The following is a 56,592-nucleotide window of genomic DNA, read 5'->3' on the forward strand; positions in this document are numbered from 1 at the left end:
GGGCCGGAACGGTCAGTCGGCTCGGTGCGTGCCCTGTGCGCCGTTCCCGTTGCCCTGGTTCCCGTTGCCCGGGTCCTGGATCGCGGGGAAGACGACGGTGTCGTCGGACTGCGGCTGCACGGCCCGGAAGACCTCGGTGTCCGCGGACGGGTCGCTGTAGCCGCCCTCGGGGTAGGCGTTCTGCTGGTAGTACCCGCCCTGTGCGTCGGGGTCCTGTGCGTCGGGGTACTGGCCGTTCGGGACCTGCTCGCCGGCGCCGTGCTCGTACGTCCAGTCGGACTCGGCGTAGCCCTCCTCGGCGTAGGCGACGGTCTCGGAGCCCGCGTCGACGTAGTCGTCGTTGTACGCGGCCTCGGCCGCACCCGCGGCGCCGGCCGCGACCGGGGCGGCGACGGACTTCTTCGCGTCGCGCCGGACGAGGATGCGGCCGATGGCGCCGCCGAGGGTCGCGGGGATGAAGACGAGCAGCACCGTGAAGGCCGCGCCGGAGGTCAGTTCGAAGAACAGCGAGTTCTCGCCGAGGGCGATGTCGCTGACCATGCCCACCACCCAGACGACCGCGCCCGCGAGCAGGCCGGCGAGGACGGCGGCCTTGAGCCACATCATGGTGAGGTCGGCGCCCTCGTCCTCACCCGGGTACGCACGCGCGTCACGGATGCCGTCGAGGCCACCCCAGATCAGCGCCGCGAGAATCACCACGACGATGCTGACCCACCGCAGTGAGGTGCCGTGCAGGGGCCATTCGGTGACGGCGATTCCGAGCAGTACACGTGTCACCACGTGCACAAACGCCATCCCGAGTCCACGAAGAAGCCACGAGTTCATTCCGACAGCGTAACGACCGTCACGACAGGTCTGTGTCCTAACCCACAGCGACCGCTCCGGGTGACGCTCGCGACGGGTTCCGCTGCCGTAGGTTGGGGCCATGTCCTCCGCCGATCACGGGTCCCGCCGGGCCGCGTTGCGCGCGCAGATTCGCGAACGCGGCCTCGACGCGATGCTCGTCACCGACCTGCTCAACATCCGGTACCTGACCGGCTTCACCGGGTCCAGCGCCGCGCTGGTCGTCGACGCCCGGGACACCGCCGATTCCGAGGACCGGACCGTGATCTGCACCGACGGCCGGTACCTGACGCAGGTGGCGGCCCAGGTGCCGGACCTGCCCTCGCTGATAGACCGGGCCGGCGCCGCGGCGTTGGTGCGCGGGCTGTCCGCCGCACCGGTCTCCCGGGTCGGTTTCGAGTCCCACGTGGTGACGGTCGACAACCTGTCCGGCTGGCAGTCGACGGCGCCGGACCTCGAGTTCGTCCGGACCCCCGGCACGGTCGAACAGCTGCGAATGGTCAAGGACGAGCACGAGATCGGGTTGCTGCGCCGGGCCTGCACGGTCGCGGACCTGGCACTGGCGGTGCTGGTCGAACGCGGTGGGCTGCGGCCCGGTCGCACCGAGCGGGAGGTCGGGCGGGAGCTGGAGTTCCTGATGCTCGAGCACGGCGCCGACGGCATCTCGTTCGAGACCATCGTCGCGGCCGGGGCGAACTCGGCGATCCCGCACCACCGGCCCACCGCCGCGGTGCTCGCGACCGGCGACTTCGTCAAACTCGACTTCGGTGCGCAGGTCGGCGGCTACCACTCCGACATGACGCGGACCTATGTGCTGGGTGTCGCGGCGGACTGGCAGCGCGAGGTGTACGACCTCGTCGCGCGTTCGCAGGCGGCGGGCTGCGCCGCCCTGGCGCCCGGTGTCGAGGTGTCGGCCGTCGACGCCGCGGCGCGGTCGGTGATCGCCGACGCGGGTCACGGGGAGCTGTTCCTGCACGGTCTCGGGCACGGGGTGGGGCTGGAGATCCACGAAGCACCGGGGATCGGAGCGCTCGGCACCGGTACACTCCTTTGCGGTGCGGTGGTGACCGTCGAGCCGGGTGTGTACTTCTCCGGGCGCGGTGGCGTCAGGATCGAGGACACGCTCGTCGTTCGCGAGCAGGAGCCGGAGCTCCTCACTCTCACCAGCAAGGATTTCGTCATCGTCTGAAGGAGACGCGAAGTAAGTGGCAGATACCAGTGATTTCAAGAACGGGCTTGTGCTGAAGATCGAGGGTCAGCTGTGGCAGATCATCGAGTTCCAGCACGTCAAGCCCGGCAAGGGCCCGGCCTTCGTGCGCACCAAGCTCAAGAACGTGCTTTCCGGCAAGAACGTCGACAAGACCTTCAACGCCGGCGTGAAGGTCGAGACGGCGACCGTCGACCGCCGCGACATGACGTACCTGTACCACGACGGTAGCGACTACGTCTTCATGGACGGCGACACCTACGACCAGATCTCGATCAGCGAGGCCACGGTCGGGGACCAGGCCCGATTCCTGCTCGAGAACATGCAGGTGCAGGTCGCCACGCACGAGGACGCGCCGCTGTTCGTCGAGCTGCCCGTCACCGTCGAGTTGCTCGTCAAGCACACCGACCCCGGTCTGCAGGGCGACCGCTCCACCGGCGGCACCAAGCCCGCCATCCTCGAGACCGACGCCGAGGTGCAGGTCCCGCTGTTCGTCAACACCGGCGACAAGCTGAAGATCGACTCGCGTGACGGCAACTACCTGGGTCGCGTGAATTCGTAGCGTGTCCAGCAGTCACAAGAAGTTCGGCGCCCGGCACAAGGCCCGCAAGCGCGCCGTCGACTTCCTCTTCGAGGCCGAGGCCCGCGACGTCGACCCGGTGGCCCTGGCCTCCGAGCGGACGACGATGGCCACCCGCGACGAGACCGTCGCGCCGGTCAGCCCGTACACCGTCACCGTGGTGACCGGGGTGGCGGAGAACCTGGACCGCCTGGACCGGGTCATCGCCGACCACCTGCAGGACTGGACGCTGGAGCGGTTGCCCGCGGTGGACCGGGCGATCCTGCGCATCGCGGTGTGGGAGCTCTTCCACGCCACGGACGTGCCGCCCGTCGTCGCGGTGGACGAGGCGGTGGAGCTCGCGAAGGAGCTCTCCACCGACGACTCGCCCGCGTTCGTCAACGGCGTGCTCGGACAGGTGGTGCTCGTCGCGCCGCAGGTGCGGGCGGCGGCCGCCGCCACCGCGCAGTCGGCGCGGCCCGCCGAACCGGAGTCGGACCCGGTTTCGGCCTCCGGCGACGAGGCCTGAGGAAGACCGTGCAGACCCGAACGCCGCGGACCGATCGAGAATCGGTCCGCGGCGTTCGTCGTCTCCAGCGTTCTATGCACCGCCGCCCGCCGGCCGGTGTGGTTGAGCACACCCGGCGCCGCTGCCGTCCCGGTGGTCGCGCGCTGATACGCTCGACGACGTCAGACATCCTTTAACGACCCGTCCCGAGAGGCGGAGAAGGAGGTCCAGTTTGCTCTCCCCAGAGCCGTCCTCCGCCGAGTCACCGGCGACCAGGGAGCTGTTGTCTCCCGCCGACGTGGGCCGCACGATCGCCCGTATCGCGCACCAGATCATCGAGAAGACCGCGCTCGACGCGGAGACCGACCCGCCCCGCGTGGTGTTGATCGGCATCCCGACGCGCGGCACCACCCTGGCGACCAGGCTGGCGAACAAGATCGAGGAGTTCTCGGGGGTCCGCCCGCCGACCGGCTCGCTCGACATCACCCTCTACCGCGACGACCTGCGGACCAAGCCGCACCGTCCGCTCGAGCGCACCTCCGTGCCCGACGGCGGCGTCGACAACGCGCTGGTGGTGCTCGTCGACGACGTGCTGTTCTCCGGACGCACCGTGCGCGCGGCCCTCGACGGGTTGCGCGACCTCGGCCGGCCCAAGGCCGTGCAGCTCGCCGTCCTGGTGGACCGCGGGCACCGCGAACTGCCGCTGCGGGCGGACTACGTCGGCAAGAACGTGCCCACCGCGCGCACCGAGGACGTCAAGGTGCAGCTCGTGGAGCACGACGGCGTCGACAGTGTCACGCTCAGCGGCGGCGTCCAGGCGGCGCCGGGCGACGGGGCGAACGGGGGAGCGGGCAAGTGAAGCATCTTCTCTCGGTCTCGGACCTCACGGTCGAGACCGCCACCGGGCTGCTCGACGAGGCCGAACGGTTCGAGCAGGCGCTGCTCGGCCGCGAGGTCCGCAAGCTGCCGACGCTCCGGGGTCGCACCGTCATGACGGTCTTCTTCGAGAACTCCACCCGCACCCGGGTCTCGTTCGAGGTGGCCGGCAAGTGGATGAGCGCCGACGTGATCAACGTCAGCGCCTCGAGTTCCTCGGTCTCCAAGGGCGAGTCGCTGCGGGACACCGCGATGACGCTGCGGGCGGCCGGCGCGGACGCGCTGATCGTGCGCCACCCCGCCTCCGGTGCCGCGCACCGGATCGCCGAGTGGACCGCGGACGCCGGCGACGGCCCGGCCGTGATCAACGCCGGCGACGGCACCCACGAGCACCCCACCCAGGCACTGCTCGACGCGCTGACCCTGCGTCAGCGACTCGGCTCGATCGAGGGCAAGCGCGTCGTGATCGTCGGCGACATCCTGCACAGCCGCGTCGCACGCAGCAACGCCTTCCTGCTCTCGCTGCTGGGCGCCGAGGTGGTGCTGGTCGCGCCGCCGACGCTGCTGCCGATCGGCGTCTCCACCTGGCCGGTGACGGTCTCGCACTCGCTCGACGCGGAACTGCCCGGCGCCGACGCGGTGCTGATGCTGCGCGTGCAGGCCGAGCGGATGAACGGCGGGTTCTTCCCGTCGCAGCGCGAGTACTCGATCACCTACGGGCTCTCGGAGAAGCGGCTCGCGATGCTCCCCGAGCATGCCGTGGTGCTGCACCCCGGCCCGATGCTGCGCGGCATGGAGATCGCCTCCGCCGTCGCGGATTCACCGAAAACTGCTGTGCTGCAGCAGGTCACGAACGGAGTTCACATTCGCATGGCGGTCCTGTTCGGGTTGTTGGTCGGTACCGAGGGGGCAGCGCTGTGACCGGTGAGGCCAGAAACACTTCCCGAGGCTTCGCCCGCGGCGGGGTCCTGATCCGCGGCGCCCGCCTGTACGGCGAGGGCGAGCCGCAGGACGTGCTGATCGGCGACGGCGAGATCCTCGCGATCGGCGCCGGACTCGACGTGCCCGAGGGCGCGGAGGTCGTCGAGGCCGGCGGCCAGGTGCTGCTGCCCGGCTTCGTGGACCTGCACACCCACCTGCGCGAGCCCGGCCGCGAGGACACCGAGACCATCGAGTCCGGGTCCGCCGCCGCCGCGCTCGGCGGCTACACCGCGGTGTTCGCGATGGCGAACACCAGCCCCGTCGCGGACTCCGTGGTCATCACCGACCATGTGTGGCGACGCGGGCAGGAGGTCGGCCTGGTCGACGTGCACCCGGTCGGTGCCGTGACCGTCGGGCTCGCGGGCAAGCAGCTCGCCGAGATGGCGACCATGGCGTCGGGCGTCGGCAAGGTCAAGATGTTCTCCGACGACGGCCACTGCGTGGACGACCCGCTCATCATGCGTCGCGCGCTCGAGTACTCCAGCTCGCTCGGGGTGCTCATCGCGCAGCACGCGGAGGAGCCGCGCCTGACCGTCGGCGCCGTCGCGCACGAGGGCCCGACCGCGGCCCGGCTCGGACTGGCCGGCTGGCCGCGCGCCGCCGAGGAGTCGATCGTGGCGCGCGACGCGCTGCTGGCAAGGGACGCCGGCGCCCGTGTGCACATCTGTCACGCGTCGACCGCCGGCACCGTCGAGCTGATGAAGTGGGCGCGCGGGCAGGGCATCTCGATCACCGCCGAGGTCACCCCGCACCACCTGCTGCTCGACGACTCGCGGCTCGAGACGTACGACGCGGTGAACAAGGTGAACCCGCCCCTGCGTGAGCGCAGCGACGTCGAGGCGCTGCGCAAGGGCCTGGCCGAGGGCGTCATCGACTGCGTCGCCACCGACCACGCGCCGCACGCCGAGCAGGACAAGTGCTGCGAGTTCTCGGCGGCCCGGCCCGGCATGCTGGGCCTGGAGACGGCGCTGGCGATCGTCGCGCAGACGATGGTCGAGCCCGGCCTGCTGGACTGGCGCGGCGTGGCCAAGGTGATGAGCGAGCGGCCCGCCGAGATCGTCGGGCTGACCGACCAGGGCCGGCCGATCGCGGTCGGCGAGCCGGCGAACCTGACGCTGGTCGACCCGCAGCGGGAGTGGACGGTGCGGGGGCCGGAACTGGCGTCCATCGCCGCGAACACCCCGTTCGAGGCGATGACCTTCGCGGCCCGCGTGACCACCACACTGCTGCGCGGCCGGGTCACCGTCCGGGACGGGCAGGTACAGCGATGAGCATGGACCGGCTGCTGCTGACCCTCGGATTCGTGGTGTTCTGGGTGGTCATGGTGGCGCTGATGTACTGGGGTTGGAAGGGCCGTGCCCGCCGCCAGCAGGACCGGATCGGCGTGCTGCCGGAGCCGCCCGCCGAACTGGGCGCCCGGCTGATCGAACCGAGCAGCGGACTGTACGTCGGCAGCACGCTGGCGCCGAGCTGGCAGGACCGGATCGCGGTCGGCGACCTCGGCTACCGCGCGACCGGAGACCTGTCCCGGTACGAGACGGGTGTGCTGCTCGAACGCGACGGCGCGTCGGCGATCTGGATCCCGCAGGACTCGATCCGCGCGATCCGAACCGAGCGCGGGCTCGCGGGCAAGGTCATGAGCAAGGACGGAGTGCTGGTGATCCGGTGGGAGTTGCCCACCGGGACCGAGATCGACACCGGCTTCCGTGGAGACGACAAGAGTGTGTACCCGGCATGGGTGAACGGAGAGAACGCGTGAGCAATTCGGCAGCGGTCCTGGTCCTCGAGGACGGCAGGGTCTTCCGCGGCAGCACCTTCGGTGCGGTCGGGCAGACCCTGGGCGAGGCGGTCTTCAGCACCGGTATGACCGGTTACCAGGAGACCCTCACCGATCCCAGCTACCACCGCCAGATCGTGGTGTCCACGGCGCCGCAGATCGGCAACACCGGCTGGAACGACGAGGACGACGAGTCCGTCGGCCCCACCGGCGACGCCGCCGGCGCCAAGATCTGGGTGGCCGGCTACGTCGTCCGGGACCCCTCCCGCGTCACCTCGAGCTGGCGGGCGACGGGTTCGCTGCAGGCCAAGCTGGAGGAGCAGGGGATCGTCGGCATCGCCGGCATCGACACCCGGGCCCTGGTGCGGCACCTGCGCACCCGCGGTTCCATGAAGGCCGGCGTCTTCTCCGGCGACGCCCTGGCGGCGGACGACATCCTGGTGGACCGGGTCCGGCAGCAGCCGACCATGCTCGGCGCGGACCTCGCGGGTGAGGTCAGCACCACCAGCGGCTACATCGTCGAGCCCACCGGCGGTGACGCCCGGTTCACGGTCGCCGCGATCGACCTCGGCATCAAGACCAACACCCCGCGGATGTTCGCCGAGCGCGGCATCCGGGTACACGTGCTGCCGTCCAACGCGACGCTCGAGCAGATCCTCGACCTCGAGGCCGACGGGGTGTTCCTGTCCAACGGACCGGGCGACCCGGCCACCGCCGACGGCGCGGTGCACCTGACCAAGGAGGTGCTCGGCCAGGGCCTGCCGCTGTTCGGCATCTGCTTCGGCAACCAGATCCTCGGCCGCGCGCTCGGCATGGAGACCTACAAGATGAAGTTCGGTCACCGGGGCATCAACATCCCGGTCATCGAGCACCACACCGGTCGCATCGCGATCACCGCGCAGAACCACGGGTTCGCCCTCGAGGGTGAGGCCGGACAGGAGTTCGACACCCCCTTCGGCCGGGCCGTGGTCAGCCACACCTGCGCCAACGACGGGGCCGTGGAGGGCGTCCGACTGCTCGACGACTCCGCCTTCTCCGTCCAGTACCACCCCGAGGCCGCCGCAGGCCCGCACGACGCCGCATACCTCTTCGACCGTTTCACCGGCTTGCTCGAGGCTCGCTCGACCAAGAAAGGCAGCAAGTAATGCCACGCCGCACAGATCTCAAGCACATCCTGGTGATCGGCTCCGGGCCGATCGTGATCGGCCAGGCCTGTGAGTTCGACTACTCGGGCACCCAGGCCTGCCGCGTGCTGCGCGAGGAGGGCCTGCGCGTGAGCCTGGTCAACTCCAACCCGGCCACCATCATGACCGACCCGGAGTTCGCCGACGCCACCTACGTCGAGCCGATCACCGCCGAGTTCGTCGAGAAGGTCATCGCGCTCGAGGCGGCCAAGGGCCACCCGATCGACGCGGTGCTCGCCACCCTCGGCGGCCAGACCGCGCTGAACACCGCGGTCGCGCTGCACGAGCAGGGCATCCTCGAGAAGTACGACGTCGAGCTGATCGGCGCCGACTTCGACGCCATCCAGCGCGGCGAGGACCGGCAGAAGTTCAAGGACATCGTCGCCAAGGTCGGCGGCGAGTCCGCGAAGTCCGCCGTCTGCTACACGATGGACGAGGTGCACGCCACGGTCGCCGAACTCGGCTACCCGGTGGTCGTGCGCCCCTCGTTCACCATGGGCGGCCTCGGCTCGGGCATGGCGTACAACGAGGAGGACCTGAACCGGATCGCCGGTGGCGGCCTGGCCGCGTCGCCGACCGCGAACGTCCTGATCGAGGAGTCCATCCTCGGTTGGAAGGAGTACGAGCTCGAGCTGATGCGCGACGGCCGCGACAACGTCGTGATCGTCTGTTCCATCGAGAACGTCGACCCGGTCGGTGTGCACACCGGCGACTCGGTCACCGTCGCCCCGGCGATGACGCTGACCGACCGCGAGTACCAGAAGATGCGCGACCTCTCCATCGACATCCTGCGTGAGGTGGGCGTCGACACCGGCGGCTGCAACATCCAGTTCGCGATGGACCCGACGGACGGCCGCCTGGTCGTCATCGAGATGAACCCGCGGGTCTCGCGCTCGTCGGCGCTGGCGTCGAAGGCGACCGGCTACCCGATCGCGAAGATGGCCGCCAAGCTGGCCATCGGCTACACGCTCGACGAGATCGTCAACGACATCACCAAGGAGACGCCGGCCTGCTTCGAGCCCACGCTCGACTACGTCGTCGTCAAGGCGCCGCGGTTCGCCTTCGAGAAGTTCCCCGGCGCCGACGGCACCCTCACCACCACGATGAAGTCCGTGGGCGAGGCGATGAGCATCGGCCGCAACTTCACCGAGGCCTTCGGTAAGGTGATGCGCTCGCTCGAGACCAAGCGCGCGGGCTACTGGACCGGCCCCGAGGTGGAGGCCACCGACCTGGAGTCGCTGCTCGCCGACCTGAGCGTTCCGCAGGACGGCCGGATGTACGGCATCGAGAAGGCCTTCGCCCTCGGCGCCACCGTCGAGCAGCTCTTCGAGGCCACCAAGATCGATCCGTGGTTCCTCGACCAGATGCTGCAGATCCACGAGCTGGGCAACGAGATCCGCGAGGCGGCGGCGTTCGACGAGCAGCTGCTGCGTCAGGCGAAGTACCACGGCCTGTCCGACCGGCAGATCGCCGCGCTGCGCCCCGAACTCGGCGACGAGGACGGCGTCCGCGCCCTGCGTGACGAGCTGAAGGTGCACCCGGTCTACAAGACGGTGGACACCTGCGCGGCCGAGTTCGAGGCCAAGACGCCGTACCACTACTCCACGTACGAGCTCGACCCCGAGGCCGAGTCCGAGGTGGCGCCGCAGACCGAGCGTCCCAAGGTGCTGATCCTCGGGTCCGGCCCGAACCGCATCGGCCAGGGCATCGAGTTCGACTACTCCTGCGTGCACGCGGCACTGACGCTGTCCGAGGCCGGCTACGAGACCGTCATGGTCAACTGCAACCCCGAGACCGTCTCCACCGACTACGACACGGCGGACCGGCTGTACTTCGAGCCGCTGACGTTCGAGGACGTGCTCGAGGTGTACCGCGCGGAGTCGATCTCCGGAACGGTCGCGGGCGTCATCGTCCAGCTCGGCGGCCAGACGCCGCTGGGCCTGGCGAAGCGGCTCAAGGCGGCGGGCGTCCCGATCGTGGGCACCAGCCCCGAGGCCATCGACCTGGCGGAGGACCGCGGCGAGTTCGGCCGGGTGCTCACCGAGGCCGGCCTGCCCGCGCCGAAGTTCGGCACCGCCACCACCTTCGACGGTGCCCGCGAGATCGCGGCCGGCATCGGCTACCCGGTGCTGGTGCGCCCGTCCTACGTGCTCGGCGGTCGCGGTATGGAGATCGTGTACGACGAGAAGTCGTTGCAGGACTACATCTCTCGTGCCACCGAGATCTCCGACGACCGGCCGGTGCTGGTCGACCGGTTCCTGGAGGACGCGGTCGAGATCGACGTCGACGCGTTGTGCGACGGCACCGAGGTGTACCTCGGCGGCGTGATGGAGCACATCGAGGAGGCCGGCATCCACTCCGGCGACTCGGCCTGTGCGCTGCCGCCGATCACCCTGGGCCGGGCGGACCTGGAGAACGTGCGCCGGTCCACCGAGGCGCTGGCGAAGGGCATCGGCGTCAAGGGCCTGCTCAACGTCCAGTACGCGCTCAAGGACGACATCCTCTACGTGCTCGAGGCGAACCCGCGGGCCAGCCGGACCGTGCCGTTCGTCTCCAAGGCGACCGCGGTGCAGCTGGCCAAGGCCTGCGCCCGCGTCATGCTGGGGGAGTCCATCGCGGACCTGCGGGCGAGCGGTGTGCTGCCCGCGACGGGCGACGGGGGCAACACGCCGGCCGGCGCGCCGATCGCGGTCAAGGAGGCGGTGCTGCCGTTCAACCGTTTCCGCAAGGCGGACGGCACCGGCGTCGACACCCTGCTCAGCCCCGAGATGAAGTCGACGGGCGAGGTCATGGGCATCGACTCCGACTTCGGAACGGCGTTCGCCAAGAGCCAGACCGCGGCGTACGGCTCGCTGCCGACGTCGGGTTCGGTGTTCGTGTCGGTGGCCAACAAGGACAAGCGGTCGCTGATCTTCCCGGTGAAGCGGCTCGCGGACCTCGGGTTCACCATCCTGGCCACCGAGGGCACCGCGGACGTGCTGCGCCGCAACGGCATCGCGTGCGAGCAGGTCTACAAGCAGTCGGGTGAGGACCACCCGGAGGGCGCGCGGACCATCGTCGACCAGATCCGGGCCGGCGAGATCGACATGGTGATCAACACCCCGTACGGCAACTCGGGCCCCCGTGTGGACGGCTACGAGATCCGCAGCGCGGCGGTGGCGGCGACCATCCCGTGCATCACCACCGTCCAGGGCGCCTCCGCGGCGGTGCAGGGCATCGAGGCCGCCATCCGTGGCGACATCGGGGTGCAGTCCCTGCAGGACCTGCACGCGACGCTGCGCGAGCCGGCAGCGCGGTCATGAGCCACGGCCACAGTTGGGGTCACCGGCTCCGATCCGCGATCGGAGCCCGGGGCCGGCTGTGCGTGGGCATCGACCCGCACCCGTCGCTGTTGCAGGCGTGGGGGCTGCCGGAGACCGCGGAGGGCGTCGAGGCGTTCTCCGAGATCTGCGTGGAGGCCTTCGTCGGGGAGGTGGCCCTGGTGAAGCCTCAGGTCGCGTTCTTCGAGGCCTACGGCTCCGCCGGCTACGCCGTGCTCGAGCGCACCATCTCGGTGGTGCGCTCGGCGGGCACGCTGGTGGTCGCTGACGCGAAGCGTGGCGACATCGGCTCGACCATGGCCGCCTACGCGCAGTCCTGGCTCGGTGACGGCTCTCCGTTGGCCTCGGACGCCGTCACGGCGTCGCCCTACCTCGGCTTCGGGTCGCTCGACCCGGCCCTGGCGCTGGCGTCGGAGACCGGGCGAGGGGTGTTCGTGCTGGCGCGCACCTCCAACCCGGAGGGCGGGCGCCTGCAGGGTGCCCGGTTGTCCGAAACGTCGGGTTCCGGCGCCCCGGACGGCGAGGTTTCCGCAGTCCAGGCGGTGTCTGTGGCACAGTCGGTGGTGGACGACGCGGTCGCACACAACCGTGACGGCCGTGACACGGTGGGCCTGGTCGTGGGTGCGACACGCGGGCACGGATTGGATTTGTCGGAGTTTTCCGGTCCGATCCTGGCGCCCGGGCTGGGCGCGCAGGGTGCCACTGTGGCCGATCTCGCAGAGATATTCTATGATTCACGAGAGTTGTTGTTGCCCAACACTTCTCGTGATGTACTTCGTCACGGTCCCTCAGTTTCGGCGCTGCGTGCGGCGGCGGAACGGGTCCGAGACGAGGTCGAGGCCGGACTCGCATAGCTGACGAGATTCGCCACCGGAGTCCGGGGGCGAGTTAGCAATCGGGGCGAAGCGTGAGTACGGTCGCTATCGCCGCTGGTTATCCAGTGGTTGAACACTATTTGCACACTACGAGACGGAGGAACCGTGGCCCTTCCCCAGTTGACTGATGAGCAGCGCGCCGCTGCTTTGGAGAAGGCGGCTGCCGCCCGTAAGGCCAGGGCTGAGCTCAAGGAGCGCCTCAAGCGCGGCGGCACCGACCTGAAGCAGGTCCTCAAGGACGCCGAAGAGAACGAGATTCTCGGCAAGATGAAGGTGTCCGCCCTGCTCGAGGCCCTCCCCAAGGTGGGCAAGGTCAAGGCGCAGGAGATCATGACCGAGCTGGAGATCGCCCCGACCCGCCGTCTGCGCGGACTCGGCGATCGTCAGCGCAAGGCCCTGCTGACCAGGTTCGATTTCGAGGCCTGAGAACAAACGTGGTGGCTGACGCAGAACAGGTGTCAGACAGCAGCAAGACCACCTCGGTGAATGTGACCGGGGACAGTGCAGTGCAGAGGGGTCGGCTGGTAGTTCTGGCCGGCCCCTCCGCCGTAGGCAAGTCGAGCGTGGTGCGCAAGCTCCACGAACGCATGCCTGAACTGGTCTTCAGCGTGTCTGCCACGACAAGAGACCCTCGCCCCGGCGAGGTGGACGGCAAGGACTACCGGTTCGTCACGGCGGCCGAGTTCGAGCGGATGATCGAAGCGGGCGAACTGCTCGAGTGGGCGGACATCCACGGCGGGTTGCAGCGTTCGGGCACCCCCGCGGCCCCGGTGGAGGCGGCCCTCGAGGCAGGCCATCCGGTGCTGGTGGAGGTGGACCTGGTCGGCGCCCGCGCGGTGCGCGCTGCGATGCCGGAGGCGGTCCTCGCCTTCATGGCACCCCCGAGCTGGGAGGAGCTGGTGTCCCGGCTCACCTCGCGGGGCACCGAGTCGGCAGAGGTTGTGGCCCGCCGCCTGGAGACCGCGAAGGTCGAACTGGCGGCCAAGGACGAGTTCGACACGGTCATCGTGAACGAGGATGTCGATCGTGCTTGCGAGGAGTTGGTATCCTTGTTGGCTGGTGGTCAGCGGTAGCCGACCGCCGTCGTATTTCGCCGTACCGACTTGTACCCAGCTCTGACCTCCAGTCAGTCCTGACTAGTACACAAAGCTTGACCCAGCGCCGACCAATTTCAGGAGATACGCACATGAGTGCCACTCAGACAGCCGCGTCCGAAGCCGATCGCCACGGCGTGCCGGCGTACGACACCCCGCTCGGTATCACCAACCCGCCGATCGACGAGCTGCTCGAGCGCACCTCCTCGAAGTACGCGCTGGTCATCTACTCGGCCAAGCGGGCCCGTCAGATCAACGACTACTACAACCAGCTCGGTGACGGCATCCTCGAGTACGTCGGCCCGCTCGTCGAGCCCGGCCTGCAGGAGAAGCCGCTCTCCATCGCGCTGCGCGAGATCCACGCCGATCTGCTCGAGCACACCGAAGGCGAGTGACCGCCGGCCGTGACCGAACTTGACTCGGGTGCCGCCACCCGGCACCGGCGCATTGTCGTCGGAGTGGGTGGCGGCATTGCGGCCTACAAGGCCTGCGCGATCATTCGCAGCTTCACCGAGAGCGGACACCACGTCCGGGTGGTCCCGACCGACGCCGCGCTGGAGTTCGTCGGCAGCGCGACCTTCGAGGCGCTGTCCGGGAACCCGGTGCAGACCGGTGTCTTCACGGACGTGCCGCAAGTGCCGCACGTACGGCTCGGCCAGGAGGCCGACCTGGTCGTCATCGCCCCGGCGACCGCGGACCTGATGGCCCGCGCCGCCCACGGCCGCGCGGACGACCTGCTCACCGCGACCCTGCTCACCGCCCGCTGTCCGGTCGTGTTCGCGCCCGCGATGCACACCGAGATGTGGGAGCACCCGGCCACGGTCGCGAACGTGGCGACCCTGCGCTCGCGCGGCATCACCGTGATCGAACCGGCGTCCGGCCGGCTCACCGGCAAGGACACCGGCGCCGGTCGGCTGCCCGAACCGGACGAGATCGTCGGGCTCGCGACCCTGCTGTTGGAGCGTCCCGATGCACTGCCCCGGGACCTCGAGGGTCGTCGGATCGTGGTCTCCGCCGGCGGTACTCGCGAGCCACTGGACCCGGTCCGGTTCCTCGGCAACCGCAGCTCCGGCAAGCAGGGCTACGCGATTGCCCGGCTCGCGGCGCAGCGCGGCGCCCAGGTCACGCTGATCGCCGGATATACCGCGGAACTGTCCGACCCGGCCGCGGTCGACGTGATCCGGGTGCGCACCGCGCAGGAGATGCGCGAGGCCGTCGACAAGGCCGCGGTCGGTGCGGAGGCCGTGGTGATGGCCGCTGCCGTCGCCGACTTCCGTCCGTCCACGGTGGCCACCGCCAAGATCAAGAAGGGTGCGGACGAGCCGGACATGATCCCGCTGACCCGCAACGACGACATCCTGGCGGGGCTGGTGAAGGCACGCAGCGACGGCGACCTGCCGCTGACCACCGCGATCGTCGGTTTTGCCGCCGAGACCGGGGATGCGCAGGGCGACGTGCTCACGCACGCCCGCAGCAAGCTCGCCCGCAAGGGCTGCGACCTGCTGGTGGTCAATGCGGTCGGCGAGGGCAAGGCCTTCGAGGTCGACGACAACAGCGGCTGGATCCTCGGCGCCGACGGTTCGGAGCGGGCGCTGGCGCACGGCTCCAAGTCGCTGATGGCGAGCCGGGTCGTCGACGCGACGTCGGCATTGCTGGCCGTCGGCGGGGGCGCGAGTGCCGGCTGAGTCCGGTGCTCGTAATGTGAAAAAAGCTCGTAATGTGGAAATCGGTGTCGCGTCGGGGTTCGGCGCGATTCCCGATCTTCTTGAATTTCGGTTTTGACGTGATTTCAGCAGTGCACATCTGCCGTGCCTCGCACTAGGTTTGGCTCGGTACACAACAACAGCGTTGGCGAGAGGGAGATCTGTGAGCAAGTCCGGTAGTCGGCTATTCACCAGCGAGTCCGTGACCGAGGGCCATCCGGACAAGATCTGTGACGCGATCAGCGACTCCATCCTGGATGCGCTGCTCGAACAGGATCCCCGCAGCCGGGTCGCCGTCGAGACCCTGGTCACCACCGGCCAGGTGCACGTCGCCGGTGAGGTCACCACCACCGCCTACGCCGACATCCCGAAGATCGTTCGCGACGTCGTCCTCGGCATCGGCTACGACTCGTCCGCCAAGGGCTTCGACGGCAACTCCTGTGGCGTGAACATCGCGATCGGCGCACAGTCACCCGAGATCGCGCAGGGCGTCGACCACTCGCACGAGGCTCGCGTCGACGGCGTCACCGACGACGAGATCGACCGTCAGGGCGCCGGCGACCAGGGCCTGATGTTCGGCTACGCGTGCACCGACACCCCGGAACTGATGCCGCTGCCGATCGCGCTGGCGCACAGGCTCTCCCGCCGGCTCACCGAGGTCCGCAAGACCGGCGTGCTGCCGTACCTGCGTCCGGACGGCAAGACCCAGGTCACCATCGAGTACGACGGCGACAAGGCCGTCCGACTCGACACCGTCGTCGTCTCCACCCAGCACGCCGCGGACATCGACCTGGACAACCTGCTGACCCCCGACGTCCGGGAGAAGGTGCTCGGCTCGGTGCTCGCCGACCTCGGTGACACAAATCTCGACACCTCGAACGTGCGACTGCTGGTCAACCCGACCGGCAAGTTCGTCCTCGGCGGCCCGATGGGCGACGCCGGCCTGACCGGTCGCAAGATCATCGTCGACACCTACGGTGGCATGGCCCGTCACGGCGGCGGCGCCTTCTCGGGTAAGGACCCGTCGAAGGTCGACCGGTCCGCGGCCTACGCCATGCGCTGGGTTGCCAAGAACGCGATCGCCGCAGGTCTGGCCGAGCGCATCGAGGTGCAGGTTGCCTACGCCATCGGCAAGGCGGCGCCGGTCGGACTGTTCGTCGAGACGTTCGGCACCGAGAAGGTCGACCCGGCTCGCATCCAGACGGCGATCACCGAGATCTTCGACCTGCGTCCCGGCGCGATCATCCGTGACCTGGACCTGCTGCGGCCGATCTACGCGCCGACCGCGGCCTACGGGCACTTCGGTCGCACCGACATCGACCTGCCCTGGGAGCACACGGACCGCGCCGAGAAGCTGCGCGCGGCCGCCGGGCTCTAAATGGCGTCAGCACCGAGCCGCTCACCGATCGTGGTGGGCGGCTCGTCTGCTCTCGGGCGGAGCCTCGGGCCGGGTCGCTGTCGGTGCAGCCTGCACCGACATGCGCGGGTGGTCCCGTGGCGGTGAAGGCCGAGCGCGAGCCCGCGCCGGAACTGCCTGTCGCCCGGGTACTTCCGATGATGCCGCTCGCGCACCTGGACCGGGAGTTCGACTACCGGGTTCCGGTCGAACTCGACGAACAGGCGCAGCCCGGGGTGCGGGTGCGGGTGCGTTTCGCGGGCCGGTTGGTCGACGGGTTCATCGTCGCCCGCGTCGCGACCAGCGAGCACCCCGGCAAGCTGGGCTGGCTCGACCGGGTGGTCTCGGCCGAGCGGGTCCTGACTCCGGAGGTCTCCGATCTCGTCGACGCCGTCGCCCGCCGGTACGCCGGCACCCGCGCGGACGTGCTGCGGCTGGCGGTGCCGCCGCGGCACGCGCGGGTCGAGGCCGAGCGGGTGCCCGAGCCGGTGACGGCGCCGGAGGTGGTCCCGGATGTCGAGGCGTGGGCCGCCTACGTGCACGGCGAGTCCTTCGTGTCCGCGGTGCAGGCCGGCCGTGGTCCGCGGGCGGCCTGGCAGGCGCTGCCCGGCGAGGACTGGCCGACGAGGCTGGCGGAGCTGGCTGCCGTCGTCGCGGGCGGGGGCAGGTCCGCGGTGCTGGTGGTGCCGGACCAGAAGGACCTGGACCGGGTGGCGGCCGCGTGCGTCGCACTGGTCGGTGACGACCTGGTGGTGCCGCTGGCGGCGGGACTGGGTCCCGCGATGCGGTATCGGCGCTGGCTGGCCGCCCTGCGAGGCACCGCACGGATTGTGGTCGGTACCCGCAGTTCGGTGTTCGCGCCGGTCCCCGAGCTCGGGTTGATCGCGGTGTGGGACGACGGGGACGACAACCACTCGGAGCCACGCTCGCCCTACCCGCATGCCCGGGAGGTGGCGTTGTTGCGGGCCTTCGGCACCGGCTGCGCGGTGATCCTGGGCGGTCATGCGCGGACCGCGGAGGCGCAGGCGCTGGTGGACTCCGGGTGGGCGCACGACCTGGTCGCGGGGCGGCCGGAGGTGCGGGCGCGGGCGCCGCAAGTGACCGCGCTGGCCGACAGCGACCATGCCTTGGCCCGCGACCCGGGGGCGCGGGCGGCGCGGCTGCCGGCGATCGCGTTCGCCGCGGCCCGGGAAGCGTTGACGTCGGGTGCCGGGGTGCTGGTGCAGGTGCCGCGTCGCGGCTACGTCCCGTCGCTGGCCTGCGGGAAGTGCCGGGCGCCCGCCCGGTGCCGCCGCTGCAACGGTCCGTTGTCGCTGCCGTCGGCGGTCGGGCCGGACGGCGCGGGCACGCCGGCCTGCCGGTGGTGCGGTGTCGCCGACGCGAACCATCGGTGCCAGGCCTGCGGTAACCGTTCGCTGCGCGCGGTGGTGGTGGGCGCGGGCCGGACGGCCGAGGAACTGGGGCGCGCGTTCCCCGGGGTGCCCGTACGCACCTCCGGTGGCGGTGAGGTGTCCGCGACGGTGTCTGCCGGTGCCAGCCTGGTGGTCGCGACGGTGGGGGCGGAGCCGGTGATGCCGGGTGGCTACGGCGCCGCGCTGCTGCTCGACGGCTGGGCGCTGCTCGGCCGGGCCGACCTGCGGGCGGAGGAGGAGACGCTTCGACGCTGGATGACGGCGGGCGCGTTGGTGCGCCCGGCGGGTGCCGGCGGCAAGGTGGTGGTGGTCGCCGACGCGGGGCTGCCGACGGTGCAGGCCCTGGTGCGGTGGGATCCGGTGGGGGCGGCGCAGTCTCAGCTCGAGCAGCGGGCAGAGGTCGGTTTCCCGCCCGCGGTGCACCTGGCGGCGGTCGACGGCGGCCGGGCCGCCATCGAGGACCTGCTCGCGGCGGCGCCGCTGCCCGACGGGGTGGAGCCGTTGGGTCCGGTGCCGTTGCCGCCGGGGGAGCGGTTGCCGTTCTCCGGTGACGGACCCGAACCGGTCGAGGTCGAGCGGATGTTGCTGCGGGTGCCGCGGGCCGCGGGCGGTGCGCTGGCCCGTGCGTTGGCGGAGGCACAGGCGGTGCGAAGTGCGCGGCGGGCCGTGGGTTCGGTTCGGGTACAGATGGATCCGGTGCGGATCGGCTGACGGCGGCCGGTCGGGGAGGTCTCCAGTTCCCGGCACCTCGGCCATCAGTACATTCGAGGCCGTGGAAGAGTCCGTGTCCTACCCCGTGGGCAGGCGCAGCCTGCTGTCGCGGGCAGTCGCGGCGCCAACGGCCTACTGGCTGACGGGTTGCGTACTGGGCTACTACGCGTCTGAACGCATGAGCTGGGTTTCGGGTGAGTCCTACTGGACCAACGCCCTGAAATGGCACAACCTGCCGTTCTTCACGGTGCTTGCGGCGGTCTGCGTCCTCGCCGAGATCCTGTATCGAGCCGGTGACCTGCGAACCCTTCGATCTGTCGGGTTGATCCCGTTCATCGTGATCCAACTCCGGTTCGCGCTGTGGCTGCTGTACTACGCGGGTGCCTGGATCCTGTGGTGCGGGACGTTCAGCGCCATCGCCCTGGGTGTCGCGGCCGCCAAGTTCGCCGGTGAGCGATCCTCCACCGGCAGGGCGGTGGCGTGACAAGACGATCGCGCAGCGGACAGGGACACCACGAATGCGGCCGCCGCCGTGCACGATTGTCGTCGTGAGCTCACACGCTGACGAGCATCGAATGCTCGAGATCGTGCTCGCCAACCCCGACGTCCGCAGGATCGTCGATCGTGCTGACGAACTCGGTGTTCGAGACTGGTACCTCACCGCGGGCGGGGTGTTTCAGGCGGTCTGGAACCACCTGGACGGACGCGATCTGCGAGCCGGCATCAGGGACTACGACCTCTTCTACTTCGACCTGTCGGACCTGGGCTACGACGCCGAGGACCGGATCATCAGGAGAGCCGAGACGCTCTTCGCCGACATCGGCCGGCCCGTCGAGGTGCGCAACGAGGCGAGGGTCCACCTTTGGTACGAGGAGCATTTCGGGGTTCCGGCGGCCCCCTTCGCAAGCACCGAGGACGCGATCGACCACTTCGCATCCACGACCTGCTGTCTCGGGATCACGCGAGCCGCAGACGGCGAGCTCCGGGTGTATGCACCACACGGCTTCGATGACCTCTTCGGCATGGTGCTGCGGCCCAACCCGGTGTTGGCGCCGCGGGAGGTCTACGAGGCGAAGGCCGCTCGGTGGTTGGCGGAGTGGCCGCGGCTGAAGGTCATTCCGTGGACGGACCACTCTGATGTTTGAGTGGAGCGCGCAGGGTGCGGCGTGCCCTCGGGCGCCGACTTGAACGACGTGGAAGTTCCGTCGCTGCCCTCCTAGCGCAGCGCAGACTGGTTGCGGCCGAGTGTGTCTCGGCCGCAACCGGTCTGGTTGTGGGTGACTGTTCGGGCCTGGACTGGTCAGTTTCCGTGGATCTCGCGCCGGTTGTGGGCCGGCCGTGGTCTTCGCGCCGGGTCGACCCAGGCGGGTGGTGTGAACCATGGGTGGCCGTCGTCGCCGATGGCGACGGCCCAGTGGTTCTTGTGGATGATCGTGTGGTGCTTCTTGCAGAGCAGCACCAGGTTGGCGAGTGCGGTGGGGCCGCCGTCGGACCAGTGGATGATGTGGTGGGCGTCGGTCCAGGCGGCGGGGCGTCCGCAGCCGGGGAACGCGCAACCGCAGTCCCTGGCGACGAGTGCTTTCCGGAGTTTCGGGGAGATGATGCGGGTGGTTCGGCCGACGTCGAGTGGGTTGCCGCCCCGGTCGACGAAGATCGGCGTGACGGTCGCGTCGCAGGACAGGCGGGCGGCGATGGCCGCGGAGACGGGTCCGGCCCAGGGCATGGCGGCGTGCCGGACGCGGCGGTAGTGCCGTGGGGGCCGGACGTCTGAGCAGTTCTCACCTTGTGTGCTGCCGGTGGGTCCGGTTGCGTTGTCGCAGTGGTAGTCCCAGCCGTCCTTCGTCCAGGCCCCGGTGGCAGGGGTGGGCGCGGTCTTGGCGACGGCGTCCTTGAGGGCGTCGAGGTCGATGGTGACGGTGACGTGCGGTCGTTCGCCGCCCTCCTGCGGGCCACGCGCCGCGTCGAGGTGGCCGCGGATGATCTGTTCGAGGGCGTCGGCGCGGCGCTTCGCGGCCGAACGGGGGTCGCGGATCGGGTGGCCGTGCTCGTCGGTGCTCGGGTGCGGCTTCGACAGTCCCGACAACGCGGTCTGGAGGGCCTCGCCGGCTTCGGCGTCGAAGGTGCCCTTCACGAGTACCCGTCCACCGAGCGTTGTGCTGGCGAAGAACTCGTTGAGTTCGGGGTTCTCGCCGTCGGGTGGCACAGTCCCGTCAAGTTGCAGCAGCAGTTCCAACGCGCGTGCGCGTCGGCGAAGGGTGGTGACGTTCTCGAGGTGCGCGGCGATCAGCAGGTAGGCCTGGCAGTCGTCGGGGCGTCCGGACTCTGGATCTGGGTGTTCCCAGTCGGTCTCGGCCGCCCCCACGTCGGGTTCGTCGACGGTCAGTTTTGTGAGTCGGTCGAGGAAGTTGACGATCACCTGCACGTGTCCGAGTTCGATCCGCCCGCCGTCGAGGGCGGCGGCCATCCTCGGGTGCAGGGGCAGTTCGCAGCCGAGTCGGACGATCCTGCCTGCCATCGCGGCGGTCATGTGGGTGGCGTCGGCGAGCCAGGAGGCGGTGTCGGCGGCGCCGACGTGGGTGGGTAGGCACCTCTCGTCGGCTTCGTGGACCAGTCGGACGCGGAGGGCTTCGAGTTTCAGGATCGCTTCCGACACGTCAGGCACTGCCGCCAGAAGTTCGGTTTCGTCGAGTCGCCATGCCTCGACCCGGGTGGGGTCGGTAAGCATGGCGTCGAGTTTCATACATCGAATTCTACTCGCACGCACATTCGATTACAATGATGTTTCGCCTGGTGAACGGCCTGTGGGCTTTGATTGCTCTTGGTGGCCCTGGCAACCAAGAGTGCTTACGGGTGCCGAATCCCTCTTGCTGTCGATAGATTGTCGATATATCGTCGATACCATGATCGACACGAACCACGTAGTCGAGGTGACAGTCGTAGGAGGCTGACATGGAAGGCATGAATGTTCACAGGGAACATCGGCGCGGCAGGCGCCATCCGGGGCGGGTGGGGCGCGACCGCCGGCCGGACGGATTCGGCCCGGGATTCGGGCCGGGATTCGGACCCGGCCCGGGATTCGCGCCCGGGCCGGGCGGCGGGCCGCGCATCGGCCGGGGCCGCGGTCGCGGTGGACGGGGCCGGCGCGGCGACGTGCGGGCGGCGATCCTCCTGCTCCTCGCCGAGGGGCCGATGCACGGATACGAACTGATCCAGCGAATCGAGCAGCGCAGCAACGGGATCTGGAAGCCGAGTCCCGGCTCGATCTACCCGGCGCTGGCCCAGCTCGAGGACGAGGGCCTCGTACTGATCGAGAAGGTGTCCGGCAGGAAGACCGCGCGGCTCACCGAGGCCGGCACGACGTACGTCGAGGAGAACAAGACCGATCTCGGCAGCCCTTGGGACGAGGTGAGCGCCGGCGTCGGGCGTGAGACGCAGGACCTGCGAGGACTGGTCGGCCAGTTGATGGGCGCGGTCGGGCAGGTCGCCGCCGTCGGGACCCCCGAGCAGGTGAGCGCGGCCGGGCAGATTCTCGTCGAGGCCCGGCGTTCGCTGTACCGCATGCTTGCCGAGGATCCGTCCACGATGGAAGATGCCGACGCTGATTCGACGAAAAGCTAGCCCCCTGATGGTTACAGTGCTGCCGGCAGCGCTCATGATGGAGCTCTGAACCATCGTCGCGAGGGGGCGCACATGCGGGGAACCAACTGCCGAATTGCCGGACGACAGGCGGTGACGGCGCGCGCGGTGGTCTCGGCCGCGCTGCTGGCCGGATCGCTGCTGATGGCGCCGGCTGCCGGTGCAACCGGAACTGCGGATCTCGGGTCGGCGGATCTCGGGTCGGCGGATCTCGGGTCGGCAGATCTCGGATCTGCGGGGTCGTCGGCGGCGGCGGAATCGGTGACCGAGGTCCCCGAACTGCCCGGGCCGACCCAGCCCACTCACGCCGCAGCCACTGTGTACGACGGCAAGCATCCCGGGTCTGCGCCGCCCGGCTCGAATGATTTCGGCTGCGTCCCCACCGCGGCGCACCCGAAGCCGGTGATCTTGGCGCACGGCACAGACGCCACCGCCTACTCCGACTGGTCGGCAATCTCGCCGCAGCTGAAGTCCGCCGGGTACTGCGTGTTCGCGGTGAACTACGGCGGCAAGCCGGGCGGGGCTCGCTTCGGCACCCAGGACATGTATGTCAGTGCCGGTCAGGTAGCGGACTTCGTGCAGCGGGTGCGGTCGGCGACCGGCGCCGCGAAGGTGGACCTGGTTGGCTTCTCCCAGGGCGCGACCGTGACCCGCATGTTCGTCAACAAGATGGGCGGCGCCGCGGTGGTCGACCGGTGGGTCGGCGTGGCATCGCCCAGTTACGGCGGGCAGTTCTACGGAGTCGCGCCGGTAGCGGCCGCGATTCCCGGCGGCATGGCCGTGATCTCCTCAATGTTGGGCCAGGCGGTCGCGCAGCAGGTGCAGGGATCGGAGTTGCTCACCGAGCTCAATGCGGGCGGCGACACCGTCCCCGGCGTGAGTTACACCACCATCGGCACCCGGTACGACGAGATGATCCAGCCGTACACAAACGTCGAATTGCACGGCGCCGGTGCGAAGAATGTCCTGATCCAGGATTTGTGTGCGCAGAACAAGACCGGGCACATGAACATGGTGTACGACCCGTTCACCATTTCGCTGGTGGTGGGTGCACTCGATCCCGAGCATGCGCCCGAGGCATTGTGTGCACCCGTTCCGCTGGGCACCGGAATGGCCGAGATGATGATCGCCAGCAATTTCGGCGTCTGACGTCCACCTCCATTCCTGTCGAAGGCGGCACTCGCCGCGTCCGGACTGCCCGGCCGCGGCGAGTGTGCCCACGTGGGAACGCTATTCGGCCAGCTTGGCGAACGCCTGCGCCCACAGGAAGAACTTGTTGGTACCCAGGTCCTCGACGGTCTTGATGTTGAACGCCGCCAACAGGTGCTCCGCATCGGACTCGCTGACACCCTGCAACGCGGTCACCGGGGCCTTTGCGATTTCCTCGAGGGTCTTGTCTTCCCACGCCTTGATCAGTTTGTTCGCAGTTCCAGCCATGGCAACCTCCAGGTGAGTGCGTGACATTTCAGCGTTGCCGTGCGCCGATTTCCGCTGTCGCACGGCTTCCGGGTCGATCAGGGACAGTCAATACCCCTGTTGGCGCCGCGCGAGTCCTTTCGCTCGGCGATTCGCCGGGAATTCCTCGGGAGTTTTCCTGGCGCGGGTGGTTCAGCGGTGTGCCGCGACATCCCTAGACTGTCCGTGACATTCGATTCGATTCGACGCGCCGCGGCCGCGGCCGCGGCGACGCCCGAGCAGGGGAGCAGACTCCGTGACCATCCAGCCGGTTCGCCTGTTCGGCGATCCCGTCCTGCGGACCAGGGCGGACGAGGTCGTGAACTTCGACCACGAACTCCGTGTCCTCGTGGCCGACCTGGTCGACACCATGCGCGCCCGCGGCGGCGCCGGCATCGCCGCCCCGCAGATCGGCGTCGGCCTGCGGGTGTTCGCCTACGACTGCGGCGGTGCGTCCGGTCACCTGGTGAACCCCACCTTCGAGGTGGTAGGTGACGAGCAGTCGGTGCTGTCGGAGGGCTGTCTGTCGGTGCCCGGCGTCCGGGGCGAGATTCGGCGCGGGGAGCACGTTATCGCCCACGGAGTCGACATGCACGGGCAGCCGGTGACCCTCGACGCTACCGGCATCCTGGCCCGATGTGTCCAACACGAGACCGACCACCTCGACGGAGTGATGTTCATGCAGCGGATGGATCCGGACGACCGTAAGGCGGCGATGCGGACGATCCGCGAGTCCGACTGGTTCGGTCGACAGAGCGTCTCGGCGCCCGGCGGGGGTCGCTGACATGCGGATCGTCTTCGCAGGCACCCCCGATCCCGCGGTGCCGTCCCTCGCCAGGCTGCTCGCGTCCGAGCGGCACGAGGTGGTCGCGGTGGTCACCCGCCCCGACGCCGTCGCCGGCCGAGGCCGCAAGGTCACCCGGTCGCCGATCGGTCAGCTGGCAGACGAGCACGGCATCGAGGTGCTCACCCCGGCGCGCGCGTCGGATCCCGACTTCCTGGCCCGGCTCACCGAGCTGGCGCCGGACTGCTGCCCCGTCGTCGCCTACGGGGCGCTGCTGCCGCGCCCGGTGCTGGACGTGCCCAAGTACGGCTGGGTGAACCTGCACTTCTCGCTGCTGCCCGCCTGGCGCGGTGCCGCGCCGGTGCAGGCGGCCATCGCCGCGGGTGACGAGATGACCGGAGCGAGCGCGTTCCTGCTCGAGGAGGGCCTCGACACCGGGCCGGTGTTCGGCGTGATGACCGAGCGCATCCGCCCGGACGACACGGCCGGCGTGTTGCTCGGCCGCCTCGCCGACAGCGGCGCCCAGTTGCTCGAGTCGGTGCTGGACGGAATCGAGGACGGCGCGTTGACGCCGGTTCCGCAACCGGCAGAAGGCGTCTCGCACGCGTCCAAGATCACCGTCGAGGCCGCGCGGATCCGCTGGGACCAGCCGGCGCTCGCCGTGGACCGGTTGGTGCGTGCGGTCACGCCCGCACCGGGCGCCTGGACCCAGGTCGGTGACCTGCGGCTGAAGGTCGGCCCGGTCACCCCGGTCGAGGCGGCGCTCCTCGACCAGGCGCTGGAACCCGGACAGTTCCTCGTCCGAAAAGACGGCTGCTACGTGGGCACCGCGACCACTCCGGTCCGGCTCAGTCACGTTCAGCCGCAAGGTAAGAAGGCCATGGCGGCCGCCGATTGGGCGCGCGGAGCGCGCCTCGACCCCGAGGTGCGTGCACTGTGACCGAATCCCGTCGACCGGCCCGCGGACAGCGCGGCCAGGGCAAGCAGGGCGGTCCGAACAACCGGCCGCGACAGGCCCGCCGCCCGGACCCGGCCGCGGCTGCCGTCGACCAGCCGCGGGTTGCCGCGCGGGACGTGCTGCGTGCGGTCCGCGAGCGCGACGCCTACGCCAACCTGGTGCTGCCCGGCCTGCTGCGCGAGCGCAAGCTCGACGCCCGCGACGCCGCTCTCGCCACCGAACTCGCCTACGGCGCGTGCCGTGCGCGCGGGCTGCTCGACGCCGTCATCGCCGAGGGCGCCGGCCGCTCCGTCGACGAGATCGACGGACCGATCCTCGACGTGCTCCGGCTGGGCGCCTACCAGCTGCTGCGCACCCGCATCGCCCCGCACGCGGCCGTGGCCACCTCGGTGGACCTCGCGCGTGACGAATTCGGCGGCGGCCGAGCGGGATTCGTCAACGCCGTGCTGCGCCGGGTCGCGGAGCGGTCCGAGGACGAGTGGGTGGCCCGGCTGGCCCCCTCCGCCACCGCCGACCCGGTCGGGCACCTCGCGTTCCGGTATGCGCACCCGACCTGGATCGCGCAGGCCTTCGCGGACGCCCTCGGACCCGACGCCGCCGAGCTCGAGGCCGTGCTGGCCGCCGACGACGCCCGGCCCGTCGTGCACCTGGTGGCGCGGCCCGGGGAGATCTCGGCCGAGGAGCTGGCGATGGCGACCGGCGGCGAGGTCGGCACCTACTCGCCGTACGCGGTGTACCTCGACGGCGGCGACCCCGGCCAGCTCGAGGCGGTCCGCGAGGGCCTGGCCGGCGTGCAGGACGAGGGCAGCCAGCTGGTGGCCCGCGCACTGACCCTGGCCCCGATCTCCGGTACCGACGGCGGACGCTGGCTGGACCTGTGCGCCGGACCCGGCGGCAAGGCCGCGCTGCTCGGCGCGCTCGCGGACATCGAGGGCGCCCGGGTGGACGCCGTCGAGCCCGCCGAACACCGTGCGGACCTGGTGCGCAAGACCACCCGCGGCCTGCCGGTCGACGTGCACGTCGCGGACGGGCGCGAGTCCGGCCTGGCCCCCGGCTACGACCGGGTGCTCGTCGACGCGCCCTGCACCGGGCTGGGCGCGCTGCGCCGCCGCCCGGAGGCGCGCTGGCGCCGGCAGCCCTCGGACGTCGCGGGGCTGGTGTCGTTGCAGCGCGAGCTGCTGGCCTCTGCCATCGAACTGGTCCGGCCCGGCGGCGTGGTGCTGTACTCCACCTGCTCGCCGCACCTGTCGGAGACGGTGGCCGTGGTCGCCGACGCGGTCCGGCGCTACGGCGTCACCCCGCTCGACACCCGGGAGCTGGTGCCCGGGGTGCCCTCGCTCGGCGACGGTCTCGGGGTGCAGCTGTGGCCGCACCGGCACGGCACCGACGCCATGTTCATGGCCGCGCTGCGTAAGCCGGAGTGACCAGCAAGCCGGAGTGACCAGTGAGCCCTAGTGACCGCCAGGCCCGACTGGCACCCGGATCGCTGCGGGCCGTTCAGGCCTGAGCCGGCGCTACGTCCGTGGGGACGGATCGCCGGCTCAATGCCGCCGCGGCGAGGAAGCACAGGGCGCCGAGGAAGGTGCCCAGGTTCGCCCAGAACAGGCTGACGAGGTCGTCGGTCGCGGGAAGCGTGTACGCGCCGACCGCGGAGAAGGCGAAGAAGACCGAGCCGAGCATGTTGAGCCACGTGCCGTGCCACGTGCGAGCGCGCTTGTCCCACAGCGTGTTGCGATCCCTCGTGGCTACCACCGCGAGTCCGCTGGAAACCAGGAAGCAGATCGAGCCGAAGGCGTCGGGACGCCAGCCGTCCGACAGACGGGCCTCGGCGTTCACGGCCGTGACCAGGGCGTCTGTCGTGCTCACATTGAAGAACAGCGTGCCGCCGAACTGGATGGCGGCTGCCCACCAGTCCGCCCGGTCGGCAGGGTTCGTGGACCGTCGGGGCGGGTGCCGGCCGCTGAGGGCGAGCTGGATCAGGGCGGCAAGGGTGAAGAAGATGGCGCCGACGAAGAACGTGAGGTTGGTGAGTACGAGGCCGACCGCCTCGGCGTACTGCGGTATCGCCCCGACAGCGAAGAAGATCGATCCGATGGCGAAGCCCCACGCCTCGCGTCGGACGCGGACGATGCGCTCGGGCGTCACCGTTCGAGGGTAGCCGCGGAGGGCTCGGCGCGGGCGCTACCGCGTGGTCGAGCTCGCCCGGGAGCTGCCCGAGGTCGAGGAGAGCACCTGGTATCGGACCCCGGCGCTCAAGGTCACAGGCAAGGGCTTCGCGAGGTTGCGCGGCGAGGCCGATGGCGGGCTGGTGGTGATGTGCACAGTTGACTGCACCAAATGTTGACTTTTCGCTGGCAGAGGTTCTTGCCGACGCTTCGCGGCGGCCCAGCAGCGCGTCCTCGCTGGGTGTGCCCGGGCTTACGACTCGTCGGCGAGTTCTCTCGGGACGGCCACGGCGTCGACCAAGGCGCCGTGGCGCCACACGGTGACCTCGACGCGCCGGCCTATTGAGCCTTCGACCATGAGGGCTTGGATATCGGTTGCTGTCGCGACGGGCTGCCCGTCGATCGCCACGAGAATGTCCCCGGCGCGAAGTCCCGCCATCGCGGCGGCACTACCGGTCACGACCTGCGCGACCTGGACGCCGCGCTTACGGCCCAGCTTGGCGGCGAGATCGTGCCGGAGTGGCACCTGCGTCCCGGCGATACCGAGCCAACCGCGGCGTACGCGTCCTGTACGCATCAGAGAGGCGATGATCCGTTCGGTTGTCGCGTTGATCGGCGCCGCGAGGCCGACTCCGACACCCGCAACGGCCGTGTTCACTCCGACGAGGCGACCGGCGCTGTCGGTGAGAGCTCCGCCGCTGTTGCCGGAGTTCAGTGCTGCATCTGTCTGTATGACCTCGTCGATGACCCGGCCGGACCGCGTCGGCAGCGACCGACCCAGCGCGGAGACGATGCCGGCGGTGACGCTGCCGGCGAGGCCGAGCGGGCTCCCGACCGCAACGACCAGCTGCCCAACCTGCAGCTGGGCCGCGTCGCCTCGGGTGAGGGCTGGTGGCACGTCGCCCCTGGCCCGCAGGACCGCCAGGTCCGACAGGGTATCCCTGCCAGTGACATCCGCGATCACCTCGCCGCCGTCGGAGAATGTCACGTCGGCCTGCTTCGCGCCGTCGACGACGTGGGCGCTGGTCAGGATGAAGCCGTCGGGGGTCAGTACGGAGCCGCTGCCGCCCCCGGTGCGACGCCCAGTCTGGACCTGAAGGCTGACGACGCTCGGGAGTACCCGCTGAGCGACATGAATCACGGCTTCGGAGAACGCGTCCAGTGGCTCCAAATCCTTACTCATGCCCTGGACAACACCCTCGTTGAGGTGGGCAATACCGCTGTTCGCGCACAGCCGAAACCACCCGACAACAGCGTTCGGTCACCGGTTCGCGGAGATTTCCTCGATCTGGGCGCGGGCGGCGGCGACGAGTTCCTCATTGCGTGTAGAAGGCTTCGAGAAGAGTGCCGTTCGTGCCGGTGAATTCTTCGTCGCCTGGTCTTCGGTGAGGTCTGCGGCGCGGATCATCGCCGCGACAGCGCCGTGCACATCTCCGCGTCGCGCACTGACCCCGGACGCGCGTTCGAGCCGTGCCGCGACAAGATCGTCGGGGCCGATCGCGGCGTGTGCGAGATGTCATGCCTGCGTATATGACTGGTGTTCGGCCGCATCGGCGAGCTTTAGATGCGCGAGCTGGCGATCGCTCGCGGTGGAGGAGCCGACCACTGCCGCGCGGATGAGGGGATAACGAAAGCCGATCGAGAGGAACCCGGCGTCGATCTCGATGAGGTCGAGCGGTTCGGCAGGCGTCAGGTCCATCAGGGCGCGACCGCAGAATTCCTGCAACGACACACACGGATTCCTCCAAGGCATCCGCGAACCGGGCGGAGAATTGCCGGGTGCGCAATCTTCTCGGGCTGCAGCACGGAGGTGCCACCACCGTCTCGGGCTGTTGGCGTTCACCTCCGGCCGCAATTACTGGCCGGCTCCGACTCGATGCTCCCGAGTTCACCGGGATGCCTCCGCGGTCCTCCCGGCAAGGATTCTGAGGGCGTTCGCGGAAGGTGATCCGGGTTCGACGGTGTACAGCCCGAGCGTCTGGTCGGGGTTGTCTGCGGGGGTGAGGGCTTCGAAGCCGAGCGTGAGGTCTCCGGCCACCGGGTGGCGGTACCGCTTGGTGCCGTACTTGGGTCGGTACACGTCCTGTTCGGCCCACCACCGGCGGAAGTCTTGGTCACCTTCTGACAGTTCGCCGACCAGTTCGGCCAGTCGCGGGTCGTGCGGGTGGTGGCTGGAGTACAGGCGCAGCATGCCGACGTTCTCGCGGGCGGTCTCGGACCAGTCCACGTACAGATCGCGGGCCGCGTTGTCGAGGAACATGTACCGGGCCATGTTCCAGTCGCCGGTCAAAACATGGTCGAAACCGGGGTAGAACGAGCAGGCCAGGCGGTTCATTGCGAGCACGTCGAGGCGGTTTCCCAGGATCAGCGCCGGGATGTCGGCGACGTTGTCCAACACTCGCAGCAGACCTTGTCGCGGCCGCTGCGCCGGTGTGGCACGTGGCCGTCGACGGGTGGGTTTGGCCAGCGCGAACAGGTGGTCGCGCTCGGTGTCGTCGAGTTGCAGGGCGCGAGCCACGGCCTCCAGGACGGACACCGACACGTGCGTGTTGCGTCCGCGTTCGAGTCGCACGTAGTAGTCGACGCTGACCCCAGCCAGCTGGGCGACTTCCTCGCGCCGCAGTCCCGGCACTCGTCGCACACCGGGGAACTCTGGAAGGCCCGCTTGCTCGGGGCTGATCCGCGCCCGGCGGGACCGCAGGAACTCCCGCAGATCCGTGTCGGGCACGTCCGCATCCATAGTTCCCAGGCTAGGACGTAGCCGGTCATATTTGGGGGGTTCAGCTGCGCCCCCTGTAGGCCCTACCCAGGGCAAAACGCGCTCTGGCGCGGCTTCAGCGCCGGTGGTGTCCTGAATGTGTCCCATCAACCGCAACACATCTCAGGAGCAACCGATGTCCGAACACAAGATCGTCCTGGTGACCGGAGCGTCCAGCGGTATCGGCGAGGCCACCGCCCGCCGGCTCGCTGCGGACGGGCACCACGTCATCCTCGGGGCGCGGCGCGTGGACCGCCTCGTCGCCCTCGTCACCGAACTGAAGGAGGCAGGCCACAGCGCCGAGTACGCACAGTTGGACGTCACCGACCTCGACAATGTCCGCGCCGTCGTCACCGACGTGCTCACCCGCCACGGGCGCATCGATGTCCTGGTGAACAACGCCGGCGTGATGCCACTGTCCCTGGTACAGGACCTGCGCATCGACGACTGGAACCAGATGATCGACGTGAACCTTCGCGGCGTGCTGCACGGCATCGCCGCGGTCCTCCCGGGCATGCGCCAACGCGGGGCCGGCCACATCGTCAACATCGCCTCGACCGCCGCGAACCGCGTGGACTCGCCAGGGGTCGTGTACTCCGCGACGAAGTACGCCGTGCGTGCTGTGTCCGAGGGCCTGCGCCAGGAGACCACCGACATCCGCGTCACCGTCATCAGCCCCGGTCTGACCCGGACCGAGCTCACCCAGGCAGGCGGCGACACCCAGGTCCAGGGCGCGATGCGGGACGCGGTCGAGGAGGTCGGCATCGACGCCACGGCCATCGCTGCGGCCATCGCCTACGCCGTCGGCCAGCCCGCCGACATCGACGTCAACGAGATCATCGTCCGCCCAACGGCCTCCGTGCACGGCTGACCCCGAAACCGAAGAGAGGCAAAGGAAATGGCAAAGCAGTTCGCAGGAAAGTCCGCCTTCGTCACCGGCGGCGGCAGCGGTATCGGGCGCGCGAGCGCGCTGGCTCTGGCCGCGCAAGGCGCGCTGGTGACCGTCGCCGGTCGCACCGAGGCGACCCTCGATGAGACCGCTCGCCTGGTCGAGGAGGCCGGCGGCGAGGCACGCTTCGTGGTCGCGGACGTGACCGACGAGGCTCAGATCGAGATGGCCCTCGAGGCCGCAGTCGCCGGCATCGGGCGCCTGGACATCGCGCTGAACAACGCAGGTTACGACGGCGAGTTCCAGCTGACCCAGGACTACTCGACCGAGATGCTCGACCGGATGATCGCCCTGAACGTCCGCGGCGCGTTCCTGTCGATGAAGCACGAGCTGAAGTACATGGTGCCGCAGCGCTCCGGCGCCATCGTGAACATGTCCTCCGGCGCGGGTCTGGTGGGTGTGGCCGGCTTCTCCGGCTACGCAGCCACCAAGGCGGCCGAGGTCGCCATGACCAAGAGTTCGGCAGTCGAGGCCGCGCCGCACGGCATCCGCATCAACGCCGTGGCGCCCGGCCTGGTGGAAACCCCGATGATCGCGACGCAGGACCCGAACGAGGAACCGTTCAAGTCGATCATCGCCGCCCACCCCTTCGGACGGATCGCCAGGGCAGCCGAGATCGCCGAGGCCGTGGTCTGGCTCAGCTCGGACAAGGCGAGTTTCGTCACGGGAGTCGTGCTGCCAGTCGACGGTGGATACACCGTGCCCTGACTGCGTCGGGTCGTCGGACACCGTTGCCCGTAAGATCGCCGCCGACCTGCGCGCGGTCGCTGCGTCAGGTTTGACCTCGCATTCGGCACGGGCCCGCTGTCCCAAGGCGAGATACTGGACACCATCGAGTTCTATGGCACCAAGGTGATGCCGCGACATTCTCCACTTGGAGGTAGTAATGGACATCGTCGTTCTCATCGGCCGAGTCCTCTTCTCCGTCTTGTTCCTCTCATCCGCTGTTGGCCACCTGACCCAGTCCAAGGCCATGGCGCAATACGCCGCGAGCAAGGGCGTGCCCATACCGCAACTCTCCGTCCTGCTTTCAGGTGTGCTCCTGGTCGTGGGCGCGCTGAGCGTGCTCCTAGGTATCTGGGCCGATCTAGGCTCCCTCCTGCTCGTGGCCTTCCTCGTCCCGACCGCGGCGCTCATGCATAACTTCTGGACCGAATCCGACCCCCAGACCCGACAGATGGAGGTGGTCCAGTTCAACAAGGACATCGCGTTGGCCGGTGCGGCACTGATGCTGTTCGCCTTCTTCGCCCACACCAGTGATCTCGGACTGACCATCACGGGGCCGCTGTTCACGATCTCCTGACCTGGTGCGATTGACCCAGCAGCGGGTCCCGTCCCTTCCGGCCGATCGACCGAATGGTTCACGGCGTGACGAGGACGACCTTGCCGAAGGCTCGTCCGCTGTGAAGGAATTCGTGCGCCTCGGCGGCCAGTGGCATGGGTAGGACGGTGTCGATCACTGGGGCGATCACCCCCTGCTCGATCAGCGGCCACATGTATTTGTGGACACGGGCGACGATGGCGGCCTTTTGATCGGGCGGACGGGACCGCAATGAGGTTGTCGCGACGCTGGCACGCTTGCTGAACAGCAGTCCGAGGTCGAGTTCGGTGGGTGCGAGGGTGCCGCCGATGATGACGAGATGTCCGTCAGGTCCGAGACATTCGATGTTTTCGCGCAGATACGGCGCGCCGGCGATGTCGAGGATCGCATCGACACCGCGGCCGCCGGTGGCGTCGAGGGCCCGCGTCACGAAATCGTCGGATCGGTAGTTGACGGCGACGTCGGCGCCGAGACGCATGACTCGGCCGATCTTGGCGTGGGTTCCGACGGTGGTGATCACGCGGGCGCCGGATGCCTTGGCCCATTGGACGGCCATCGTCCCGATACCGCTGCCGCCGCCGTGCACGAGAACCCATTGCCCGGCGCGCAGGTGGGCCTTGAGCGTCAGGTTGGCGTACACCGTGCACGACGCCTCGGGCAGGGCCGCCGCTTGCGGAAAGTCCAGGCCGCCGGGGACGGGTAGCAGCTGGCGTGCCGGCACCACGGCCTGTTCCGCGTACCCTCCGCCGTTGAGCAGTGCGCAGACTCGGTCGCCCTTCGACCAGCCGATCACCCGGTCACCCGGTCACCGACCCAGCTGATCGTGCCAGCGCACTCGAGGCCGAGAACGCGGGGTGCCCCGGCCGGGACCGGGTACCTGCCTTCGCGTTGGAGGAGGTCGGCGTTGTTGATCCCGGCGGCGCGGACGTCGACCACGACGTCGGACGGCGACGGGTCGGCGAGTGTTGTCTCCCTCCACGTCAGCACACCGGGCGGCCCCGGTTCGTCGAAGTCGATTCCTTGCATGTATCTACTGTCGACCAGCCCGACCAGGAGGTCGAGCACCTACGCATCTGGTCCTGTGGGGGGATTCTAGGGTCGTCGCAACACAGCTGGTGAGAAGACGAAGGTCGCGCCCCTGCCCTACAGCATGGTCGGGCAGGGGTGCTATGTCTTGTTTCTGGCCACGATCACAAACCGAAGGCGCCACCCGTGACGGTCACGTCGTCGAGCTCCACGCTGGACGCCACGATCGTCGGTCCCCGACCTGCAGTCGGCGCCCGGGCGGGCCCGACGACAGATTCCAGATGCTCGAGAATCGGTGTGAGGTCGACGTCGGCATCCTCACGAATTGTCTCGGCAATTTCGAAGGGGTGACCGGTCTGCAGGCATGTCCTCACGCACCGGGGTTTGGGTTGGCGCGATCCGGCGCGGTGTCCGTCCCTTCGGTCACGGTGCGACGATGCAGCCCGGGCCGAGGGGAGTGGCGGGGTTGACGGTGACCGTCTGAATGGGTCCGCCGGCGGAGGTCTGATATGCCATCAGCGAGTGCTCACCTGGCGCCGTCGGGGTCCACAATGTGACCTTGTGCCCGAGGATCACCGGCGTGCTGTAGTACGGGTCGATGTTCCAGGCGAGGTCCTGGGGAAACATGGTCGACTCGTTGGTGTAGTCGACAATGTCGGTGCGCGGCTCGACCAGTCTTTCGGTGCGGGCCACCACCAGATATGTGCATCCGACACCGAACGGAGTGGTCGGTCCCGCACTGAGGCCGGGGGCAATGGTCAGGTCGACGACCTCGGCCGAGGCCGTAGGCGCGGCCCCTAGCGCTGCAGCGGCACAGGCCGCAAGAGCAATGAGGGACAGGTGAGCCGGCGGCAAGATCTTCATACCGATGAGTCGGTTTCGGCGGGATGTGTGTTACTTCGAGCGTGACACCCGATCCGCAGCGGGATCGAGCCCGAATCCTGACACTGGTCCGATTCGGGGCCTCAATCAATCGATTCGGCCAAGACCGGGGGATCTGGCTCCAACGCACCGGGGCAACCGCGCAAGTCGGCCCCGTTCGCAGGAAACGAGGGAGCGGCACCGGACTACTGTTCCGGCCCCACCATTCGACGTCGGCGCCTACCCCGGGGTTCCGCGCATGCCTCTCCGATTGACACTGGCCGACGATCTGGCCGACGGCCGGGATGCCTGAGGCATCGACGTCCTCATGCTGCGGAGTACGCGGGAAGGTGTCGGGCGAACCAGTCGGTGCGGGTTCGGCGGGCTGTGGCCGAGATCTGTGCCTGCGGGTACATGGTGTCGAAGCCGTGGAAGCCGCCTGCCCAGACTTGGAGTTCGGCCTGGCCGCCCGCCGCCCAGATGCGGGTGGCGTAGTCGATGTCCTCGTCGCGGAAGACTTCGGCGGAGCCGGTGTCGATATAGGTGGTCGGGAGGCCGGAAAGGTCGTCGGCAAGCGCCGGCGAGATGTACTGGGACACTTCGTCGGTGGTGAGGTCGCCCAGAACGGCATGCCATCCGAACTCGTTCATCTCACGGGTCCAGACACCGGGTATGCCGGAGTACTGGTGGCTGGAGGTGCTGGTGTTGCGGTGGTCCAGCATGGGGCAGACCAAGATCTGCGCGGCGATGGCCGGGGCACCGAGGTCGCGGGCCAGCAGTGTGACGCCGGCCGCGAGGCCGCCGCCTGCGCTGACGCCGGCGACGACGATCCGGGCGGGGTCGATGCCCAGTTCGGTCGAGTGTTCGGCGACCCAGCGCAATCCCTGGTAACAGTCGTCGACGAGGGTGCAGCCGGTGGCCTCGGGCGCGAGCCGGTATTCCACGGAGACCACGACCGCGCCGAACTCGTCGAGCCAGTCCAATGGGATGTCGATCTGTGAGAAGCGGTCGCCCATGACCATCCCTCCGCCGTGCATCCAGTACACGCAGGGTGCCGGGGTGGTGTGGTCGGTGTTCCCAGGACTGTAGACCGACATGAGGATCCGGGCACCGTCCTGGGCGGGCACCGCGATCTCGCGCCGGTCGACCTGACGACAGGCGAGCAGGGACTCGACGGGCGTCGATGGGAGCTGGCGCAGCTCGGCAAGAACTTCACGGCTGAGCTGGGACATCAGCGGCATGTCGGCGAGGAGCTCACGCAGTTCGGGGTCCAGGGCGGGTCGTGCCATGGTCATGGTCGCGGGCCTTTCTCGAAATGGTGCCGGATCGGACGGGGGACTCAGAATGCGGCCTTGCCACGGACCGGGACGTAGTCGGTGTACTCCGACTCCTTGGCGAGCAGTGCGCCGATCTGCGCCACGATGGCCTGTGCGGCCTCCCCGGCGAAGATCCGGTGGTGGTCCTCCTCGCTGGTCCAGCCCTCGGTGACGTGGACGATGTCGGGGTCGGACGCGGAACGCGCGACGAGGTAGACGACACAGTGTTCGCTCGCGCCGGGGCTGCCCTCGTTCAGGCCGTTCAACAGCAGGTCGACCAGCCGGTCACCCGAGCCAGGCTTGGCGGTCAGGGTGGCGTTGAAACCGTAGTTGGCGATCATGGATGTCTTCTTCCCGGTGATGGAGTGGGGTGATTTCATTCAACCCTCCTGACCTGCGGAAACGTTAGAACGATGCTCGCTGGTGCTTGCACAATCCTCGCGATCACGGGAGCCGGAGGTGTCGAATGGTGCTGCAATGGAGGCATGTACCTCGAGGAGTTCCGCACCTTGCTGGCTCGGCATGCCCGCCCCGACTGGACAACGGCCATCGACGGCGTCTTGATCTCGAAGGTCGATCGTTCGGATCCGCCGGCACCCTCGATGTCCGGCACGGTGCTCGCAGTCATCGCCCAGGGAGCTAAACGTCTCGCGCTGGGCGACCGGGTCTACGAGTACGGGGCGGGGCAGTACCTGGTCGCATCCGTAGACCTGCCCGTCACCGGGCAGTTCACCCGGGCCGACCCGGAGCAGCCGGCGCTGGGGTTCGGTCTCACGCTGGAACCGTCCGCGGTCGCCGAACTGCTGCTGCAGGCCGGTCCCGGTGACATCCCCCGCGACGGTGGAGGTGCGCCGTCGGGGATCGCCGTCAGCGACGCCCCGCCCGCACTGCTCGATGCTGTCGTCCGGCTGCTGCGTCTGCTCGACGAACCCCGCGACCGCGCCGCGCTCGCCCCGCTGATCAAACGAGAGATCCTGTGGCGCTTGATCACCGGGGAGCAGGGCGCGACCGTGCGCCAGCTCGGCCTCGCCGACAGCGGCCTCACCCATGTCTCCCGGGCCGTTCGCTGGATTCGCGACAACTACGCGCAGCCTTTCCGGGTCGAGGACGTGGCCCGTCTGTCCGACATGAGCGTGTCCGCCTTCTACCGCAACTTTCAGGCGGTGACCGCGATGAGCCCCATCCAGTTCCAGAAGCAGATCCGGCTCCAGGAGGCCCGGCTGCTGCTCGCCACCCGCCCGGGCGACGTCACCGGAGTCGGCCGGCGCGTCGGCTACGACAACCCATCGCAGTTCAGCCGCGAGTATCGCCGCCAGTTCGGCGCACCCCCGAGCCGGGACGCGGCCCGCCTGCGCGACACCGCACGCACCCCCACAGGCGTCCCGACCTGACCGGGAGCTGCTGGAGGATCGTGCAAGAAGAAGCGACGATAGTTCTACTGTTTATGCTGGTCAAGGCGATTCAATGGGAGTGTCAGTTACTCCGCCGGAGCAGGAAGATGTCTTCCCGATCCGCGGATCCCACCACAGCGCAAGGACCGCAACATGAAGACAGTTCTGATCACCGGTGCCTCATCCGGATACGGGCGGGAGACGGCCCGCCACTTCCACTCGCAGGGGTGGAACGTCATCGCCACGATGCGCACCAAACGAGTCGGTGTCCTGCCCGAGTCGGACCGGCTCCGCGTCGTCGAGCTCGACGTGACCGAGCCCGAGACCGTCACCGCCGCGCTCGAGACCGCGGGATCCATCGACGTCCTGGTGAACAACGCCGGCGTTCCCTCGATCGGCGTGTTCGAGGGAACACCCATGGTCCGAGTGCGGGAAGTGTTCGAGACCAACACATTCGGCGTGATGACGACGACGCAGGCGGTGCTGCGACAGTTCCGCGAGCGCGGCTCCGGCGTGGTAGTGAACGTGACCTCCAGCGTGGTGCTGGGACACATGCCGCTCTCGGCCGTCTACAAGGCGAGCAAGATGGCCATCGAGGGGTTCAGTGCATCCCTCGCGCTCGAGCTCGCGCCCTTCGGTGTTCTGGTGAAGACGGTCGAGCCGGGCGCCTGCCTGACGACGAACTTCGCGGCCAGGGCGACGAACGGCGGGTCGGTCGACGAGCTGGTCCCGGAGCCCTACGCACCGTGGGCGAAGAGCGTCATGGACGACTTGACGGGCCAAGAGCTGTACACCGAGGAGAGCGACGTCGCCGAGACGGTGTGGCGAGCCGTGCACGACACGACCGGCCAGCTGCGATTCCCGGCCGGCGCCGACGCGGTCCGGCTCGCCCAGGCGAAGTGAGCGCGCAGCGGCAAGGTAGCGCCGCGCCGGCGCCACGAGTTGGCCCCTCCGCACAGCACCTCATCGCGCCTGAGTCGGGGCGCGGCTGGACAGATTGACGTTTCCGCCGATGCACCCGCTCAGCGACCGTCTGCACGTAGTCGCGAGCGAGCAGGCCTGCTGGCCCCGCGAAGCTGGTGACACCGTCGCCGAACGTATGCGCGCTCTGGATGCTGTACCCGATGGCCGCACACCGAACTGGTATCGGCGGCATACTCGAAACCAGTGGCCGAAGGGCAGCCGCGAATGGGAGACCGATGGCACAGCCTGCAATCCTCAGCGTCGATGACGACCCGAGCGTGTCCCGCGCCATCGTCAGGGACCTACGCCGCAACTACGGCGAGAGGTATCGAATCGTCCGGGCACAGTCCGGCGACGAGGCCCTGGCCGCGCTCAAGGAGATGAAGCTGCGCGGCGACCCGGTCGCGGTCCTGCTCGCCGACTACCGGATGCCGGGCATGAGCGGAATCGAATTCCTCGAACAGGGTATGGACCTGTATCCCGCTGCGAAACGCGTCCTGCTCACCGCCTACGCCGACACCGATGCCGCGATCGACGCGATCAACGTTGTCGATCTCGATCATTACCTGCTCAAGCCGTGGGATCCGCCCGAGGAAAAGCTGTACCCGGTGCTCGACGCCCTGCTTGACGCCTGGGTGACTTCCGACCGCAAGCCGGTGACCGAGACCAAAGTGGTCGGGCACCGGTGGTCGGCGCGCTCCTCGGAGGTGCGGGAGTTCTTGGCACGCAACCAACTGCCCTACCGGTGGTACATGTCCGATGAACCGGAGGGTCAGCGGCTGCTCGAGGCCGCGGGAGCTGACGGCATGCGGCTGCCGGTGGTGATCACTTGTGGGGGGCAGGCTCTGGTGGAGCCGACCGATTCGGAACTGGCACACCACGTCGGACTGGCCACCACGCCGGCGTCGGATTTCTACGACCTCGTCGTCATCGGCGGTGGACCGGCAGGGCTCGGCGCAGCCGTGTACGGGGCTTCGGAGGGGCTACGCACCGTCTTGGTCGAACGCACCGCCACCGGCGGGCAGGCCGGGCAGAGTTCCCGGATCGAGAACTACCTAGGATTTCCAGACGGCCTGTCCGGCGCCCAGCTCGCGGACCGGGCGCGCAGGCAGGTGGTCAAGTTCGGCGCCGAGGTGATCACCACCCGGGAGGTCGTCGCGTTGGAGGTCAACGGATCCGCGCGGACCGTGCGGTTCGCCGACGGGGCGTCGCTGGACGCGCACACCGTGATCCTGGCGACCGGGGTCTCCTACCGGCAGCTGTCGGCGCCGGGGCTGGACGAGTTCACTGGCCGCGGTGTGTATTACGGGTCGGCGGTGACGGAGGCCGCGCGATGCAGTGGGCAGGACGTGTACATCGTCGGCGGTGCGAACTCGGCCGGGCAGGCGGCGGTCTACCTGGCCAGGGGCGCCAGCTCGGTGACCATCGTGGTGCGGGCGCGGTCACTCGACGACTCCATGTCGCACTACCTGATCCAGCAGATCCGGCAGAACCCGAGGATCACGGTCCGGGCATGTTCGGAGGTGATCGGCGTCGAGGGCGACGACCACCTGGAGCGGATCACCCTGCGCGACAACACAACAGGTCGTACCGAGACCGTCGAAGCACAGTGGCTCTTCCTGTTCATCGGGGCGGCGCCGCGCACGGACTGGCTCGACGGTGTCGTGGTGCGCGACGACCACGGGTACGTAGTCTCCGGCCCGGACCTGGTTGTCGACGGCAAACGGCCGCGGGGCTGGGAACTCGAACGGGTACCGCACCACTTGGAGACCAGCGTGCCGGGGGTCTTCGCGGCAGGGGACGTGCGCTCCGACTCCGCGAAGCGGGTGGCATCGGCCGTGGGAGAGGGAGCGATGGCAGTGATGCTCGTGCACCGATACCTGGCCAAGCCGTGAACGCCGGGCCGATGTGCACGCCGGAGGAACTACGGACGTTGTTCCTCTTCGAGAAACTCGACGACGATCAGCTCCGGCAGCTGTGTCGCGCCGGACGGATCGAGGTTGTCGAGCCGGGCCCGGTGTTCCGTGAGGGCGCCCAAGCGACATGCTTCTATGTGCTCGTCGAGGGATCGGTGGTGCTCACTAAGCTCTCGGGTGGCCATGAGGTGGAGATGGTGCGTACCTCGCACCGCGGCGCCTACGCGGGCGCCTGGACCGCCTACATGGGCGACCGTGTGCCACAGATCTACAACAGCTCGATGACGGTGCCCGAGCGGTCCACGTTCTTCGTCCTGGACGCGGCTGACTTCGCCCGCTTCGTGGCGGAGTGGTTCCCGATGGCGATCCACCTGCTCGAGGGGCTGTTCTTCGGTAACCAGAACGCCCGCGAGATCCTCGACCAACGGGAGCGTCTGCTCGCCCTCGGTTCCCTGTCGGCCGGGCTGACGCACGAGCTGAACAACCCAGCTGCGGCCGCGGTCCGGGCGACGGCGTCGCTGCGGGACCGGGTCGCCGGGATGCGGCACAAGCTGGGGATGATCGCATCGGGCGCGTACGAACCCGCAACCCTCCAGTCGCTGATCAGGATTCAGGAGGAGGCGGTGGATCTGGTCGCGAAGGCTCCGTCACTGAGCCCGCTGGAGGAGTCTGACCGGGAGGACGCGCTCGGCACGTGGCTGGAGGATCACGGCATTGCGGGCGGCTGGAACATTGCGCCGAACCTCGTGCAGGCCGGGCTCGACGTGGCCTGGCTCGAGCGGGTCGCGGCCACGGTCGCGCCGCCGATCCTCGCGGGCGCCGTCGCCTGGCTGAACTACACCGTCGAGACCGAACTCCTGATGAATGAGATCGCGGACTCCACGACCAGGATCACCGCACTCGTCGGCGCCGCCAAGCAGTACTCCCAGATGGACCGCGCCCCCTTCCAGGTCTCGGACGTGCACGAACTGCTCGACAGCACACTGGTCATGCTCAGCCGAAAGATCGGCAGCGGCATCGACGTGGTCAAGGACTACGACCGCGACCTGCCGCGCGTTCCTGCGCACGCTGCCGAACTCAACCAGGTGTGGACCAACCTCATCGACAACGCGGTAGGTGCCATGGACGGCCGCGGCACCCTCACCGTCCGCACCTACCGGGACGGTGACTGCCTGGCCGTAGCGATCGGAGACACCGGACAAGGCATCCCCGAAGAGATCCGAGGCCGCATCTTCGAGCCGTTCGTCACCACGAAACCGGTCGGTGAGGGCACCGGGCTCGGGCTCGACATCTCGTGGCGGATCGTCAACAAACATCGGGGCGATATCCGCGTGGAATCGCAACCAGGGCACACCGAATTTGTGGTCCGCATACCGCTGGCCAGTCCGGAGGGAGATCACGATGACTGAGATCGAGGGAATCCGCCCAGAGGTACCGCCGACAGGCCCAGGCTGCCTGCAGTGCGAAGCAAATGATGGGTGGTGGGTGCATCTGTGACGTTGCGCGGAGTGCGGACACGTCGGATGCTGCGACACCTCACCCGCTCAGCACGCGTCGGCGCATGTGGCCGCCAGCGGACATCCCTTCGTACAGAGCTACGAGCCTGGCGAGGAGTGGTTCTGGAGCTGTCAGACAGAGCAAATGTACGACGGGCCCGAGCTGGCGCAACCCCGGCACCACCCTCTCGACCAACGGCGCCCTCCGACGCATGTGGATCCTGACCCTGACCCCGATCATCGATGCCCTGCTCGGCCAGGTCACCGCGCTGCTGATCCGCTGACGTACCCGCCGGAAGCGTGCGGCAGGGCTGGAGCGTGTCCTTTTCGATGTGAGGCAGTCGAACCGCCGTGCTCGCGAGCGGGTCCCTGCCGGATTACGACCATTGGTGGCGAGGGTAACCAAATGGTTGCGTAGCCCACCGAATCCCGCCGCTGCGCCGTCGCGAGACGATCTGAACCCCACGACCGTCTCGTTGGTCTTTGGGTTCTCCCTGCGTGCATCCAGTATGGAGGTAATATCAGTGCGGGAGAAGGGCATCCGAGAAGGCGCCCGTGACAGCGTTGATCGCGGTCGTGATCAATCACGGACTGAGGATGCGCGCCAGTAGCTGGGCTGAGCTGTTGAACGATGCCAGCTGTCAGTTGCCCGGCGTCGGGGACACCGGCGAGGCCTCGGCGCAAACCCTGAGGTTCTGAACAATCGTCGAATCGGGGAGATCGCCGACCACTACGCGGACGTCATCGCGGACCTTCCGGCACGGACCGCGGACAGCTACCATGCCCGGTCAGCCAACGGTGGCGACCGCTGCAGGACGGCCTGGCGAACTTCACGCCACGCAGCGATGCGGCGATGGATATCCGCACCGAGCGCGGGCCGCTGCTGATGATCGCCGCCGGGCCAGATTCAGCCTGACCGCGTCCCGCGCACACAGCGAAGGAGCATGCCATGAGCTTTGTTCGATTCGCCCGAGCAGCACTTGCCACGATCGCCCTCGTCGCAGCCCTGGCCGCGGCGCTGGTCAGTCCGGCGACCGCCAGACCATTGCCGACGGTCGTGTTGGTGCACGGCGCCTTCGCCGACACCACCAGTTGGGACCCGGTCGCCGCCGAGCTGCGCGGCCGCGGCTACACCGTCGTCGTCCCAGACAACCCGCTGCGCGGACCCGGCTACGACGCTGCCGCCGTCGAGAAGACCCTCGCCGGGATCTCCGGGCCCGTGGTGCTCGTCGGCCACTCGTACGGCGGCGCGGTCATCACCAATACCCACAACCCGAACGTGAAGGCCCTCGTCTATGTCGCCGCCTTCGCGCCGGCGCAGGGCGAGCCGGTCCAGCTGGCTCTGGATCCGGTCCGATTCCCAGGCAGCCAGCTACTCCCGCCCGTCTTGCAGGTCAAGGTCGTCGACGACGCTCACGCAATCGGCGGCAAGAACCTCGACGGCTACATTGCCGACGACGCGTTCCACCGGGTGTTCGCGCCGGATGTCAGCGATGCGACGGCCGCCACCATGCTGGCCCACCAACGCTCGATCGCGTTGTGGGCCAACCTCGAGCCGTCCGGGCCGACCTCCTGGTCGAACACCCCGAGCTGGGCCCTGATCCCCACCGGCGACAACATCATCCCACCCGCCTCGCAGCGCTTCATGTCGAGCCGCATCGGCGCGCACACCACCGAGATCGCCGCCTCACACGCCGTGCTCGTATCCCAGCCCGTCGCCGTCGCCGACGTCATCGCCACCGCGGCGGGCAGCTGACCCGGGCATGTCCAACCCATGGACCTGCACGAGCGGCACGGCTGCCGTCGACAGCGACGCGAGCAGTGCACGGGGGGTAGGAGCGACGCGAGCTCACCGTAAAGGGCGAGCTCCTCGGATGCACATCAGAAACCGGGCTAAAAGGTACTGCAGCCGTGTGAGTTCCGGGGTCTGATCGAGAGGCGCGCTCTCGCAAACCCTGCGGGCCGTGGGTGACCGGCTTAGAATCGGCGCGGTGTCATCGCCCAGCTGCTCTCGCAGCGCGGCCGAGGATTTCGGCCATCGTGAGGGGCCATCGTCACGCATCTATGTCATCGATCGACGCAGGAACTTGACGTCCGAACCCAGCCTCCGGGCGTTCCCGTTCTCGGGGGCGAGAAGGAGAGATGACCATGAGCAACCCCACCAAATCGGTCGTGCTCGTTCACGGCGGATTCGTCGACGGATCCGGGTGGAAGGGCGTCTACGACATCCTGACCGCCGACGGCTTCTCCGTCAGCGTCGTGCAGAACCCCACGCTTTCGTTGAGTGGAGATGACAACGCGACCCGCCAGATCCTGGACCGCCAGTCCGAGCCGGCCGTGCTGGTGGGCCACTCGTACGGCGGCGCGGTGATCAGTCAGGCAGGAAACCACGACAACGTCTCGGCGCTCGTCTACGTCACGGCCTTCGCCCCGGATGACGGCGAGTCGGTCAACACCCTCATCGGCACCTTCCCGACGGACGGACCCCAGCCACCCATCCTGCCCCCGGAGGGCGGGTTCCTGGCTCTGGACCGTGAGAAGTTCCACGAATCCTTCGCCGGGGACCTACCCGCGGGCGAGGCGGCGTTCATGGCCGACTCCCAGGTTCCCTGGGGGCTCGAAGCGCTCGGCGGCGTCGTATCGCAGCCGGCATGGCGCAGCAAGCCGAGCTGGTACCTCGTCGCCACCGACGACCGAATGATCCCCGCGCCGGCGCAACGGACGATGGCAACACGCATGGGTGCGACCATCATCGAGACGCCGGGGAGTCACGCCGTGTACGTGTCCCGCCCCCAGGAAGTGGCAGACGTCATCAAGCGCGCCGCCAACGAGGCCTGACCAGGTCCCAACGCCACTGTCCAGGGGTGACCAAGTTCGTGGTAGCTGCCATTGAGGCGAGTCCACAGAAACGGAGTTCACCATGGACGAATCACCCAGCACTGATCTGCCCGACCTGAGCGCCTTCTTGCAGGCCACCGGGTTCGTCGTCGAAGAACAGTCCGGGACCAGGGTGTCCGGGTTTGTGACTCTCGGTCCCGGCCACCACACCCCGTGGGGAGTGGTCCACGGAGGGGTGTACGCCACGATCGTCGAATCGGCCGCCAGCATCGGCGCGAGCGCCGCGGTCCTCGACCGCGGACAGTTCGCCGTCGGCCTGCACAACAGCACCGACTTCCTCCGATCCAGTAGCGGCGGCCGGGCGCGCGTCGTCGCCGAACCCATCCAGCAGGGCAGGACCCAACAGCTGTGGCTGGTCACGATCACGGACGAAGCCAGCGGCAAAGATCTCGCCAGAGGGCAGTTGCGGCTCCAGAACGTCCCGCTGCCGGCCGGGTAGCCGACCCGACACGGCAATGGGGGTCAACGCTCTCAGCCCGTCGGCCGGGTGGGCTGTGACCGCCGCAAAAGTGGGGTGATTCGCCCCAACGAGGGCCCTCGCTCGAAAACCGAAGGGACTGGACGGTCAGTTGGACCATGAGGTCGGGAGAGGTGAGACTGCCCTATGCCTTCCGGCGAAGAGCAGCGTCACATCGAGTTCGTCATCGAGCGGCTGACCAAGAAGCACCCCGATCTACCAGCAACGACCGTGCGTGAATCGGTGACCCGGGCCCATACGCATTTCGACGGTCGCCGGGTGAGGGACTTCGTTCCACTGCTAGTCGAACGCAATGCGGAGGCCGAGCTCGGTCACGCCGGGAGGTACCGATCCGTGCCGATGCAGCACGCGCAGGCGCGGATGTTTCTGGCACTGCTCCGACGCGAGATCGAGGAGCTGGCGGTCGCCATCGAATCGACTGAGGCGCAGGCCACGCACCTGCGGGCCGCCGGGGACGTCGACCGTGAGGCGGAGTTGCTCTAAAAGGTCGATGATCTGGATCGGCGCATGTTCGAGGTGCACGGCATGGTCGAACGACTGCGTGTGCGGGTGGGGTGAGGATTTCGGCGGGAAGGTCGACATTCTCGTCAACAATGCAGGTGCGGTCACCCCGCGGCCTGGAGGGTTCGTCACGGTCACCGACGACGACTGGAATGCCTCGTGGTCGCTCGGGGGGGGGTGATGGCGGCGGTGCGCACGACCCGGGCGGCGATCCCGGAGATGATCCGGCGCGGTGGCGGGGCGATCGTCACGATCGGCTCGGTTGATGCGTTCTACCCGGACCCCGGCGTTCTGTCGACTACAGCGCCGTCAAGGCCGCGGTCACCAACCCTACCAAGGCCCTGTCGAAGGAGCTCGGCGCCAAGGGTATTCGCGCGAAACTCGATCAGCCCGGGCCCGGTGCTGACGGATCTGTGGCTGGGCGAGGGTGGCGTCGCCGAGGTGATCGGCAAGGCCAGTGGCGCCAGCCCGCAGGAGGTCGCGGACGGCGCCGTGTTCGGCACGCCGACCGGGCGGTTCACCACACCGGACGAGGTCGCCGACCTGACCCTGTTCTTGGCCTCCGACCGGGCGGCGAACATCGCCGGCGCCGATATGACGATCGATGGCGGATTCATCACGACCGTGTAGGCGGGCGTTTCCTGCCGGGCCGCTCGGAATCGAGAAATCGCTCGATCAGAGGGCCGAACACCTCGGCACGGGTGAGCAGGTCGACGTGTCCACCCGCGTGCAGCTCGAGGGTGGAGTTCGGCAGCAGTCGATGCATGATGCGGGCGTTGATGACCGGAATGATCGGGTCGTCGGTCCCGCCGATGACGAGTGTGGGCTGCCGGATCAGCGGCAGCGAGAACAGGCTCGTCCAGACGGCACCGGCCGCGAGCTGGTGCAGGTACCCGCGCATCGACCCTCCCGCACGCTGGTGGCGCAGCACCTCCACCAGATCCGTGCCGCCGTCCCTCGCGGTGCCTCCGTAGATCGTGCCGGCGATTGCGGCCAGATGGTCGGGGTCGGTGAACCGGCGTGGGGTCATCATCATCGCCAACACGTCGGGCCGTGCCGGCACCATCAGCACGCCCGTTCCCGTCGCGACCAGCACCACGCGCCGGCACCGGCGCGGGTTCTGAAGGGCAAACTGCTGGGCCAACCCCCCGCCCCACGAGTAGCCCATGACGTCGACGTGGTTGTGGCCGAGCATGTCGAGCAGGCGCCCGAGAAGGCAGGCTAGGCGGGGAAACCCCTGGGGCAGTGTGCCGGTCGGTGAACCGCCCGTCCCGGGGGAGTCGAACCGGATCACCGTGCGGCCGGGGCGCAGGTGCTCGACCAGCGGATCGAGCGCCTCGAGTGACGCGCCGATCCCGTTGCACATCACCAGGGGAATCCCCGATCCCGCCCGCACGTCGACCCGCAGCGGCTGCCCGCATACCGACACGGTCCGGGGGTAGCCGCCAGTGCCGGCGGTCATCGGTAGATCACGACGCACTCGGCGACGCAGGCGGGCCTGGGCGAGCCCTCGACCTCGAACGTCACGTCGAGGACGGCCTCGACTCCGGCGTCGCGCTGCCACGCTGACACGACGCGCGCGCTCGCGCGGACCTTCGACCCAACCGGTACCGGGGCGGGGAAGCGGACCTTGTTCAGGCCGTAGTTCACGGCGGCCTGGAGGTTCTCGATCGCCAGCAGTTCGGCGATCGCCCTGGAGGCGAGTGCGAGTGTGAGGTACCCGTGCGCGATGGTGCCCCGGAACGGTCCGGCGGCGGCGCGGGCCGGGTCCGTGTGGATCCACTGGTGATCACCGGTGGCATCCGCGAACCCGTTTACCTGTTCCTGCGTGATCGTGTACCAGTCGGTGGTGCCGAGGTCCATTCCGGCGAGATCGATCAGGTGTGTGGGGTATCCGACGGTGGTGGTCATGACGGTGCTTCCTTTCGAGAGTACTTGTGGCGGTTCAGCGTTCACGGACATACGAGCCGGGTGCGGGCATCAGCGGCGGAAGGTTGTCGCCGCCGAGCACCGACGGTGCGGCCTTCTGTGGGCCGCTCCGGTCGGTGAGCCAGGAGGTGTAATGCGGCCACCAGGAGTCGGGGTGCTTCCCGGCCGCCGCGGCCCACTCGTCCGGGCTCTCGGAGTCCGGCGCGCCGACGCGGAACGACGCACGAGGGTTGCCGGGCGGGTTCACCAGCGAGGCAATGTGGCCGCTGGTGGACAGCACGAAGTCGACGTCGCCACCCAGCAGTCGGGCACTGCGGTAGCAGGCCTGCCATGGACTGATGTGGTCGGCCACACCCGCCACCACGTAGGAGTCCGCCGTCACCTTCGACAGGTCGACCGAGGTGCCGAGCATGGTCGCGGCGCCTGGCTCGGCGAGGGCATTGGTCAGGCCCGTCTCCACCATGTCTCGGTGCAGAGCGGCGGTCATCCGGGTGGTATCCGCGTTCCAGAACAGCACGTCGAACGGGGGCGGCGTATTTCCCTGGATGTAGTTGTTCACCACGTACCGCCAGACCAGATCAGTCGGGCGCAGCCAAGCGAAGACCTCTGCCAGCGACCTGCCGTCCAGGTACCCCCGGGCCGCGGAGACGCGGACCGCCTCCTTTGCGGTGTACTCGTCCAGGGCTGCCGAGGCGAACCCGGCTCGGCTCTGGTCGAGCACGGTCACCGCGAGCGCCAGGCTCGCCACCCGGTCGCCCTCCCCGATGTCCGCCAGATGCGCCGCCACCATCGCGGCCAGCATCCCGCCTGAGCAGGTGGCGAACAGGTGGGTCCCGTCACTGCCGGTGATCTTCTCGACCGCGGCCATGGCGTCGACGATGGCCTGACCATAGGTGTCGAAACCCCATGTGCGGTGTCGGGTCTTCGGGTTTCGCCAGGAGATGGTGAACACCTGTTTCCCCTGGTCGAGGAAATACTCGACCAGGCTGCGTCCGGGGGACATGTCCACCGCGTAGAACTTGTTGATCACCGGTGGCACCACCAGGACCGGTGTCGTGTCGACCTTCTCGGTGCGCGGGGTGTACTGAATCAGCTCGAGTACTCGGGACTGGAAGACGACCGCCCCCGGTGTCGCAGCGACGGTCCCACCGACGGTGAAGGCGTCCGGTTCCACCATCGCCGGCACCCGCGGCATGCTGGCGAGGTCGCGGAGCAGGTGGCCGGCGCCGCGCACCGCGCTTGCACCGCCGGTGTCGATGAGCGCCTTGTAGCCGAGCGGGTTGAGCAGCGGGTTGTTGGTCGGTGCCGCCGCCTCGACGAGGTTGTCGATGACGAACTGCATGCGTTCGCGGTCGCGCCAGTTCAGGTCCGCGTCAGCGAGCAACTGGTTCGCGGTGTCGGAAGTCGCCAGGTAGGACTGCATGATCCGTCGCAGCACTGGGTTGCCGGACCAGGCCGGGTCGGCGAACCGCTTGTCGGACTTGGCGGGATGCCGAGCCGAGCTGCCGCGCGCGATCTTGGCCAGTTCGACGGTGAGCCCGCGTCCGCGACCGGCCAGGAAATGGGGTGAGGACGCCAGGCTGGTGGCCAGGCGCAGCCACGAGCGGTTGGGCAGCATCCGCCGGGTCAGCCCCAGCGCAGACTCGGCCAGCAGGAGGTCGAGCGGCGCGGCGAATTCGTCGGCGGCGGCGTCGCCGCTCTTGGTGGTGGACGGAGCCTTGGTGGTGGTCATGAGATGTAGTCCTTCGAGTTGTTCCGGGTGAGCGCGTTCAGCGCGGAGGTGGCGGCGTTGTGTCCACCCATGCCGTGCACGCCGGCCCCGGGCGGGGTGGCGGCCGAGCAGATGTAGACGCCGGGGATGCCGATCTTGTATGGGTCGAGTGCGATACGCGGCCGCAGCGCGACCTGTAGCGGGTCGTTGGAGCCGGTGAGGATGTCGCCACCCACGTAGTTCGGGTTGTAGGCGGCCATCGCGCCGGCGGTGCGCACGTGCCGGCCGACGATCCGCTCCCGGAGGCCGGGGGCAAACTGTTCGATCCGGTCGATCACGGTGTCGGTCGCTTCGCCCGGGTAGCCCTGCGGGACATGGGCATACGCCCACACCGGGTGCACGTCGCCGGCAGAGCGGGACGGGTCGGCCAGGTATTGCTGGCCGACGAGGACGAACGGCCGCTCGGGCATCACGCCGGCTGCGACCGCCCGCTCGGCTGCGGCGACCTCCTCGAACGCGCCGCCGACGTGCACGGTGCCGGCCCGTCGGCAGTGCTCGTTGATCCACGGGACACCGCCGTCGACCGCCAGGTCGACCTTGAACGCGGACGGGCCGTAGCGCCAGCGCCGGTAGGCGCGGGCGACCCTGGGCGGCAACCGATCCCCGGCGATCTCGGCCACCGCGGTGGGGGAGAGGTCGAGCATCACGATGTCGGCGGCGGGCAGCTCCGAGAGGGACCGGACGAACCTGCCCGTCTCGATGCTGCCGCCGTACGCGAGGAGTAGCGATGCGAGCGCGTCGGTGACGGCGCGCGACCCGCCCTTGGCGACGGGCCACCCGTAGCGGTGCCCGGCTGCGATCATCATCAGTGCGACCGCGGTGGTGGTCGGCCGCGACAACGGTTGCAAGGCATGCGCGGCGATCCCACCGAACAGGGCCCGGGCCTCAGGAGTGTGCCAGCGCCGCGCGGTCCACGTCGCGGGGGCCGCGGCGTCGAGTCCGAACCGGGCGAGCGCCAGCGGGTGCCGCGGTGCGTGCAGTATCGGCCGGAACAGCTCGCCGGCGAGGACGTCGAAGTTCTCCGAGCGAGGACCGAAGAAGCGCGCCCAGGCCGTGCCGTCGCGTCCCAGTCCGGCTGCGGTGTCCTCGATCGACCGGTGCAGGACACCCGCCGTCCCGGACTCCAGCGGGTGCGCGACGTCGACCTCGGGATGGAGCCACTCGAGCCCGTGCGATTCGAGGTCGAGGGACCGGAAGTACGGGGACGCGATGCCCATCGGGTGCACCGCCGAGCAGTGGTCGTGCAGCACACCCGGCACGGTCAGTTCGCTGGTGCGGGTGCCACCGCCGATGGCGTCCGCCGCCTCGACGACGGTGACCTCGACGCCGGCCTGGGCCAGGGTGACGGCGGCGGCCAGACCATTCGGCCCGCTGCCGACGACGATTGCGTTTGTCATCGTCTTCAGCCCTTCGCGTTCAGGGTCGCCGGGACGTAGCCCGGCCGGGTCCACTCGACCGTCATCGGGATGGGGCCGTCCGGCAGCCAGGGCTGCGGGCCGACGGTGTCCGACACCCGCCAGTTGCCGCGTTCGACCACCCCGAGCGCGGCGTCGACGACGCGGTAGGCCTGCGTCCTGCGGTGGATCGGCTGCGACTCGACGTACATCACCAACAGCTCGCCGGGGGCGAAGTGCAGGCGGCTCTGGACCGCGTCGATCAGCCCCTCGTCGTGCAGGTGCCCGTCACCGAAGTTCCAGCCGACCAGCGTGTTGCACACGAACTCTGCTTCCCGCACGGTGCGGGCGTCGAGGTCGTCGACGTGCCGGATCAGCAGCGAGTTCAGGCCGCGACCCTGGCTGTGCATCGACCGCCAGGCCAGCGTCATCTGCATGGTGATCTCGGCGTCGTCGGGCTCGTAGCCCATGGACTGCAACTGGTCGACCTGGTTTCGGGCCGGTTTGTCGAGTTCGTTGAGCCGTGCTTCGGCCCCGGGGGCGAACACCCACGTCGCGGACGCCCAGTTGCCGGCGTACTGCCGCATCGAGGGCAGGAAGGAGACCAGGTCCGGGCGGAAGTTGCCCAGCACGGGGAAGAACAGGAGACCCGCCGCGATCACCGGGAGCATCCAGGGCTCGGAGAAGTCGAGGACGCCGTACCCGTCGCCCGCGGGGAATCCGACGAAGAGGAACACCGCGGCGAAGGCGAACAGGATGTTCCATTCCAGCGGCACCGCGAGCGGGAAGGTGGAGACGATGAACAGGTGGAACGCCACCATTGCCAGCGCTGCGATCACGGTGATCGTGAGGTTGGTGGACAGCAACAGGACCAGCGGGATGGCGACCTCGACGGTAGTGCCGGCCACATGGGCCATGAACCAGGCGAGCTTCGAGGGCCGAAGGTCCTCCGGGTACCGGCGGTAGTGCGCGCGCTTGAGCCGCTGGAACGGGTTGAACGGCGCATTGGAGACCATCGGGGGGATCACGTTGATGAAGTGCTCGCCGATCTTCGAGACGCCCGCGCCGACCCAGGAGACGAGGATCGTCAGTTTGAAGGCGATGATCATGTCGACGAAGCCGAGCGTGGCCGAGAACAGCAGGATCGGGAGGTACTGCTCGGCGCGGGCGGCGAGGAAGACGACCTTGTCGCGCAGCCCGATGATCACGAGCAACACCATGACGGGCACCAGCGATCCGACCCGCAGCAGGCCGCCGGTGCTGTCCGGCACGGCCGCGATCAGGCCCTCGCTCGGCACTCCCGGCAGGGCGAGCGCGACCACGAGGCTGACCAGCAACGCCAGGTAGAGCAGGACGTCGCCGACCGTGCGGCGGTCGCCGCCGGTGAAGGGAACCTTCGTCGGCCACGGTGCGAGGCGGATGGTGCCGGGCCGCACCCAGTAGGTGATGCCGCCGGTCATCGGCTTGAAGTGCCCGGCGAGCGGACCCCAACTCCCTGCCACGCCGCAGGACTCGAGCAACACGGTCCACACCACCAGCTTCTGATAGACGACCGGTTCGTTCCACCAGGAGGCGATGTCGAACGGCGAACCGACGTCCGAGGTGAGCGTCGCGACGAGCACGCCGCCGACGATGTACAGCAGCGCGAGCTTGGCCAGGTAGATGACGTGCACAATCCGGGGTGTGCCGAACCCGTTGTCGACCCAGTGGGTCGCCAACGTTCGCATGCGATCGAAGAACGGTTGTCGAAGGAAGGTCGCGGGGTCGACCTGAGGGGTTGTCGGGGTGAGGAATCCCATGACGTCACGCTCCTTGGCGTGTGGTGGAGGTGGGGGCGGGGATCGAGCGGCCGGCGGGCGTCAGCGTGCGCAAGGCACGCTTGTCCACCTTCCCGATCGGGTTCTTGGGCAGCGCATCGAGGATTTCGATGGCGACGGGGACCTTGATTTTGGTGAGGTGGGTGCGGCACAGCGCGCGTAGGTCGTCGGCGTCGAGCGCCGAGTCGGGATAGGTCGAGACGTAGGCGACGGGGACCTCGCCTAACACGGCGTCGGCGGCGCCGACGACGGCGGCCTCGCGCACGTGCGGGTGGCTGTGCAGGACGGTTTCGATCTCCTTGGGGTAGATGTTCTCTCCGCCGCGGATGATCATGTCCTTGATGCGGTCCACCAGGGTGAGGTAGCCGTCCTCGTTGAGAACGCCGACGTCGCCGGTGTGCAGCCAGCCGTCGCCGAGCGCGTCCGCGGTGGCCTCCGCACGGTTCAGGTAGCCCTGCATCACGTTGGGGCCCTGGACGACGACCTCGCCGCGCTCGCCGGGCGGCAGGAGGGTGCCGTCCTCGTTCATGACCGCGACGCGTTGCCGGGGCAGCGGAACACCGACGGTGCCGAGCTTGCGGGGCCCGTCGACCGGGTTGCAGGTGCAGGCGCACGTCGCTTCCGTCAGCCCGTACCCCTCGACGAGACCGAAACCGAAGCGCCGTTCGGTCGCCGCCAGCAGTTCCTTCGACGCGGGTGCCGCGCCGCAGATCGCGAACCGGATCGACGAGGTGTCGGCGACGACGTCCGCAGGTTGAGAGACGAGGTGCGCGTAGATCGTCGGTACCGCCGAGAAGTACGTGGGGCGAAGCGATTCCACCGCATCGAGAAACTCCCCGGCGCGGAACCGCTCCATCACGGTGAGCTGGCCGCCGACGGCCACCGGGGTGAGGAAGCCGACGCAGATGGCGTTGACGTGGAACAGCGGCAGGACCAGCAGGCAGTGGTCGTCCCGGGTGATCTCGAGATGCGTCGACATCATCGACGCCATCGCGCCGATGTTCCCGTGGCTGAGCACCACGCCCTTGGGCCGGCCGGTCGATCCGCTGGTGTAGATCAGCAACGCGATGTCGTTGGCCGAGGTGTCGGGTTCCGGGAGCGTCCGGTTCGTGAGGGGAGCCCACCGCAGGTCCTGCACCGAGATGCTCGGGCGTCCGCCGTGCGGGGCGTCCGGCCCGGCGTTGACGACGATTACGGCGTGCGCGTCAGCGATCTGGTAGTCGGCCTCGGTGGCGGTGAACATCGGGTTGATCGGGGTGGCCGCCGCGCCGAGACGCCATGCCGCGACCATCGCCACGAGCAGTTCGACCCGGTTCGGCAGCATGATCGCGACTGTCGAGCCGGGGACCACCCCGTACTCGGCGAGTTGCTCGGCGACGGCGTCGACCCAGACGGCAAATTCGGCGTAGGTCAGTTCGCAGCGCCGGTCGCGCACGGACGGCAGTTCGTCGAAGGTCGGTGGCCGCAGCCAGGGCAGGTAGGCGAGTGTCGTCACGACGAGGGCTCCTCGGACTGGTGGGTCTCCACCGGGTTTCGGGCGGATGGTGGAGCGGCGATGAATTCACGCTAGGAGCGGGAGGCCTCCGGATTCCTGTGCCCGAAGCACCAAGTTCGGGGGTGGGTTCGTGCGCGCGGCGCCGAGGTTGCAGCGGGATTGTCTTGTCAGAACCAGCGGGTCGTCGCAGAGTTGGTTCCGGGAGACAATCGGTGGGGGACCCGAGTAGGGAGGCGTCACATGGCTGCCGAGATCCCCGATGGGTTGGATCGCCGTGTCGCGGCGCTCGTCACGGAGGTCGCGACCGCGCTGGGCGCCCGGGCGCACGAGCTGACCGTCGCCTTGGCTGCCGCGTTGTCCGATGCCATCGAAGACGTGCGGGACGGCCCGCTGATCCTCGATCTCCTCGGTGCGAGCGTCGAGAGCAACTTGGAGATGCTCGCCGACACCCTGCGATACGGCATTCCCATCGAGGAGATCTCGACCCCGGCCGTGGCCGAGGAATATGCCCGCCGACTCGCTCAGCGGGGTATCTCGTTGAATGCTCTTGTGCGTGCATATCGGCTGGGACAGCAGCACGTCGTCGACTGGGCCTTCTCGGAGATTGCACAGCGTGAGCCCGATTCTCGGGTGGCCTTCGCCGCCGGACAACGCATCGTGGCAAGCACGTTCAACTACATCGACAGGATCACCGAGCAGATCGTCGACCAATACGAAACCGAACTCGAGCGCTGGATGGCCACGCGCAATACCGTCAGGTCCGTCACGCTCGAGGACTTGCTGGGCGGGCGGAGGATCGATGCGTCATCGGCGGAGGCGAGCCTCGGATACAGGCTGCGGCAGAACCACCTCGGTGTCGTGCTCTGGAGTGCGAATCACGGGCCTTCCGGAGCGGACCTACGTCAACTCGAGCGGGTAGTCGACGGGATGAGCGAGGCGGTCGGCGGTATCGGGGCACCGTTGTTCTTCGCCAAGGACCGGTTGACCGCGTGGGGGTGGATCGGCTTGGGACGCAAGGTCGAACCCGTGGATACCGACGGACTGAGTGCGGCACTCAGGAGCACGGGCAAGGATCTGTTTGCGGCGGTAGGTACCCCGGCGGCCAGCCCACCTGGATTCCGCACCAGCCATCTGGAAGCTGTGCGGGCGCAGCAGGTCGCGTTGATCGCGAAGGAGGGTGCCCGAGGGCTGACCTCGTATGCCGACCCGCAGGTACGCGTGGCTGCCCTACTCGCGGCCGATGTCGAAGTGGCCCGGCGAATGGTGGACAGGGCACTGGGGGCGCTCGCGGCCGACACCGACCATGCCGACAGGCTTCGAGACACGCTACTGACCTTTCTCACCGCGAAGGGCAGCTACACGGCAACTTCGGAGCTCGTCCACTTGCACAAGAACACCGTCAAATATCGGGTCGACAAGGCGCTCGAGGAACGAGCCAGGCCTCTCGACGACGAGCGTCTCGACCTGGAATTTGCCCTCATTGCATGTCGGTGGCTCGGACGGGCAGTGCTGACTCCACCCGGACCGTGATCATCTACGGGTGGGTTCGAAGGCAGACATCGGCTTGCCGACCCGGCACGGATGCACCTCAATTAGTGACATGTCAGCAAAGATGTAGGATTGATCTGTGGCGAATTCTGGGTGGCTCGACGAGCGCGAGGCGAGGGTGTGGCAGGCGTACCGCGAGGTGACGCGCGATCTGCAGTCGGCCTTCGACCGCCAACTGGCCGACGACGCCGGTCTGTCCGGCGCCGATTTCGCTCTCCTGGCACCGCTCTCGGAGTCCGCCGAAGGCGTGCTCCGGACACGCGACCTCGGTCTGCTGGTGGGCTGGGATCGAAGTCGTACATCACATCAGGTCACTCGGATGCAGAAGCGGGGCCTGGTGGTCCGGGAAGACTGTGCTCACGATGCGCGCGGATCGATGGTCCGGTTGACTCCGGACGGACGCGCCGCCATTGAGGCAGCGGCCCCCGAGCATGTGAATACTGTCCGCCGACTGTTCTTCGACCCCTTGTCAGACGAAGAAGTCGACCTTCTCGGTGGGATGCTCGAGCGGCTTCGGGATCGAATCAGCGGCGACGAAGGGCGGTAGTCCTCGTCGAATCAGGGCGCTACTCCCGACGCTCACCGGGCGCGATGATGCTGAGTACCCGTTTGCCGCCGCCATGACGTGTCGCCACGTCTCGGTACGCCTGTCGTACCTCCTCGAGGGGGTACACCTGCGCAATCGGGATGGCGATTTTCCCTTCGGCCGCCATCGTGGCGAGTGCGGCCCACAGGGCGGGGGAGGCGGCTTCTTCCTGTGCGTCGGAGTGCACCCCGTACTTCCGGATGGCGGCCCCGTCGGCGAGGGTGTTGATCCGATCGGGTTCGACACCCAATCCGATGGCGACCTCGACGTTGCCTGCGCCGAACGTGTCGATGTAGGCGTCGATACCGGACGGTGCCGCGGCACCGATGCGGTCGGCGAGGCCTGCGCCGTACTGAACCGGCGTGACGCCGAGCGACCGGAGAAGTGGGAAGTTCTTCTCGCCTGCGGTCCCGATGACCCGAGCGCCACGCAGACGCGCAAGCTGCGCCGCGATGACACCCACACCTCCGGCGGCGGCGGACACGACCACCGTTTCTCCGGACCCGGGTCGCACGGCTTCGACCGCCGCCCACGCAGTGGCCCCGACCCCCGCGATCGTCGCCGCACCCTCCCAGCTCAGCGCCGCCGGCTTCGGTGCGAGCGCGTCGGTACCCACGACCACGAAGTTGGCCTGCGCGGCGCGAGGTGCGAATCCGAGGACAGGATCGCCAATCACGAAGCCTTCCACGCCCTCGCCGACCTCGGCGACGTAGCCGGCGAAATCATTGCCCTGA

At 68.8% G+C, this 56,592-nt stretch carries 56 protein-coding genes and 4 pseudogenes (1 of these 60 only partly in view); 40 read left to right on the forward strand and 20 right to left on the reverse strand.

Going from position 1 to position 56,592, the window contains the following annotated elements; all coding sequences use genetic code 11:
- Positions 1–12: 12 nt before the first annotated feature.
- Entirely contained in the window at positions 13–825 is an 813-nt protein-coding gene (locus RT2_RS26035) for a B-4DMT family transporter (RefSeq protein ID WP_072846868.1), read from the reverse strand.
- A 100-nt stretch (positions 826–925) separates the two neighbouring features.
- On the opposite strand from RT2_RS26035, the gene RT2_RS21615 reads away from it, so the two are divergent.
- The 18 genes from RT2_RS21615 to RT2_RS21700 all read left to right on the forward strand — a co-directional run bounded on the left by RT2_RS21615 (position 926) and on the right by RT2_RS21700 (position 19,591).
- Positions 926–2,032 carry a M24 family metallopeptidase gene (locus RT2_RS21615; RefSeq protein WP_072846869.1) on the forward strand — a complete coding sequence of 369 codons (1,107 nt, stop codon included), beginning with the start codon at positions 926–928 and terminating at the stop codon, positions 2,030–2,032.
- A 16-nt stretch (positions 2,033–2,048) separates the two neighbouring features.
- A complete protein-coding gene (gene efp / locus RT2_RS21620; RefSeq protein WP_072846870.1) occupies positions 2,049–2,612 on the forward strand; it encodes an elongation factor P in 564 nt (187 codons plus the stop codon).
- 1 nt (position 2,613) lies between these two features.
- Entirely contained in the window at positions 2,614–3,138 is a 525-nt protein-coding gene (gene nusB, locus RT2_RS21625; protein WP_072846871.1) for a transcription antitermination factor NusB, read from the forward strand.
- Positions 3,139–3,349: 211 nt separating this feature from the next.
- Positions 3,350–3,976, forward strand: coding sequence for a bifunctional pyr operon transcriptional regulator/uracil phosphoribosyltransferase PyrR (gene pyrR, locus RT2_RS21630; protein WP_072846872.1), 627 nt, complete (start codon positions 3,350–3,352; stop codon positions 3,974–3,976).
- A complete protein-coding gene (locus tag RT2_RS21635) occupies positions 3,973–4,914 on the forward strand; it encodes an aspartate carbamoyltransferase catalytic subunit (protein WP_072846873.1) in 942 nt (313 codons plus the stop codon). The genes pyrR and RT2_RS21635 overlap by 4 nt, the downstream gene beginning before the upstream one ends.
- Positions 4,911–6,245: a dihydroorotase gene (locus RT2_RS21640; RefSeq protein ID WP_072846874.1), complete on the forward strand. Its 1,335-nt coding sequence runs from the start codon at positions 4,911–4,913 to the stop codon at positions 6,243–6,245. Before RT2_RS21635 ends, RT2_RS21640 begins: the two co-directional genes overlap by 4 nt.
- A 2-nt stretch (positions 6,246–6,247) precedes the next feature.
- Positions 6,248–6,733 carry a PH-like domain-containing protein gene (locus RT2_RS21645; RefSeq protein WP_072846875.1) on the forward strand — a complete coding sequence of 162 codons (486 nt, stop codon included), beginning with the start codon at positions 6,248–6,250 and terminating at the stop codon, positions 6,731–6,733.
- Entirely contained in the window at positions 6,730–7,896 is a 1,167-nt protein-coding gene (carA, locus tag RT2_RS21650) for a glutamine-hydrolyzing carbamoyl-phosphate synthase small subunit (RefSeq protein ID WP_371851191.1), read from the forward strand. Before RT2_RS21645 ends, carA begins: the two co-directional genes overlap by 4 nt.
- Complete coding sequence (gene carB / locus RT2_RS21655; RefSeq protein WP_072846877.1) at positions 7,896–11,237, forward strand: carbamoyl-phosphate synthase large subunit; 3,342 nt, start codon at positions 7,896–7,898, stop codon at positions 11,235–11,237. Before carA ends, carB begins: the two co-directional genes overlap by 1 nt.
- Positions 11,234–12,109 (forward strand): orotidine-5'-phosphate decarboxylase, encoded by an 876-nt coding sequence (pyrF, locus tag RT2_RS21660; RefSeq protein ID WP_072846878.1) that lies wholly within the window; start codon positions 11,234–11,236, stop codon positions 12,107–12,109. Before carB ends, pyrF begins: the two co-directional genes overlap by 4 nt.
- Positions 12,110–12,235: 126 nt before the next feature.
- Entirely contained in the window at positions 12,236–12,556 is a 321-nt protein-coding gene (gene mihF / locus RT2_RS21665) for an integration host factor, actinobacterial type (RefSeq protein WP_072846879.1), read from the forward strand.
- A 62-nt stretch (positions 12,557–12,618) separates the two neighbouring features.
- On the forward strand, positions 12,619–13,203 hold the full coding sequence (gene gmk, locus RT2_RS21670; protein ID WP_371851192.1) for a guanylate kinase: 585 nt from the start codon (positions 12,619–12,621) through the stop codon (positions 13,201–13,203).
- A 113-nt stretch (positions 13,204–13,316) separates the two neighbouring features.
- A complete protein-coding gene (rpoZ, locus tag RT2_RS21675; RefSeq protein WP_072846880.1) occupies positions 13,317–13,619 on the forward strand; it encodes a DNA-directed RNA polymerase subunit omega in 303 nt (100 codons plus the stop codon).
- A 9-nt stretch (positions 13,620–13,628) separates the two neighbouring features.
- Complete coding sequence (gene coaBC, locus RT2_RS21680; protein ID WP_072846881.1) at positions 13,629–14,909, forward strand: bifunctional phosphopantothenoylcysteine decarboxylase/phosphopantothenate--cysteine ligase CoaBC; 1,281 nt, start codon at positions 13,629–13,631, stop codon at positions 14,907–14,909.
- A gap of 181 nt (positions 14,910–15,090) precedes the next feature.
- A complete protein-coding gene (gene metK, locus RT2_RS21685; protein ID WP_072846882.1) occupies positions 15,091–16,305 on the forward strand; it encodes a methionine adenosyltransferase in 1,215 nt (404 codons plus the stop codon).
- 122 nt (positions 16,306–16,427) lie between these two features.
- Positions 16,428–18,446 carry a primosomal protein N' gene (locus RT2_RS21690; protein WP_371851193.1) on the forward strand — a complete coding sequence of 673 codons (2,019 nt, stop codon included), beginning with the start codon at positions 16,428–16,430 and terminating at the stop codon, positions 18,444–18,446.
- A gap of 61 nt (positions 18,447–18,507) precedes the next feature.
- Positions 18,508–18,930 (forward strand): hypothetical protein, encoded by a 423-nt coding sequence (locus RT2_RS21695; protein WP_072846883.1) that lies wholly within the window; start codon positions 18,508–18,510, stop codon positions 18,928–18,930.
- Between the two features lie 64 nt (positions 18,931–18,994).
- Complete coding sequence (locus tag RT2_RS21700; RefSeq protein ID WP_245709155.1) at positions 18,995–19,591, forward strand: nucleotidyltransferase family protein; 597 nt, start codon at positions 18,995–18,997, stop codon at positions 19,589–19,591.
- Between the two features lie 155 nt (positions 19,592–19,746).
- Here the strand turns inward: RT2_RS21700 and RT2_RS21705 are convergent, their stop codons facing one another.
- Positions 19,747–21,186, reverse strand: coding sequence for an HNH endonuclease signature motif containing protein (locus RT2_RS21705; protein WP_072846885.1), 1,440 nt, complete (start codon positions 21,184–21,186; stop codon positions 19,747–19,749).
- A gap of 209 nt (positions 21,187–21,395) precedes the next feature.
- Here RT2_RS21705 and RT2_RS21710 point away from each other — a divergent pair, with 209 nt between their 5' ends.
- The gene (locus RT2_RS21710) at positions 21,396–22,064 is read left to right on the forward strand and encodes a PadR family transcriptional regulator (RefSeq protein ID WP_072846886.1); all 669 of its coding nucleotides are present in this window, start codon (positions 21,396–21,398) and stop codon (positions 22,062–22,064) included.
- 162 nt (positions 22,065–22,226) lie between these two features.
- Positions 22,227–23,231 carry an esterase/lipase family protein gene (locus RT2_RS21715; RefSeq protein ID WP_072846924.1) on the forward strand — a complete coding sequence of 335 codons (1,005 nt, stop codon included), beginning with the start codon at positions 22,227–22,229 and terminating at the stop codon, positions 23,229–23,231.
- An 81-nt stretch (positions 23,232–23,312) separates the two neighbouring features.
- Here RT2_RS21715 and RT2_RS21720 read toward each other — a convergent pair whose 3' ends face one another.
- The gene (locus RT2_RS21720) at positions 23,313–23,519 is read right to left on the reverse strand and encodes a hypothetical protein (RefSeq protein ID WP_072846887.1); all 207 of its coding nucleotides are present in this window, start codon (positions 23,517–23,519) and stop codon (positions 23,313–23,315) included.
- Positions 23,520–23,793: 274 nt separating this feature from the next.
- Between RT2_RS21720 and def the strand changes: the two genes are divergently transcribed.
- From def to RT2_RS21735, 3 genes are read left to right on the forward strand one after another with little or no spacing between them, the layout of a single operon-like run.
- Positions 23,794–24,321 carry a peptide deformylase gene (gene def, locus RT2_RS21725; RefSeq protein WP_072846888.1) on the forward strand — a complete coding sequence of 176 codons (528 nt, stop codon included), beginning with the start codon at positions 23,794–23,796 and terminating at the stop codon, positions 24,319–24,321.
- 1 nt (position 24,322) lies between these two features.
- Positions 24,323–25,261 carry a methionyl-tRNA formyltransferase gene (gene fmt / locus RT2_RS21730; RefSeq protein ID WP_072846889.1) on the forward strand — a complete coding sequence of 313 codons (939 nt, stop codon included), beginning with the start codon at positions 24,323–24,325 and terminating at the stop codon, positions 25,259–25,261.
- The gene (locus RT2_RS21735) at positions 25,258–26,703 is read left to right on the forward strand and encodes an RsmB/NOP family class I SAM-dependent RNA methyltransferase (protein ID WP_072846890.1); all 1,446 of its coding nucleotides are present in this window, start codon (positions 25,258–25,260) and stop codon (positions 26,701–26,703) included. Before fmt ends, RT2_RS21735 begins: the two co-directional genes overlap by 4 nt.
- Before the next feature lie 73 nt (positions 26,704–26,776).
- On the opposite strand, the gene RT2_RS21740 is transcribed toward RT2_RS21735, so the two are convergent.
- Positions 26,777–27,424: a hypothetical protein gene (locus tag RT2_RS21740; protein WP_072846891.1), complete on the reverse strand. Its 648-nt coding sequence runs from the start codon at positions 27,422–27,424 to the stop codon at positions 26,777–26,779.
- A 43-nt stretch (positions 27,425–27,467) separates the two neighbouring features.
- Here RT2_RS21740 and RT2_RS25630 point away from each other — a divergent pair, with 43 nt between their 5' ends.
- On the forward strand, positions 27,468–27,623 hold the full coding sequence (locus tag RT2_RS25630; protein WP_169888482.1) for an MmcQ/YjbR family DNA-binding protein: 156 nt from the start codon (positions 27,468–27,470) through the stop codon (positions 27,621–27,623).
- A gap of 74 nt (positions 27,624–27,697) precedes the next feature.
- Here the strand turns inward: RT2_RS25630 and RT2_RS21745 are convergent, their stop codons facing one another.
- From RT2_RS21745 to RT2_RS21755, 4 genes are all read right to left on the reverse strand, one after another.
- Positions 27,698–28,627 (reverse strand): S1C family serine protease, encoded by a 930-nt coding sequence (locus tag RT2_RS21745; protein WP_072846892.1) that lies wholly within the window; start codon positions 28,625–28,627, stop codon positions 27,698–27,700.
- A 78-nt stretch (positions 28,628–28,705) separates the two neighbouring features.
- On the reverse strand, positions 28,706–28,852 hold the full coding sequence (locus tag RT2_RS26040) for a hypothetical protein (RefSeq protein ID WP_169888485.1): 147 nt from the start codon (positions 28,850–28,852) through the stop codon (positions 28,706–28,708).
- A gap of 108 nt (positions 28,853–28,960) precedes the next feature.
- Positions 28,961–29,176, reverse strand: coding sequence for a hypothetical protein (locus RT2_RS21750; protein ID WP_139191128.1), 216 nt, complete (start codon positions 29,174–29,176; stop codon positions 28,961–28,963).
- 156 nt (positions 29,177–29,332) lie between these two features.
- Positions 29,333–30,184 carry a helix-turn-helix transcriptional regulator gene (locus RT2_RS21755; RefSeq protein ID WP_072846894.1) on the reverse strand — a complete coding sequence of 284 codons (852 nt, stop codon included), beginning with the start codon at positions 30,182–30,184 and terminating at the stop codon, positions 29,333–29,335.
- 154 nt (positions 30,185–30,338) lie between these two features.
- On the opposite strand from RT2_RS21755, the gene RT2_RS21760 reads away from it, so the two are divergent.
- The 3 genes from RT2_RS21760 to RT2_RS21770 all read left to right on the forward strand — a co-directional run bounded on the left by RT2_RS21760 (position 30,339) and on the right by RT2_RS21770 (position 32,454).
- A complete protein-coding gene (locus RT2_RS21760) occupies positions 30,339–31,073 on the forward strand; it encodes an SDR family oxidoreductase (protein ID WP_072846895.1) in 735 nt (244 codons plus the stop codon).
- Positions 31,074–31,100: 27 nt separating this feature from the next.
- Entirely contained in the window at positions 31,101–31,859 is a 759-nt protein-coding gene (locus RT2_RS21765) for an SDR family NAD(P)-dependent oxidoreductase (protein WP_072846896.1), read from the forward strand.
- A 178-nt stretch (positions 31,860–32,037) separates the two neighbouring features.
- The gene (locus RT2_RS21770; protein ID WP_072846897.1) at positions 32,038–32,454 is read left to right on the forward strand and encodes a DoxX family protein; all 417 of its coding nucleotides are present in this window, start codon (positions 32,038–32,040) and stop codon (positions 32,452–32,454) included.
- 58 nt (positions 32,455–32,512) lie between these two features.
- Here RT2_RS21770 and RT2_RS21775 read toward each other — a convergent pair.
- The 4 genes and pseudogenes from RT2_RS21775 to RT2_RS21795 form a co-directional block, all read right to left on the reverse strand.
- A pseudogene (locus RT2_RS21775) lies at positions 32,513–33,498 on the reverse strand (NAD(P)H-quinone oxidoreductase).
- 423 nt (positions 33,499–33,921) lie between these two features.
- Positions 33,922–34,362, reverse strand: a complete 441-nt coding sequence (locus RT2_RS21785; RefSeq protein WP_072846899.1) for a hypothetical protein — start codon at positions 34,360–34,362, stop codon at positions 33,922–33,924.
- A 323-nt stretch (positions 34,363–34,685) separates the two neighbouring features.
- Complete coding sequence (locus RT2_RS21790; protein ID WP_072846900.1) at positions 34,686–35,654, reverse strand: alpha/beta hydrolase; 969 nt, start codon at positions 35,652–35,654, stop codon at positions 34,686–34,688.
- A 44-nt stretch (positions 35,655–35,698) separates the two neighbouring features.
- Positions 35,699–36,055 carry a putative quinol monooxygenase gene (locus RT2_RS21795; protein WP_217635579.1) on the reverse strand — a complete coding sequence of 119 codons (357 nt, stop codon included), beginning with the start codon at positions 36,053–36,055 and terminating at the stop codon, positions 35,699–35,701.
- A gap of 105 nt (positions 36,056–36,160) precedes the next feature.
- Between RT2_RS21795 and RT2_RS21800 the strand changes: the two genes are divergently transcribed.
- The 10 genes and pseudogenes from RT2_RS21800 to RT2_RS26890 form a co-directional block, all read left to right on the forward strand.
- Complete coding sequence (locus RT2_RS21800) at positions 36,161–37,066, forward strand: AraC family transcriptional regulator (RefSeq protein WP_072846901.1); 906 nt, start codon at positions 36,161–36,163, stop codon at positions 37,064–37,066.
- Between the two features lie 153 nt (positions 37,067–37,219).
- Entirely contained in the window at positions 37,220–37,969 is a 750-nt protein-coding gene (locus RT2_RS21805; RefSeq protein ID WP_072846902.1) for an SDR family oxidoreductase, read from the forward strand.
- A gap of 296 nt (positions 37,970–38,265) precedes the next feature.
- Complete coding sequence (locus tag RT2_RS21810; protein WP_072846903.1) at positions 38,266–39,924, forward strand: NAD(P)/FAD-dependent oxidoreductase; 1,659 nt, start codon at positions 38,266–38,268, stop codon at positions 39,922–39,924.
- 179 nt (positions 39,925–40,103) lie between these two features.
- A pseudogene (locus RT2_RS26925) lies at positions 40,104–40,232 on the forward strand (hypothetical protein); the annotation flags it as partial.
- 270 nt (positions 40,233–40,502) lie between these two features.
- Complete coding sequence (locus RT2_RS21815) at positions 40,503–41,354, forward strand: sensor histidine kinase (RefSeq protein WP_503826519.1); 852 nt, start codon at positions 40,503–40,505, stop codon at positions 41,352–41,354.
- Positions 41,347–41,646, forward strand: a pseudogene (locus tag RT2_RS26635) (UBP-type zinc finger domain-containing protein); the annotation flags it as partial. The gene RT2_RS21815 and the pseudogene RT2_RS26635, both read left to right, overlap by 8 nt.
- A 744-nt stretch (positions 41,647–42,390) precedes the next feature.
- Positions 42,391–43,197, forward strand: a complete 807-nt coding sequence (locus tag RT2_RS21825; protein WP_072846905.1) for an alpha/beta fold hydrolase — start codon at positions 42,391–42,393, stop codon at positions 43,195–43,197.
- A 392-nt stretch (positions 43,198–43,589) separates the two neighbouring features.
- Entirely contained in the window at positions 43,590–44,279 is a 690-nt protein-coding gene (locus RT2_RS21830; RefSeq protein ID WP_072846927.1) for an alpha/beta hydrolase, read from the forward strand.
- An 82-nt stretch (positions 44,280–44,361) separates the two neighbouring features.
- Entirely contained in the window at positions 44,362–44,778 is a 417-nt protein-coding gene (locus RT2_RS21835; RefSeq protein ID WP_072846906.1) for a PaaI family thioesterase, read from the forward strand.
- A 165-nt stretch (positions 44,779–44,943) separates the two neighbouring features.
- A pseudogene (locus RT2_RS26890) lies at positions 44,944–45,066 on the forward strand (three-helix bundle dimerization domain-containing protein); the annotation flags it as partial.
- Positions 45,067–45,096: 30 nt separating this feature from the next.
- Here the strand turns inward: RT2_RS26890 and RT2_RS26045 are convergent.
- Complete coding sequence (locus tag RT2_RS26045; RefSeq protein WP_169888488.1) at positions 45,097–45,399, reverse strand: hypothetical protein; 303 nt, start codon at positions 45,397–45,399, stop codon at positions 45,097–45,099.
- A 138-nt stretch (positions 45,400–45,537) separates the two neighbouring features.
- Between RT2_RS26045 and RT2_RS21850 the strand changes: the two genes are divergently transcribed.
- A complete protein-coding gene (locus RT2_RS21850; RefSeq protein ID WP_245709182.1) occupies positions 45,538–45,948 on the forward strand; it encodes an SDR family oxidoreductase in 411 nt (136 codons plus the stop codon).
- Here the strand turns inward: RT2_RS21850 and RT2_RS21855 are convergent.
- The 6 genes from RT2_RS21855 to RT2_RS21880 are packed head-to-tail and all read right to left on the reverse strand — an operon-like array spanning position 45,935 to position 53,724.
- Complete coding sequence (locus RT2_RS21855; protein WP_072846910.1) at positions 45,935–46,780, reverse strand: alpha/beta fold hydrolase; 846 nt, start codon at positions 46,778–46,780, stop codon at positions 45,935–45,937. The two genes, RT2_RS21850 and RT2_RS21855, sit on opposite strands and share 14 nt — an antisense overlap.
- A complete protein-coding gene (locus RT2_RS21860; protein WP_072846911.1) occupies positions 46,777–47,229 on the reverse strand; it encodes a MaoC family dehydratase in 453 nt (150 codons plus the stop codon). The genes RT2_RS21855 and RT2_RS21860 overlap by 4 nt, the downstream gene beginning before the upstream one ends.
- Before the next feature lie 34 nt (positions 47,230–47,263).
- Complete coding sequence (locus RT2_RS21865; RefSeq protein WP_072846912.1) at positions 47,264–48,979, reverse strand: PHA/PHB synthase family protein; 1,716 nt, start codon at positions 48,977–48,979, stop codon at positions 47,264–47,266.
- Positions 48,976–50,415: a phytoene desaturase family protein gene (locus RT2_RS21870; RefSeq protein WP_072846928.1), complete on the reverse strand. Its 1,440-nt coding sequence runs from the start codon at positions 50,413–50,415 to the stop codon at positions 48,976–48,978. Before RT2_RS21870 ends, RT2_RS21865 begins: the two co-directional genes overlap by 4 nt.
- 5 nt (positions 50,416–50,420) lie before the next feature.
- Entirely contained in the window at positions 50,421–52,211 is a 1,791-nt protein-coding gene (locus tag RT2_RS21875) for a DUF3556 domain-containing protein (RefSeq protein ID WP_072846913.1), read from the reverse strand.
- A 4-nt stretch (positions 52,212–52,215) separates the two neighbouring features.
- Positions 52,216–53,724 carry a class I adenylate-forming enzyme family protein gene (locus RT2_RS21880; protein WP_072846914.1) on the reverse strand — a complete coding sequence of 503 codons (1,509 nt, stop codon included), beginning with the start codon at positions 53,722–53,724 and terminating at the stop codon, positions 52,216–52,218.
- A gap of 240 nt (positions 53,725–53,964) precedes the next feature.
- Here RT2_RS21880 and RT2_RS21885 point away from each other — a divergent pair, with 240 nt between their 5' ends.
- Positions 53,965–55,254: a PucR family transcriptional regulator gene (locus tag RT2_RS21885; RefSeq protein WP_092775863.1), complete on the forward strand. Its 1,290-nt coding sequence runs from the start codon at positions 53,965–53,967 to the stop codon at positions 55,252–55,254.
- Positions 55,255–55,411: 157 nt separating this feature from the next.
- Positions 55,412–55,819 carry a MarR family winged helix-turn-helix transcriptional regulator gene (locus RT2_RS21890; protein ID WP_245709149.1) on the forward strand — a complete coding sequence of 136 codons (408 nt, stop codon included), beginning with the start codon at positions 55,412–55,414 and terminating at the stop codon, positions 55,817–55,819.
- 19 nt (positions 55,820–55,838) lie between these two features.
- Here the strand turns inward: RT2_RS21890 and RT2_RS21895 are convergent, their stop codons facing one another.
- Positions 55,839–56,592, reverse strand: the 3' portion of a protein-coding gene (locus tag RT2_RS21895; protein WP_072846916.1) for an NADP-dependent oxidoreductase. Its footprint extends 188 nt past the window's final position; the window shows 754 of its 942 coding nt (coding positions 189–942); its start codon lies off the right edge, out of view; it ends in the stop codon at positions 55,839–55,841.

Source organism: Rhodococcus tukisamuensis NBRC 100609, assembly GCF_001894985.1.
Taxonomy (GTDB): Bacteria; Actinomycetota; Actinomycetes; order Mycobacteriales; family Mycobacteriaceae; genus Rhodococcus_G; species Rhodococcus_G tukisamuensis.

What these genes read in the sequence shown, in the direction of transcription:
- RT2_RS21645 (WP_072846875.1), top strand. Translation starts at nt 6,248, where the DNA reads ATGGACCGGCTGCTGCTGACCCTCGGATTCGTGGTGTTCTGGGTGGTC.
- RT2_RS21710 (WP_072846886.1), top strand. Translation starts at nt 21,396, where the DNA reads ATGGAAGGCATGAATGTTCACAGGGAACATCGGCGCGGCAGGCGCCAT.
- RT2_RS26035 (WP_072846868.1), bottom strand. Translation starts at nt 825, where the DNA reads ATGAACTCGTGGCTTCTTCGTGGACTCGGGATGGCGTTTGTGCACGTG.
- RT2_RS21865 (WP_072846912.1), bottom strand. Translation starts at nt 48,979, where the DNA reads ATGACCACCACCAAGGCTCCGTCCACCACCAAGAGCGGCGACGCCGCC.
- RT2_RS26045 (WP_169888488.1), bottom strand. Translation starts at nt 45,399, where the DNA reads ATGTCGACCTTCCCGCCGAAATCCTCACCCCACCCGCACACGCAGTCG.
- RT2_RS21760 (WP_072846895.1), top strand. Translation starts at nt 30,339, where the DNA reads ATGTCCGAACACAAGATCGTCCTGGTGACCGGAGCGTCCAGCGGTATC.
- RT2_RS21745 (WP_072846892.1), bottom strand. Translation starts at nt 28,627, where the DNA reads ATGAGTAAGGATTTGGAGCCACTGGACGCGTTCTCCGAAGCCGTGATT.
- RT2_RS21805 (WP_072846902.1), top strand. Translation starts at nt 37,220, where the DNA reads ATGAAGACAGTTCTGATCACCGGTGCCTCATCCGGATACGGGCGGGAG.
- RT2_RS21720 (WP_072846887.1), bottom strand. Translation starts at nt 23,519, where the DNA reads ATGGCTGGAACTGCGAACAAACTGATCAAGGCGTGGGAAGACAAGACC.
- RT2_RS21855 (WP_072846910.1), bottom strand. Translation starts at nt 46,780, where the DNA reads ATGACCGCCGGCACTGGCGGCTACCCCCGGACCGTGTCGGTATGCGGG.
- RT2_RS21850 (WP_245709182.1), top strand. Translation starts at nt 45,538, where the DNA reads ATGATCCGGCGCGGTGGCGGGGCGATCGTCACGATCGGCTCGGTTGAT.
- RT2_RS21830 (WP_072846927.1), top strand. Translation starts at nt 43,590, where the DNA reads ATGAGCAACCCCACCAAATCGGTCGTGCTCGTTCACGGCGGATTCGTC.
- RT2_RS21835 (WP_072846906.1), top strand. Translation starts at nt 44,362, where the DNA reads ATGGACGAATCACCCAGCACTGATCTGCCCGACCTGAGCGCCTTCTTG.
- RT2_RS21790 (WP_072846900.1), bottom strand. Translation starts at nt 35,654, where the DNA reads ATGACCATGGCACGACCCGCCCTGGACCCCGAACTGCGTGAGCTCCTC.
- RT2_RS21715 (WP_072846924.1), top strand. Translation starts at nt 22,227, where the DNA reads ATGGCGCCGGCTGCCGGTGCAACCGGAACTGCGGATCTCGGGTCGGCG.
- RT2_RS21615 (WP_072846869.1), top strand. Translation starts at nt 926, where the DNA reads ATGTCCTCCGCCGATCACGGGTCCCGCCGGGCCGCGTTGCGCGCGCAG.
- RT2_RS21810 (WP_072846903.1), top strand. Translation starts at nt 38,266, where the DNA reads ATGGCACAGCCTGCAATCCTCAGCGTCGATGACGACCCGAGCGTGTCC.
- pyrF (WP_072846878.1), top strand. Translation starts at nt 11,234, where the DNA reads ATGAGCCACGGCCACAGTTGGGGTCACCGGCTCCGATCCGCGATCGGA.
- RT2_RS21770 (WP_072846897.1), top strand. Translation starts at nt 32,038, where the DNA reads ATGGACATCGTCGTTCTCATCGGCCGAGTCCTCTTCTCCGTCTTGTTC.
- RT2_RS21765 (WP_072846896.1), top strand. Translation starts at nt 31,101, where the DNA reads ATGGCAAAGCAGTTCGCAGGAAAGTCCGCCTTCGTCACCGGCGGCGGC.
- RT2_RS21795 (WP_217635579.1), bottom strand. Translation starts at nt 36,055, where the DNA reads ATGAAATCACCCCACTCCATCACCGGGAAGAAGACATCCATGATCGCC.
- RT2_RS21815 (WP_503826519.1), top strand. Translation starts at nt 40,503, where the DNA reads ATGATCGCATCGGGCGCGTACGAACCCGCAACCCTCCAGTCGCTGATC.
- RT2_RS21755 (WP_072846894.1), bottom strand. Translation starts at nt 30,184, where the DNA reads ATGGATGCGGACGTGCCCGACACGGATCTGCGGGAGTTCCTGCGGTCC.
- RT2_RS21785 (WP_072846899.1), bottom strand. Translation starts at nt 34,362, where the DNA reads ATGAAGATCTTGCCGCCGGCTCACCTGTCCCTCATTGCTCTTGCGGCC.
- RT2_RS21825 (WP_072846905.1), top strand. Translation starts at nt 42,391, where the DNA reads ATGAGCTTTGTTCGATTCGCCCGAGCAGCACTTGCCACGATCGCCCTC.
- fmt (WP_072846889.1), top strand. Translation starts at nt 24,323, where the DNA reads ATGCGGATCGTCTTCGCAGGCACCCCCGATCCCGCGGTGCCGTCCCTC.
- carB (WP_072846877.1), top strand. Translation starts at nt 7,896, where the DNA reads ATGCCACGCCGCACAGATCTCAAGCACATCCTGGTGATCGGCTCCGGG.
- rpoZ (WP_072846880.1), top strand. Translation starts at nt 13,317, where the DNA reads ATGAGTGCCACTCAGACAGCCGCGTCCGAAGCCGATCGCCACGGCGTG.
- RT2_RS26040 (WP_169888485.1), bottom strand. Translation starts at nt 28,852, where the DNA reads ATGATCCGCGCCGCAGACCTCACCGAAGACCAGGCGACGAAGAATTCA.
- RT2_RS21875 (WP_072846913.1), bottom strand. Translation starts at nt 52,211, where the DNA reads ATGGGATTCCTCACCCCGACAACCCCTCAGGTCGACCCCGCGACCTTC.
- RT2_RS21860 (WP_072846911.1), bottom strand. Translation starts at nt 47,229, where the DNA reads ATGACCACCACCGTCGGATACCCCACACACCTGATCGATCTCGCCGGA.
- RT2_RS21885 (WP_092775863.1), top strand. Translation starts at nt 53,965, where the DNA reads ATGGCTGCCGAGATCCCCGATGGGTTGGATCGCCGTGTCGCGGCGCTC.
- RT2_RS21800 (WP_072846901.1), top strand. Translation starts at nt 36,161, where the DNA reads ATGTACCTCGAGGAGTTCCGCACCTTGCTGGCTCGGCATGCCCGCCCC.
- RT2_RS21870 (WP_072846928.1), bottom strand. Translation starts at nt 50,415, where the DNA reads ATGACAAACGCAATCGTCGTCGGCAGCGGGCCGAATGGTCTGGCCGCC.
- RT2_RS21705 (WP_072846885.1), bottom strand. Translation starts at nt 21,186, where the DNA reads ATGAAACTCGACGCCATGCTTACCGACCCCACCCGGGTCGAGGCATGG.